Source organism: Cryomorpha ignava (assembly GCF_010686655.1).
GTDB classification, from domain to species: domain Bacteria; phylum Bacteroidota; class Bacteroidia; order Flavobacteriales_D; family Cryomorphaceae; genus Cryomorpha; species Cryomorpha ignava.
In genome coordinates this window covers 1-51,154 of sequence record NZ_JAAGVY010000037.1, presented here as the reverse complement: position 1 = coordinate 51,154, position 51,154 = coordinate 1, and the positions used below count along the sequence as shown (strand labels likewise).

General features: G+C 39.8%; 55 protein-coding genes and 1 pseudogene. 32 read left to right on the top strand and 24 right to left on the bottom strand.

The window, feature by feature from the left end; translation table 11 throughout:
• Positions 1-265: 265 nt before the first annotated feature.
• The 3 genes from G3O08_RS16030 to G3O08_RS16025 all read left to right on the top strand — a co-directional run bounded on the left by G3O08_RS16030 (position 266) and on the right by G3O08_RS16025 (position 2,708).
• Entirely contained in the window at positions 266-1,033 is a 768-nt protein-coding gene (locus G3O08_RS16030; protein ID WP_163286405.1) for a DUF3667 domain-containing protein, read from the top strand.
• A gap of 564 nt (positions 1,034-1,597) precedes the next feature.
• A complete protein-coding gene (locus tag G3O08_RS21275) occupies positions 1,598-1,984 on the top strand; it encodes a DUF6122 family protein (RefSeq protein ID WP_239541285.1) in 387 nt (128 codons plus the stop codon).
• 190 nt (positions 1,985-2,174) lie between these two features.
• Positions 2,175-2,708, top strand: coding sequence for a hypothetical protein (locus tag G3O08_RS16025; RefSeq protein ID WP_204336907.1), 534 nt, complete (start codon positions 2,175-2,177; stop codon positions 2,706-2,708).
• Positions 2,709-2,773: 65 nt separating this feature from the next.
• Here the strand turns inward: G3O08_RS16025 and G3O08_RS16020 are convergent, their stop codons facing one another.
• A complete protein-coding gene (locus G3O08_RS16020; protein ID WP_163286401.1) occupies positions 2,774-3,223 on the bottom strand; it encodes a KTSC domain-containing protein in 450 nt (149 codons plus the stop codon).
• A gap of 367 nt (positions 3,224-3,590) precedes the next feature.
• Between G3O08_RS16020 and G3O08_RS16015 the strand changes: the two genes are divergently transcribed.
• The 3 genes from G3O08_RS16015 to G3O08_RS16005 all read left to right on the top strand — a co-directional run bounded on the left by G3O08_RS16015 (position 3,591) and on the right by G3O08_RS16005 (position 6,952).
• Positions 3,591-4,997, top strand: a complete 1,407-nt coding sequence (locus G3O08_RS16015; RefSeq protein WP_163286400.1) for a phage tail sheath family protein — start codon at positions 3,591-3,593, stop codon at positions 4,995-4,997.
• A 59-nt stretch (positions 4,998-5,056) separates the two neighbouring features.
• Complete coding sequence (locus G3O08_RS16010) at positions 5,057-5,656, top strand: hypothetical protein (protein WP_163286398.1); 600 nt, start codon at positions 5,057-5,059, stop codon at positions 5,654-5,656.
• 66 nt (positions 5,657-5,722) lie between these two features.
• Positions 5,723-6,952: a Kelch repeat-containing protein gene (locus G3O08_RS16005; RefSeq protein WP_163286396.1), complete on the top strand. Its 1,230-nt coding sequence runs from the start codon at positions 5,723-5,725 to the stop codon at positions 6,950-6,952.
• A gap of 16 nt (positions 6,953-6,968) precedes the next feature.
• Here the strand turns inward: G3O08_RS16005 and G3O08_RS16000 are convergent, their stop codons facing one another.
• From G3O08_RS16000 to G3O08_RS15990, 3 genes are all read right to left on the bottom strand, one after another.
• Entirely contained in the window at positions 6,969-9,797 is a 2,829-nt protein-coding gene (locus G3O08_RS16000) for an alpha-amylase family glycosyl hydrolase (RefSeq protein WP_163286395.1), read from the bottom strand.
• Positions 9,798-10,246: 449 nt separating this feature from the next.
• Positions 10,247-10,498, bottom strand: a complete 252-nt coding sequence (locus G3O08_RS15995; protein ID WP_163286394.1) for a hypothetical protein — start codon at positions 10,496-10,498, stop codon at positions 10,247-10,249.
• A 38-nt stretch (positions 10,499-10,536) separates the two neighbouring features.
• A complete protein-coding gene (locus G3O08_RS15990) occupies positions 10,537-11,337 on the bottom strand; it encodes an SAM hydrolase/SAM-dependent halogenase family protein (protein WP_163286393.1) in 801 nt (266 codons plus the stop codon).
• Between the two features lie 132 nt (positions 11,338-11,469).
• Between G3O08_RS15990 and G3O08_RS15985 the strand changes: the two genes are divergently transcribed.
• The 3 genes from G3O08_RS15985 to G3O08_RS15975 all read left to right on the top strand — a co-directional run bounded on the left by G3O08_RS15985 (position 11,470) and on the right by G3O08_RS15975 (position 14,319).
• On the top strand, positions 11,470-12,423 hold the full coding sequence (locus G3O08_RS15985; protein WP_163286392.1) for a PhoH family protein: 954 nt from the start codon (positions 11,470-11,472) through the stop codon (positions 12,421-12,423).
• Positions 12,423-13,376 (top strand): phosphoribosylaminoimidazolesuccinocarboxamide synthase, encoded by a 954-nt coding sequence (locus tag G3O08_RS15980; RefSeq protein WP_163286391.1) that lies wholly within the window; start codon positions 12,423-12,425, stop codon positions 13,374-13,376. The genes G3O08_RS15985 and G3O08_RS15980 overlap by 1 nt, the downstream gene beginning before the upstream one ends.
• A 136-nt stretch (positions 13,377-13,512) precedes the next feature.
• Positions 13,513-14,319 (top strand): LolA-like protein, encoded by an 807-nt coding sequence (locus G3O08_RS15975; protein WP_163286390.1) that lies wholly within the window; start codon positions 13,513-13,515, stop codon positions 14,317-14,319.
• Between the two features lie 91 nt (positions 14,320-14,410).
• On the opposite strand, the gene G3O08_RS15970 is transcribed toward G3O08_RS15975, so the two are convergent.
• Together G3O08_RS15970 and G3O08_RS15965 are read right to left on the bottom strand one after the other, a co-directional pair.
• Complete coding sequence (locus G3O08_RS15970) at positions 14,411-14,848, bottom strand: hypothetical protein (RefSeq protein WP_204336906.1); 438 nt, start codon at positions 14,846-14,848, stop codon at positions 14,411-14,413.
• A gap of 190 nt (positions 14,849-15,038) precedes the next feature.
• Positions 15,039-15,668 carry a Pr6Pr family membrane protein gene (locus G3O08_RS15965; protein WP_163286388.1) on the bottom strand — a complete coding sequence of 210 codons (630 nt, stop codon included), beginning with the start codon at positions 15,666-15,668 and terminating at the stop codon, positions 15,039-15,041.
• Positions 15,669-16,077: 409 nt separating this feature from the next.
• Between G3O08_RS15965 and G3O08_RS15960 the strand changes: the two genes are divergently transcribed.
• Together G3O08_RS15960 and G3O08_RS15955 are read left to right on the top strand one after the other, a co-directional pair.
• Entirely contained in the window at positions 16,078-16,437 is a 360-nt protein-coding gene (locus G3O08_RS15960; RefSeq protein WP_163286387.1) for a response regulator, read from the top strand.
• Positions 16,438-16,484: 47 nt separating this feature from the next.
• Complete coding sequence (locus tag G3O08_RS15955; RefSeq protein ID WP_163286386.1) at positions 16,485-16,709, top strand: HVA1 family protein; 225 nt, start codon at positions 16,485-16,487, stop codon at positions 16,707-16,709.
• 188 nt (positions 16,710-16,897) lie between these two features.
• Here G3O08_RS15955 and G3O08_RS15950 read toward each other — a convergent pair whose 3' ends face one another.
• The 3 genes from G3O08_RS15950 to G3O08_RS15940 form a co-directional block, all read right to left on the bottom strand.
• Positions 16,898-17,410 carry a PRC-barrel domain-containing protein gene (locus G3O08_RS15950; RefSeq protein WP_204336905.1) on the bottom strand — a complete coding sequence of 171 codons (513 nt, stop codon included), beginning with the start codon at positions 17,408-17,410 and terminating at the stop codon, positions 16,898-16,900.
• A 237-nt stretch (positions 17,411-17,647) separates the two neighbouring features.
• A complete protein-coding gene (locus G3O08_RS15945) occupies positions 17,648-18,664 on the bottom strand; it encodes a helix-turn-helix domain-containing protein (RefSeq protein WP_163286385.1) in 1,017 nt (338 codons plus the stop codon).
• 63 nt (positions 18,665-18,727) lie between these two features.
• Positions 18,728-19,153, bottom strand: a complete 426-nt coding sequence (locus G3O08_RS15940) for a hypothetical protein (RefSeq protein ID WP_163286384.1) — start codon at positions 19,151-19,153, stop codon at positions 18,728-18,730.
• Between the two features lie 206 nt (positions 19,154-19,359).
• Here G3O08_RS15940 and creD point away from each other — a divergent pair, with 206 nt between their 5' ends.
• Positions 19,360-20,703: a cell envelope integrity protein CreD gene (creD, locus tag G3O08_RS15935; protein ID WP_163286383.1), complete on the top strand. Its 1,344-nt coding sequence runs from the start codon at positions 19,360-19,362 to the stop codon at positions 20,701-20,703.
• A gap of 48 nt (positions 20,704-20,751) precedes the next feature.
• Here the strand turns inward: creD and G3O08_RS15930 are convergent, their stop codons facing one another.
• A complete protein-coding gene (locus G3O08_RS15930; protein ID WP_163286382.1) occupies positions 20,752-21,111 on the bottom strand; it encodes a hypothetical protein in 360 nt (119 codons plus the stop codon).
• A gap of 159 nt (positions 21,112-21,270) precedes the next feature.
• Between G3O08_RS15930 and G3O08_RS15925 the strand changes: the two genes are divergently transcribed.
• The 3 genes from G3O08_RS15925 (at position 21,271) to G3O08_RS15915 (ending at position 23,655) form a co-directional block, all read left to right on the top strand.
• Complete coding sequence (locus G3O08_RS15925) at positions 21,271-22,125, top strand: SPFH domain-containing protein (RefSeq protein WP_163286381.1); 855 nt, start codon at positions 21,271-21,273, stop codon at positions 22,123-22,125.
• Positions 22,126-22,127: 2 nt separating this feature from the next.
• On the top strand, positions 22,128-22,292 hold the full coding sequence (locus G3O08_RS15920) for an Arc family DNA binding domain-containing protein (RefSeq protein WP_163286380.1): 165 nt from the start codon (positions 22,128-22,130) through the stop codon (positions 22,290-22,292).
• A gap of 103 nt (positions 22,293-22,395) precedes the next feature.
• Positions 22,396-23,655: a DNA/RNA non-specific endonuclease gene (locus tag G3O08_RS15915; protein WP_163286379.1), complete on the top strand. Its 1,260-nt coding sequence runs from the start codon at positions 22,396-22,398 to the stop codon at positions 23,653-23,655.
• Between the two features lie 66 nt (positions 23,656-23,721).
• On the opposite strand, the gene G3O08_RS15910 is transcribed toward G3O08_RS15915, so the two are convergent.
• A complete protein-coding gene (locus tag G3O08_RS15910; protein WP_163286378.1) occupies positions 23,722-24,021 on the bottom strand; it encodes an HPF/RaiA family ribosome-associated protein in 300 nt (99 codons plus the stop codon).
• Positions 24,022-24,488: 467 nt separating this feature from the next.
• On the opposite strand from G3O08_RS15910, the gene G3O08_RS15905 reads away from it, so the two are divergent.
• Positions 24,489-25,103 carry a fibronectin type III domain-containing protein gene (locus G3O08_RS15905; RefSeq protein WP_163286377.1) on the top strand — a complete coding sequence of 205 codons (615 nt, stop codon included), beginning with the start codon at positions 24,489-24,491 and terminating at the stop codon, positions 25,101-25,103.
• Between the two features lie 304 nt (positions 25,104-25,407).
• Here the strand turns inward: G3O08_RS15905 and G3O08_RS15900 are convergent, their stop codons facing one another.
• Genes G3O08_RS15900 through gcvT form a run of 5 tightly spaced genes read right to left on the bottom strand, consistent with a single transcriptional unit; the run spans position 25,408 to position 29,235 of the window.
• Positions 25,408-26,223 carry an RsiV family protein gene (locus G3O08_RS15900; protein ID WP_163286376.1) on the bottom strand — a complete coding sequence of 272 codons (816 nt, stop codon included), beginning with the start codon at positions 26,221-26,223 and terminating at the stop codon, positions 25,408-25,410.
• A complete protein-coding gene (locus tag G3O08_RS15895; RefSeq protein ID WP_163286375.1) occupies positions 26,220-26,753 on the bottom strand; it encodes a HEAT repeat domain-containing protein in 534 nt (177 codons plus the stop codon). The genes G3O08_RS15900 and G3O08_RS15895 overlap by 4 nt, the downstream gene beginning before the upstream one ends.
• A gap of 6 nt (positions 26,754-26,759) precedes the next feature.
• Entirely contained in the window at positions 26,760-27,419 is a 660-nt protein-coding gene (locus tag G3O08_RS15890; protein WP_163286374.1) for a YggS family pyridoxal phosphate-dependent enzyme, read from the bottom strand.
• Positions 27,416-28,150 (bottom strand): 2-phosphosulfolactate phosphatase, encoded by a 735-nt coding sequence (locus tag G3O08_RS15885; protein ID WP_163286373.1) that lies wholly within the window; start codon positions 28,148-28,150, stop codon positions 27,416-27,418. The genes G3O08_RS15890 and G3O08_RS15885 overlap by 4 nt, the downstream gene beginning before the upstream one ends.
• The gene (gene gcvT / locus G3O08_RS15880; protein WP_163286372.1) at positions 28,150-29,235 is read right to left on the bottom strand and encodes a glycine cleavage system aminomethyltransferase GcvT; all 1,086 of its coding nucleotides are present in this window, start codon (positions 29,233-29,235) and stop codon (positions 28,150-28,152) included. The genes G3O08_RS15885 and gcvT overlap by 1 nt, the downstream gene beginning before the upstream one ends.
• 103 nt (positions 29,236-29,338) lie before the next feature.
• Here gcvT and G3O08_RS15875 point away from each other — a divergent pair, with 103 nt between their 5' ends.
• The 3 genes from G3O08_RS15875 to G3O08_RS15865 are packed head-to-tail and all read left to right on the top strand — an operon-like array spanning position 29,339 to position 32,028.
• Positions 29,339-31,207, top strand: coding sequence for a polysaccharide biosynthesis protein (locus G3O08_RS15875; protein ID WP_163286371.1), 1,869 nt, complete (start codon positions 29,339-29,341; stop codon positions 31,205-31,207).
• Positions 31,208-31,217: 10 nt separating this feature from the next.
• Positions 31,218-31,616, top strand: a complete 399-nt coding sequence (locus G3O08_RS15870) for a hypothetical protein (RefSeq protein WP_163286370.1) — start codon at positions 31,218-31,220, stop codon at positions 31,614-31,616.
• A 7-nt stretch (positions 31,617-31,623) separates the two neighbouring features.
• Positions 31,624-32,028, top strand: coding sequence for an acyl-CoA thioesterase (locus G3O08_RS15865; RefSeq protein ID WP_163286369.1), 405 nt, complete (start codon positions 31,624-31,626; stop codon positions 32,026-32,028).
• Positions 32,029-32,032: 4 nt separating this feature from the next.
• Here G3O08_RS15865 and miaE read toward each other — a convergent pair whose 3' ends face one another.
• Positions 32,033-32,614 (bottom strand): tRNA-(ms[2]io[6]A)-hydroxylase, encoded by a 582-nt coding sequence (miaE, locus tag G3O08_RS15860; RefSeq protein ID WP_163286368.1) that lies wholly within the window; start codon positions 32,612-32,614, stop codon positions 32,033-32,035.
• A 117-nt stretch (positions 32,615-32,731) separates the two neighbouring features.
• Between miaE and G3O08_RS15855 the strand changes: the two genes are divergently transcribed.
• Positions 32,732-33,118 carry a VOC family protein gene (locus G3O08_RS15855; protein ID WP_163286367.1) on the top strand — a complete coding sequence of 129 codons (387 nt, stop codon included), beginning with the start codon at positions 32,732-32,734 and terminating at the stop codon, positions 33,116-33,118.
• A 372-nt stretch (positions 33,119-33,490) separates the two neighbouring features.
• A complete protein-coding gene (locus G3O08_RS15850) occupies positions 33,491-33,823 on the top strand; it encodes an ArsR/SmtB family transcription factor (RefSeq protein WP_163286366.1) in 333 nt (110 codons plus the stop codon).
• Between the two features lie 32 nt (positions 33,824-33,855).
• Here the strand turns inward: G3O08_RS15850 and dapA are convergent, their stop codons facing one another.
• Genes dapA through prmC form a run of 5 tightly spaced genes read right to left on the bottom strand, consistent with a single transcriptional unit; the run spans position 33,856 to position 38,829 of the window.
• Positions 33,856-34,731 (bottom strand): 4-hydroxy-tetrahydrodipicolinate synthase, encoded by an 876-nt coding sequence (gene dapA / locus G3O08_RS15845; RefSeq protein ID WP_163286365.1) that lies wholly within the window; start codon positions 34,729-34,731, stop codon positions 33,856-33,858.
• Positions 34,718-35,284: a DUF6913 domain-containing protein gene (locus G3O08_RS15840; protein WP_163286364.1), complete on the bottom strand. Its 567-nt coding sequence runs from the start codon at positions 35,282-35,284 to the stop codon at positions 34,718-34,720. The genes dapA and G3O08_RS15840 overlap by 14 nt, the downstream gene beginning before the upstream one ends.
• Positions 35,281-37,302 carry an NAD-dependent DNA ligase LigA gene (gene ligA / locus G3O08_RS15835; RefSeq protein WP_163286363.1) on the bottom strand — a complete coding sequence of 674 codons (2,022 nt, stop codon included), beginning with the start codon at positions 37,300-37,302 and terminating at the stop codon, positions 35,281-35,283. The genes G3O08_RS15840 and ligA overlap by 4 nt, the downstream gene beginning before the upstream one ends.
• Positions 37,292-37,969, bottom strand: coding sequence for a hypothetical protein (locus tag G3O08_RS15830; protein ID WP_163286362.1), 678 nt, complete (start codon positions 37,967-37,969; stop codon positions 37,292-37,294). The genes ligA and G3O08_RS15830 overlap by 11 nt, the downstream gene beginning before the upstream one ends.
• Complete coding sequence (prmC, locus tag G3O08_RS15825; RefSeq protein WP_163286361.1) at positions 37,966-38,829, bottom strand: peptide chain release factor N(5)-glutamine methyltransferase; 864 nt, start codon at positions 38,827-38,829, stop codon at positions 37,966-37,968. The genes G3O08_RS15830 and prmC overlap by 4 nt, the downstream gene beginning before the upstream one ends.
• A gap of 644 nt (positions 38,830-39,473) precedes the next feature.
• Here prmC and ribD point away from each other — a divergent pair.
• From ribD to rlmF, 9 genes are all read left to right on the top strand, one after another.
• A complete protein-coding gene (ribD, locus tag G3O08_RS15820; RefSeq protein WP_163286360.1) occupies positions 39,474-40,490 on the top strand; it encodes a bifunctional diaminohydroxyphosphoribosylaminopyrimidine deaminase/5-amino-6-(5-phosphoribosylamino)uracil reductase RibD in 1,017 nt (338 codons plus the stop codon).
• Entirely contained in the window at positions 40,487-41,365 is an 879-nt protein-coding gene (locus G3O08_RS15815) for an EamA/RhaT family transporter (RefSeq protein WP_163286359.1), read from the top strand. The genes ribD and G3O08_RS15815 overlap by 4 nt, the downstream gene beginning before the upstream one ends.
• Positions 41,362-41,970, top strand: coding sequence for an IMPACT family protein (locus G3O08_RS15810; RefSeq protein ID WP_163286358.1), 609 nt, complete (start codon positions 41,362-41,364; stop codon positions 41,968-41,970). The genes G3O08_RS15815 and G3O08_RS15810 overlap by 4 nt, the downstream gene beginning before the upstream one ends.
• Before the next feature lie 29 nt (positions 41,971-41,999).
• Positions 42,000-42,947 (top strand): M20/M25/M40 family metallo-hydrolase, encoded by a 948-nt coding sequence (locus G3O08_RS15805; protein WP_163286357.1) that lies wholly within the window; start codon positions 42,000-42,002, stop codon positions 42,945-42,947.
• A gap of 86 nt (positions 42,948-43,033) precedes the next feature.
• Entirely contained in the window at positions 43,034-43,285 is a 252-nt protein-coding gene (locus tag G3O08_RS15800; protein WP_163286356.1) for a type II toxin-antitoxin system ParD family antitoxin, read from the top strand.
• On the top strand, positions 43,278-43,598 hold the full coding sequence (locus G3O08_RS15795; protein WP_163286355.1) for a type II toxin-antitoxin system RelE/ParE family toxin: 321 nt from the start codon (positions 43,278-43,280) through the stop codon (positions 43,596-43,598). The genes G3O08_RS15800 and G3O08_RS15795 overlap by 8 nt, the downstream gene beginning before the upstream one ends.
• 143 nt (positions 43,599-43,741) lie before the next feature.
• On the top strand, positions 43,742-44,320 hold the full coding sequence (locus G3O08_RS15790) for a Crp/Fnr family transcriptional regulator (RefSeq protein ID WP_163286354.1): 579 nt from the start codon (positions 43,742-43,744) through the stop codon (positions 44,318-44,320).
• 77 nt (positions 44,321-44,397) lie between these two features.
• Positions 44,398-44,787: a VOC family protein gene (locus G3O08_RS15785; RefSeq protein ID WP_163286353.1), complete on the top strand. Its 390-nt coding sequence runs from the start codon at positions 44,398-44,400 to the stop codon at positions 44,785-44,787.
• Between the two features lie 211 nt (positions 44,788-44,998).
• A complete protein-coding gene (gene rlmF / locus G3O08_RS15780) occupies positions 44,999-45,964 on the top strand; it encodes a 23S rRNA (adenine(1618)-N(6))-methyltransferase RlmF (protein WP_204336904.1) in 966 nt (321 codons plus the stop codon).
• 24 nt (positions 45,965-45,988) lie between these two features.
• Here rlmF and G3O08_RS15775 read toward each other — a convergent pair whose 3' ends face one another.
• A complete protein-coding gene (locus G3O08_RS15775) occupies positions 45,989-46,987 on the bottom strand; it encodes an NADP-dependent oxidoreductase (protein WP_163286352.1) in 999 nt (332 codons plus the stop codon).
• Positions 46,988-47,262: 275 nt separating this feature from the next.
• Positions 47,263-48,237: pseudogene (locus tag G3O08_RS15770) on the bottom strand (Fic family protein).
• Positions 48,238-48,798: 561 nt separating this feature from the next.
• Between G3O08_RS15770 and G3O08_RS15765 the strand changes: the two are divergent.
• Together G3O08_RS15765 and G3O08_RS15760 are read left to right on the top strand one after the other, a co-directional pair.
• Positions 48,799-49,245 (top strand): hypothetical protein, encoded by a 447-nt coding sequence (locus tag G3O08_RS15765; protein ID WP_163286351.1) that lies wholly within the window; start codon positions 48,799-48,801, stop codon positions 49,243-49,245.
• A gap of 89 nt (positions 49,246-49,334) precedes the next feature.
• A complete protein-coding gene (locus G3O08_RS15760; RefSeq protein ID WP_163286407.1) occupies positions 49,335-50,600 on the top strand; it encodes a chloride channel protein in 1,266 nt (421 codons plus the stop codon).
• Positions 50,601-51,154: the final 554 nt, after the last annotated feature.

Genomic DNA, 51,154 nt, shown 5'->3' with positions numbered 1-51,154 from the left:
ATCGGAGGGAAAAGCCGAGTATCAGAAATCCTTAACCGAAAAAAAAGATTGACCGTAGATATGATACGTGAATTGGAGCGAATTCTTCAAATCTCAGCTTCTGTTTTAGTAATTAATTATCAACTCGTGAAATAATAGCAAAGGGTAACATTTCATAAACGTAATGCGGGCTTCACGTCTAAAAATGAATATCTTTCAAGCAACAAACTTTACGGTTTATTGAAAGTAAGTGCTTCGAAAACCCGCACTACGCTAATACATGCCGTTGGCAGTAATATTAACAGCTCAGACGAAAGAAAATATAACTACAATGATTTGTGAAAACTGTGAACAGAATTTTGATGGTAATTTTTGTAGTAATTGCGGACAGAACTCAAATGTAAAAAGGGTTGATCTCAAATATCTGATTAATGAAATTCCGAATAGTATTTTCCAAATAAATCGTGGTTTTCTTTTTACAGTAAAAGAATTATTTACGAGACCAGGTTATAGTATACGAGAATTTTTAAACGGAAAAAGGAAAAATCATTTCCAACCTATTGCTTTTATATTTTTCACATCTACAATTTATGTCTTATTAAATTATTTGATAGGAAACGATACTTTCATGGATGATTTTATTGCTGGTCTAGAATCATCTAAAGGAACTAATAACACAAATTTCAATTGGTTGTCCAAGAATACAACCTATATGGTATTAGCTCTTATCCCGTTTTTTTCTTTAGCATCCTATTTAGTTTTTTTCAAATCAAGGTATAATTACTTTGAACATTTAGTATTAAACCTTTATGTAACAGGACAGCAAATGCTCATTTATTTAGTGTTTAGTTTTATAAACACAAGAGATAGCTCGCTAATATTAATACCTATTGTATTAGGAATGTTATTTAATATTTGGGCTTACAGCCAGTTTTTTGATAATAAAACCATTTTAAAAAGAATAATACTAATAACATTAACCTATCTGATTTTCATATTTCAAATTCTAATAGGAATGATTATAATTGTTGGAATTTTAAAATTGATGAAATGAATACTACTGCCAATAACTAAGTATTCATCCCGCCGATACTGAAAAGGACGGCACAGCTAGGCCAGGGATGAACTTCTCTCTTGAGTGCCATAAAAAATAAACACGCGCGAAAAATAATTTGTTGACGGATCCGGTTTCTCTTTATCCCGCCCAGGCGGGACAAGTTGGGGAAAGCGCTGCGTTTATCGTTTATTTGTGTGATATATTTTGGCAGATTTGCCGATATTTGGTGCTGGACTTCTTACTCAAGCACCTTTCTAAAGCACTTAACCCTAAGTTTTTCGAATGTCCGCTCGACTTTTGGTCACTTATTGGCTAAAAGCTTGCGGTTGGCGCATAGTCCTCCTGCCTCGCACTTTGCACAGTTTACCCCGTAAACTCTTGCGTGGAGCGTTTAAATTGTTATCCTTGTGGTAAGAATTTTGACAATTAAGATCGTATTTGATTTAAAAATAGAACACTTATGCCAACATTCTGCATATTGCATAGCATCCTTTGTGATGCTTTTAAAATTTACATTTTTCGCGGTACACAAGCTGAAAAAAACATAAGATTGACGAATTGATGCAGACATTTATACATTACTTTTTGCACCTTGTATTCCCATTCTTTATAGCATTCTTATTCTTCAGAAAAGATTGGAAAAAAGTATATTTAATTCTGATTGCTACAATGCTGGTTGATTTAGACCATTTGTTTGCCAACCCCATTTTCCAAGCAGATAGATGTAGCATCAATTTCCACTTTTTACATACGTATTACGCTATGTTGATTTATGTTCTTTTACTTTTTTTTCGCAAGCCTTTTAACGTAATTGGAATTGGATTGCTCTTTCACATGCTAACTGATTTTATTAATTGCTTAATAATGTATTCGGGTTGCAAAGAATGTTTTGCAGATTCACCGGCTATAGAACTTTTAAAAGCAACTTCAAGATTACTTGGAATCTGATTATCCGAATATTATAATAATTTCTTCCGATAGCGGAACTTTGATTATCTGAAAAGAAGCCACCACAAAACTATGCACAAAATAATATCCAACACAGTCGTAAATTCACTGGTTGTAACCTATACTAGACTTTAGCAGCCCCCACTCAATTTTGAAAAAGAGCCTTACCCTTTCAATCACCTACATTTACTTGATTTACTTTTTGGTAAATCAGGAGCCTTCGGCCTTTATGATTTTATTTAGCTTGCTTTTAGACGGATTGCTGGTGGTTGCGATCTATTCTTTTTTTGCATTTCGCTATGGATCCAAAAAGATGCATGACAGAACCTTGAAAATTATCATCGGTTTTCTTCCGATCTTGATTTTTCAAGGAACAATTGCCGTATATTTTGCGACGAATTTAGATGGGGTTCAGGTTTCATCCCATACGCTCACGTCGATTTTCGAGCATTTTTCCTTACCTATCCTTATCGTAACTCTGGGTATAATTGCCAGTTACTTGCTTGATGCAAAGCAGCTGTCAAAGTTGCCATTATCGTACAAGTCATTGGAACAAAATATGATTTATCAAGCGCTGATCGTTTCAGCCGTTGGCCTGACAGCCATATTTGCATTGGGGCTTGCAGGCGATGCCAACACAACAATTATCGTAACTTCAATGGCGGTAATCAGAATTGGGCTAGAAGCTTTACTGTATCGCAAATCACGCGTTGAAGTTAATTGAACAGAAAAAAATAATAAAACATGGAATGCCAGCCACACAGCGAAACCGACAACCCAAGCGATAAATTAAGCCTCTACCAAACTTTCTTTCGATTTTCTGTAAAGATAGTTGGGATAAATAGTGCGTTTGGCAAAGCGGTTTACCGTATTGCTATTTACCATTTTAATATAGACATGTCTGGTCACACCAAAATATTCGTAAGTGGATCCATCAACAAAAGTAATTTTGAGCAATAAACCCTTGTGCGTGTAATCTGCAATCCCCGAGTTAGTAATGGTTTCTGTGTAGGTGGCTAAATTAGCGGCAGTAGTTTCCGGAGCTATACTTACCAAAAAATGATACCCATCTATAATTCTTCGGCTTTGAATTTCTGCCTCAACTTGTAAGTCATCTCCGTTTTGAAATTTGTCGGGATGCCACTCTTTTACTAAATCGCGGTAACTCTTTTTTAAGGTCTTCAAATCGATTTCCTTTTCTACTCCAAAGAGTTTTTTGTATTCGTTTATGCGCTTCATGTCAAAATTTATTTGCGGGCGCAAAAGTAGTGTTATTTTCTCATGATTTACTATGTGGTTTCAACTTTGTGGTCAAATTGATTTTATTGCTCCATCGTTTTGTACCCAAGTCTAAACCTCCTCACACTGTGGTGAAAGGCAACGCTCCATATTTAACCCTTTTTCAAACAGTGACGAGTAATTAACAGCAAATCCCAACTTTCTTCAATTGGATATATTCTGAAATAAAAATGGCGGAAACCGGGGATGGTTTATTAATTTAGAAACTTGAAACGTAGATATAAAAGGTACTTCTACGCCTTATTATCAAGTGAGTAAAAGTGAAAATGATAAGTATTTACTGACAATTAACCAATAACCCATCGGTATGGCCAAATACAAAACACCCGGAGTTTACATCAATGAGATTTCCAGCCTCCCCCCTTCGGTTGCTCAAGTGGAGACAGCCATTCCCGCATTTATAGGATATACAGAAAAAGGGACTAATGTGCCAACCAGGATGAGGTCTATCACAGAATATAGAAATGGTTTCGGAGGACCTTTTCAAAAGGAAATTGGGAAATTTGAAATAAACAAAAACAGAATAATTACTGCCCCGAAAATATGGACCACTCCGACCTATAGAATGTTTTATATGCTCGAAATGTTTTTTGCCAATGGGGGTGGCGATTGCTTCATCATATCCGTGGGAAATTATGACGATGGAAAGGACACCGTAAAAAACCAAGCAATGATCGAAGGTCTCAGTCTGCTCGATGAAGAAGATTTACCAACTTTGATCGTCTTTCCTGATGCAGCCAGCCGCAAAAACAGTGAAGAGCCTGCAGAATTGTACAAGGCAGCACTTGCCCAATGTGCAAAAAGGAAAGACCGCTTCCTTATCTGCGATGTTGAAGAGTCTAAAAAACAAACAAATACGATTTCAGAATCTGCGATTGAGTTCCGGTTTGCCATTGGCATGAATGATTTAAAATATGGCGCAGCTTACTTTCCTTCATTGCTTACAACCCTCACTTATACCTCTGCTGATGATAAAATAAAGGTGATGTTAAACGATGAGAAACATGTATTAAGGCATAGAGAAGAGTCTATTTTGGAGGATCCGAATAAAAATGAGTCATCTCTGTATCATAAAGATGATGGAAAGTATAAGGATTTGTATCTCGAAATAAAGAAAATCATAGATGGCATCAAGCTTGAATTGCCACCCAGCGCTGCCGTTGCAGGTGCTTACACCCGAGTTGACAATTCCAGAGGCGTGTGGAAGGCTCCAGCCAATGTTTCACTTAACAAGGTAATGGCTCCTACGCTAAAAATTAATGACATGGAACAAGCCGATCTCAATATTAGCTCCACCGGAAAATCGATCAATGCCATTCGAAGCTTTGTAGGGCAAGGAGTTATGATTTGGGGTGCCCGCACGCTGGCTGGAAATGACAATGAGTGGAGATACATCTCAGTGCGCCGTTTCTTTAACATGGTAGAAAAATCTGTCAAAAAAGCTTCAGAGCGCTTTGTTTTTGAACCGAATGATGCGAATACCTGGATAAAAATAAAGGCAATGATAGAAAACTACCTCAATACCCTTTGGCGAGCCGGGGCTCTTGGCGGTGCCAAACCCGAACATGCATATTTTGTAAATGTTGGCCTGGGACAAACCATGACTGCTTATGACACACAGGAAGGAAACTTGATAGTGGAAATAGGACTTGCTCCGGTAAGACCAGCTGAATTCATTAATCTAAGATTCTCCCTTAAAATGCAGAAATCTTAATTCGACGGTTAATCGGTATTTATTCACCCGATCTAACGACGCTGTCAAAACCCGGTACAATGACCGAAAATCAAGAAAAAAGAGTCAGAGCTAAAATCGCAAAGATTAAAAAAGCACTGGCCGCAGATAAAAAACACTGGGGCGGATACTATCATGATGGTGGTGGCCTCAGGTATGTACAACCCGAACTCTATATAAAACTGGAAGATTATACGGGTGCTTTAAGATATTTTAATTGGTTCGATAAGCATTTTTCAGATGATGTTGGATCGCCGCTATTCTGGTTTCAATATTCACTGACACTCTATAAAACAAAAAGAGTTGAGAGAGCAAAAACTCAAATAATTCAGGCGCACTTTTTAAACGAGTATTTGATTGACTACTTTTTAGATCCGAAATCAATTGAACATATTCGCTCAAGTAACAATTGGCCAATTGAGGTGCTCATTAAGTATTTTGGCTACAAGAAAGAATCATTTCCTGAATTTTCAGAGTGGCTGGCTGAATACTCGAAAAGCAAAGCGTTTATAGATCTTAAAAATGAGATAAAAGAAATTGATCTGAAATTAGATACTGAAGAGAAGAGGTCAAAAAGAGCGGCGTTGCTTAGTAAACGGTCTAAGCTGATTAAAAATGGAAGTGGTAGCGGCCAACAATAAGATTGCGTAATTCAGGTTTACCTTACAAAGCCAACTGCTACTCACCTAAATTAATTAAGTTTGTTCATGTCAATTCTAATAAAGCAACTCTGCAATCGTAAGATTATACTCTCATACATAGCAATTATTTGTGTTCTAGGCAGCCATTCTCAATCATGGATTCAGGTTTCAGATTTCCCATCAACAGAAAGAGATGACGGTGCTTCTTTTGTAATTGACAACACAGCCTATTGCGGAACGGGTTTACAAGTAGGCTGGTCTGAAACCAAAGATTTTTATGCATTTAGCATGAATGCAGATACGTGGGAACCGATCGCCTCTTTGCCCGATGGAAATGAAAGACAATATGCATCAGGGTTTTCGTCATCTACGCATGGTTTTGTTTTTGGAGGCGTTAAGGGGGGAGTTTACTTAAGTGACCTTTGGCAATACGATCCGGAATTAAACAATTGGGTTGAAAAATCAAGTCTGCCAGCAATAGGAAGAAGCGGATCAGCCTGTTTTGTAATTGATAACGTGGCCTATATCATTGGCGGCAAAACCAATTTAAGCGATGCCATAAATGAAGTCTGGGCTTATGAAATTACTAACGATACCTGGCAACAAAAAAATGATTTACCTTTTGGGTCGATGTTTCGGGCTTCAGCTTCAGCTAACAATGGTAAGGGGTATTTAATTTTTGGCAAAGATGAGAATAACCTATTTTACAATGAATTATATGAATATGATCCTATTTCGGATTCCTGGACAGAACTCGGCGAATTTCCAAATTTCGGCAGAAGCCATTCAACATTGAGTTCATTGCCAAATAATTTGATTGTAATAGGTGGTGTTGATGTTATGGGCGATTATTACAACGATATGTGGCGCTTCAATCTCAATTTATTGATCTGGGAACAACTTGATGCGCTACCCTCATTTGGAAGAAAAGGAGGAATATGCTTTAATGATGGCACGAACATCTATTACACTACAGGGATTAGTCATGAAAATGTACGACTAAAAGAAACCTGGAAAAGTGTGAATCCCACTGCTATTGAGGATATATCGGCTACCGATGGGATTTCGATTTACCCCAACCCGACCAGAGAAAAGCTGACTTTAGAGATTGAAAATTTCAGTCAATATGATAACTCCTATCTTACAATATTTGATTATTCCGGAAAGCGGTTAAGGCTTGAAGCTATCACCCAATCCAAAACTCAAATTGATGTTTCTGAACTTTCACAGGGATTCTATTTTATTCAAATTCAAGGTGTTGGAGGGCAGATTGCAATGAAATTTGTAAAACAATAAGTAGCGAACGGTATCATTACCTGATACATACCACTTTTGATGTTCCAACAGTTTGCCCGGTAGTTATTTGAATTGCATAAATTCCCGAAGCAGCCTTACCTCCTGCATTATCAGTTCCATCCCAGTTTAGCGTATGGTTTCCCTGCGCCTGCTGTCCTGCAAATAAGGTTTTTACCAGCTTTCCACTTATATCCATAACGCGCACCTCTACCCTATCTGTTTGTTCGAGTTGATAAGAGATATTGGTAAAATGCTGAAACGGATTGGGATAAACGCTTATCTGCGCTTCTTCTTTTTTATTGGCGGAAGCCAAACCAACAGTCAAGTCAGGAGTTTCGAGTTCCACATCTGTATAAATGCGATACTCTCCCGGCTGAAGTAAAAAACCATTGTTCAGATTATCTTCAATAATAGTCGTGCCCAGCATATAATCGTACCAGGTGCCGGTGTGCGTAAAGCCGGGTACCAAGGTAATGGGGGTAACATCAAAATTGGCAATAATAACCACATCCATAGATTGATGCTCAATGATAAGTCGCTTTCCGGCAGCGCCCACATCCCATGTGTAATTGGTTGATGTAAACGCCTCGTTTTCAGTTTTTAGCTTGTTGAGTGCTGCGTTTACTTTATATAAGCGCTGGCGGGCAGGCTCGTCGTAATAATCCCAGCGTATAGGTTTATTGGCAACGCGGCAATCTGGATCTATTGTGCCGTTTGGACAATAATTAATGCTGTAATCATAGCCCAGCTCGCCAAATTGCCAAATCATTTTTGGCCCGGCCAGCGGAATGAGAAATGCCGCAATGGCTTCTTGCCTCGCAAGAGCGGTTTCCAATTCAGTAATATCATAATTGGTTGCACTGTTACCGAATTCCAGATTTTTGTACATCAGGCGCTCTTCATCGTGGCTTTCAGCATAACTTACCAATTTGGGATCATTCCAGTTCCGGTTTTGATAATCGGCCCAATTTAAATTGCTGGGGTAGCCCATAGAAGCCTCATTGTACTCATGGTTTATATTTCCCCACAGCATCATTCCACCATTTGCAAGAACAGTTTCTTCGTTGTTATTACCCAAATGCTCCAGAATCATATACACATCCGGGTCGTAGCTATAAATTTCATCGCGAATGCGAAACCAATTGTCAACGCGCGACTGATCATATTGATTCCAAGCACTTACATTATTGGTTTGATTTTGAGTAAACCCTTTGCTTAAATCAAACCGAAATCCGTCAATTTTATATTCTTCCACCCAATATTGCAAGTTGCGTCGTACAAATTCCTGCACTATTGGCTGGCTGTGATCATAGTCGTAACCTACATTAAAAGGGTGTTTTGCAGTTACGTTGAAAAAAGGGCTGTTGGCCGATGGCGGACCAGCAGGGCCTCCACTTTGAGAGTACATGCGCAGCTGTGGATTTTGGCCAAAAGAGTGATTGAAAACAACATCCTGAATCACTGCTATTCCACGCAAGTGGCATTCATCAACCAACGCTTTTAAGGCATCTTTTGGTCCGTAGTATTTATCAGCAGCAAAGTAAAACATGGGATTATAGCCCCAGCTTTCATTTCCTTCAAACTCGGTGAAAGGCATTAATTCAATAGCGTTTACTCCAAGCGTTTCCAGATAGTCTAGACGATCTGTAACAGATTGATATGAGTGATTCTCGTCCCAATCGCGAATCAATAATTCATAGATTATGAGTTTATTTTCATCTGGACGGTCAAAATTTTCTACCTGCCAGTTGTAAGAAGGTTGTGCAGTTTGAAACACAGAAACAATTTCGGTGGTAAGCCCTGAAGGATATTCTATTAGATCAGGATAAACCGATTCCGGAATATATGGATCATTCCAGGGATCGAGAATTTTATCGGCGTAGATATCAGCCACGCGCATATCTTGCTCATCTATAGCGTATTGAAAACGGTATTCCTGACCGGGATTTAAATCGCTAATTTCCAACCAAAACCTATCCCCTTCGGGTGTCACTTTCGTGAAATATTCGGGATGAAACTGCCAGTTGTTAAAATCGCCAAGCACATAAATAAAATCCTTAAAGGGCGCGTAAATTTGGAGAATTACCGTTTCGTCGTCAATATAATTTATACCATCTATTACACCTGCTGGAGCTGCAGCCACAACCGGCGCGCCCTGAATAATAATGTAGGTAGAATCTGTAATGGTTGTGGCGCCATTATCGGCCTCCATCCATAGCCAGTATTGTCCTGCCGGTTCGCCCGAAAGATTAACTGAATAGGAGAGCTCTGAAACCGCAGTTTGAGAGCTAAGCGAGGCATCGTCTAAATAGAGGGTTATGGTTGCGGGCTCATTGGTTTGTGCCGTAAAATTCACATTGGCAGGTGGGTCGAAAAATATGACTGGTTGAAAAGGTTCGGTAATGCTTCCCGCAAATACATTTGAATAAATAGCAACAAAAATATCGTTGCCATCGGCCGTTTTCCCTTCCAGCGAACCGTTTGCATTTCTAAATACAAAGGCGAGCTGCTCAACCACATCGCCGGGTTGGAGATTATAAAAATCGGTAATATTAAATGATATTTCGTGCAGGTTGTTTCCCAGCGGGGTCATAACTACATTGGCATCGGCGGTGCCCCAATTGCCCTGCACATTTTGCCAGCCAGACTCACCTTCCAAAATTACGCCTGTGTGAGCATACACAGGTTGCACCCCTATCACGCCTGCATTGCCAAGAGCGGCATTGTAAGTTATAGTAATGTCATCTAATTGGGTGGCAAAAGGCGGATCTATTGAAACGATCTGCGCCGTAAGTTGAACGGTAAGAAAAACCGATAAGAAAAAAAAGGATAGACGTTTTAACATGTGCTTAAAGTTTATTAGTGTCAAAAATACACTTTCTTTTAAAATGGCAAATAATTTTTGGTTTTTGGTGGTTGGTTTTTGTTGATTAGCACTGACGGTGTGGTCAGCATCTACGATTCTTAGTATTGCGTATTGCGTATGGCGTATGGCGTATTGCGTATTGGGCAGTCACTGAGCGAAGTCGAGATGTTGCCTATTGCTCATTGCCTATTGCCTATTGCCCATTGCCTATTGCTCATTGCCTATTGCTCATTGCCTATTGCCTATAATGCCTCATGCTATAGGTTAACAGGTCTCCTATCTAGTGTCTGTCCATAAAGTCCACTATCGGCGTTGCACTTGAATTGAAACAGTTATTGACAAATGTCAACTCCTTGATTTTCAATTCTGCATGCGCCTTGCTATTGAACTTTATGATCCAGCCACTTGACTCTATTGACAAACTCTATCTAAAGTCCCAGCTCTTTGAAACTTAATTTTCCGGTGTAATTATCGGCTACGTTTTCACTATCGGCGATTTCTATCCAGCATATTTCATCAAAATCCATGCGCACCCACAGTTCTACATAAAAATTGCTAACAGCATAAAGATGAACCGCGTATGAGCGATAATAACGACTGGCCAGATGCGTGCCTGCATCTTGCAAGAGCTTTTTGCGAGCCGTCAATCTACATTTCTGAAATTCAGCTTTTGAAACCATAACTAAAGATAAACTATTTTCGAACTAAAAAGTTTAAATCAGTCTTCAATTTCAATTCTAATAATATCGTTTTCCTTGATTCCTAAAAGATCCGATGCACCTCCTCCACTGCCTTCAACTCCTCTGTTTATGGCAATTTCGAGATAACCACCCAAAGTAAAAAGAGCCAGTTTTTCGCCTTCAGGTACTTCGTTGTAAGCTCTGGAAATGGCATTAAGCTCGGTATCGCCTCGGCGCAAAACAATGTGAAATGGTTTGTCACCTACTTTTTCTGCAAATAGTTGTTTGGTAATGTTGGTAATCACATTTCCATATCCATCTACATATATTACCGTTCCGCGAATATTATTGTGCTCAAAAACGGGCATAATTCCCGGCCTCACCTTGTAGCTTTCAGTGAGCGTTCCAATTTCAGAAACTTCAGTTCCGTTGCAAAGCCGGGCTATGATTGGTACAAAAATAGATTTGGTTGGGAAATTCAGATCTTCGTCGCCTCTCAAGTTCAGCACATAAACGGCATCGGCAGGCTCTTCGTTAAAAAGCAGTGAGAAAAACCCATTGTCTGCGCCGATAAAAAAATGTCCATCTTTTTGAACAACGACATAAGGAGCAGCTTTTCGCCAATCGGTATCAACTCCCACGATGTGAAAACTACCTACCGGAAAATCTTTCCAAACATTTTTCAACACAAAAGCGGCCTTTGCCATATCAAAAGGTGGTATGTGATGCGAGATATCCACCCACTGTACATCTGCGATCTGCGTAAGCGCGGCGGCTTTTACACTGGCTAGATAATAATCTTTTGTGCCCAGATCGGATGTAAGTGTTACTATATTCATGTTAATTTTAAACCTTTAAAAAGAAGGATGCCGCGTGGAAATAATGCTTATTTTCGACGGCAAAAGTAAGTAAATTTAACGACCGCTTAAGTGGGCATTTATAGATAACAGAACTAGCTAAAATCTAATTTATTGAACGAGAGAACCATTCAAATTGAATCTATAGACCCAAGAGAGCTTTTGGGTGTGAACAACAAGAAATTTCAATTTATTGGAAAGCATTTTCCAAAGTTGAAACTTATAGCACGAGGCGATGTAATAAAAGCCATAGGCGATGAAGAAGAGCTGGACAGATTTGAGTCAAAGCTGGAGCTTTTTTTGAAGCATTTTCAAAAATACAACCGCCTAACAGAGAGTAACATTGAACGCTTATTGAATGAAGATTCGCACGATATACTAGCTGACAATGGCGGCGATGACGTATTGGTACACGGCAATAGCGGTCTTCAGGTAAAGGCGCGAACGGCAAACCAACGCAAAATGGTAGAGCTAAGTGCCAAAAACGACATGGTTTTTGCCATTGGGCCTGCCGGAACCGGAAAGACTTACACCGCGGTAGCATTGGCCGTAAGAGCCTTAAAACAAAAAGAAATTCGCAAGATTATTCTAACCCGACCGGCGGTAGAGGCAGGTGAAAATCTGGGTTTCCTTCCGGGAGATTTAAAGGATAAACTCGATCCGTATTTGCAGCCCCTCTACGATGCCTTGCGTGACATGATTCCTCCTGAGCGACTGCGAGATTTTCTTGAGGCGGGGATAATCCAAATTGCCCCTTTGGCGTACATGCGCGGGCGCACACTCGATAAGGCTTTTGTAATACTCGATGAGGCGCAAAACGCTACCACTTCGCAGTTAAAAATGTTTTTGACGCGTATGGGCCAGTCCGCGCGTTTTATGATTACCGGCGATTTATCTCAAATAGATCTTCCCAAAAGACAGTCAAGTGGCCTGGTGCATACCTTGCGCTATTTAAAAGATATTCCCGAAATTGGAGTGGTGTATTTAAATGAAAACGATGTGCTTAGACATCCCCTGGTAAAGAAAATAATTCGCGCATTTGACGTCAATGAGGAAAAAGAGAAATAATGAGCACAGATACCCTTACCAATACTTCATTTCAATTTAAAAATCAAACGGGCGTTTACCACGGAAAGGTGCGCGACGTTTACTCAATTGGCAACGACTTGCTGGTGATGGTAGCCAGCGATCGCATCTCTGCCTTTGATGTGATTTTGCCGAAAGGCATACCCTATAAAGGAGCAATATTAAATCAAATTGCGGCAAGGTTTTTAAAAGCTACTGAAGATATTTGCCCAAATTGGTTAATGGCTACCCCGGCACCAAATGTAGCTGTGGGAATGCGATGCGAACCATTTAGAGTAGAAATGGTAATTCGCGGATATCTTACGGGACACGCCTGGAGAACCTACCGCAGTGGCGAGCGCATGATTTGTGGTGTAGAAATGCCTGAAGGGATGCGCGAACACGATAAGTTTTTGCAACCAATAATTACTCCGGCCACCAAAGCCGACGAAGGCCATGACGAAGACATATCGCGAGAAGATATTCTGGATCAAAACATGGTACCAAAAGATGCCTACGAAACTATGGAACGCTATACCAGAGCCTTGTTTGCGCGAGGTACAGAGATGGCTGCAGCGAAAGGGCTGATTTTGGTTGATACCAAATATGAGTTTGGAATGCTTAATGGCAAAGTTATTTTGATGGATGAAATTCATACACCCGATTCGTCGCGTTATTTTTACGCCGATGGATATGCCGAGCGACAGAAAAATGGTGAAGCCCAGAAGCAATTGTCGAAAGAATTTGTGCGTGAATGGCTCATTGAAAATAATTTTCAGGGCAAAGAAGGTCAGACGGTTCCCGCAATGAGCACTGAATGGGTAAAAACCATAAGCGAGCGATATATAGAGCTTTACGAGCGGATAATCGGAGAGAAATTTGATAAAGCCGCTGCGGAAATCACACCGAAAAAACTTAATTTAGATACGCGGGCTTATTTAGATTCAATCGCTTAAAGAATTGCTGGTGCTATGAGTGAGCGACCGTAGAAATCATTCTTCCCGTTTAAAATAATTTGATCTTTAAAATCTTTGGGCTGCAATTCAAATTGAAAGGGATTTCCGTATATTTAGGACATCTAAATTTATAGAAATGAAGAAGTCTCAATTCCCGCTGTTCTTTCTGGCATATTTGGCGATTATGGCATTTTTGTCGGCATGTAATGAGCAAGACAAAGATTCTGCAAATGCTGACCAAATAAAAATTGATGCTTTCTCAAAACCGCAACCCATGGTAGGTTTGTTTGTTTTAAGTTTAGAAAAAGCACACAATGCGGCAGAATATAGAAAACATGAGAATGTCCGGTTTGAAGTGACAACCGATTTTGGAGAAATGGAAAAAGTTCACGCCATTATTACCATGTCAACGACTCAAAAAGATGTAAAAATTGAAAATGATGATGGCACTTATCTGGTTTATGAAGAAAGTACTACTTCGCTACAGGAAGATTCAATTATGCACAATTTTGAGCGTTTTAAACATTTTGCCTGGGCTCACTTTTTTTCATTGCCCAAGCGATTGAGAAATGAATATGTGCGGGTTGAAAACTTTGAGGGTTCCAGCCTACTTGGAGACGAGTCGTTCAGAGTGCGCCGCATCAGGCTTGTTCCGCGTCCGGGTCATGATGATTTATTTGAATGGTATGTGGTCTATGCCGACAGATCTACCGGACTTCTGCGTTATGCGGGTTACGGCTTGCCAAGCGAGATTTATGAGTCGAAAAATGCTTTATCCCATTCAGTGGAATATTCTGACTACGATTTGGTTGAGGGAATCCCAATTGCACAGCGTTGGACTTTTTGGGAATGGAATACCGAAACGGGATTAGGAAAAAAACTAGGTGAGTCCAGACTTAAAAACATTTCCTTTCCGGAAGTTGCTGAAGATTATTACAAATAAGATCTAGGCCAGCACTAAAGTATACGATACAGCATCTTTCAATGCCAATCGGATGAGATAATGGGAATCAAAATTTGCTTTCACAGCAGAGTTAGAATTCAGAATTTGGCTCGTCGACCCAATTATAAATGATGATAGAATCAACTCCGTAACTCTTTACAAAGAATTTTATTTCATCGGTTCCACTACTCAGTAGAAAGTAATGTCGATGTTTACTGTAATTACAGTCACTACAGTCTAAATTGTATTCTTGTACAATGTCTTGAATTCTATCCGTAAAAAAACCAATATTTCCTATTGGGATACGTTTACACAAAAAGTTAACTGCATTGCTTTGCGGGTAGTATTCCCAATTTTGAATATATTGATTCAATTCTCCTTTTAACCTGCCCTTAAACTTTTTAACTTTGATTGATTCAAGAATTTCTTCAACACTTGAATTACTTAAAAATAGCGATTTTATTTTAGTCTTTCTGACAGCACCAAACTCCTTTTCATTTTCTACTTCCATCAACTTCTTTCTTACCAATAATTAGTCAAATTTACTCATTCAACCAAGTTTTGTTTCAGCGACTGATTCAGCGAAAGAGTTAGCTCTATAGTCCGAGAAGAACCTTGAAAATGCTAGACACCTTATTATCAGTACAAAAGCGATCGTTTTTAATCAATCTTTAATTTTATATTAACATCAATAGCGTCTAATCTTTATTTTAATGGTATCATTTTCTAACCCTGCTTTTTCGGGCAATTTTTCTCCCTACAAGAATAAAAACGAGAGAAAGGACTACAAACACACCTAAAAGAACAGCTGCATTTAGCATTACAGATTGATAGCCGAGAACAGATACATCGATAAATGGATAAGGAAAAAAGCCCGAAATATGACCTCGACCAAGTATAAAAACCAAATAGAAAGCCGGATAAATCAACCAGGCCGGAACTTGATGCCACTTAATTTTGGCTTTATTTTCGTTCGCCAACCAATAAAGCACTGCGAAAAGCGGTATAACCGTGTGCAGTAGCTCATCTACAGCCATCTGTAGACCTGTTGGGTTCCAAATTTGGCGCAATACAACTTGATAAACCAAACCAACAACCACAATATAAACAGTCAGGGCCGTTAAGACGCCGGGTTTATTGATCCATTTCTTCCTGTCGGTACTATTAGGTAATGCGCTCATCGTATAATAAAGAGCCACAAGTATATTGGTTAGAATGGTAAAATAACTAAAGAATCTCACCGTGGTTTCGGCAAAGGACTGAACACTGTTTTCAAGAATTAGATAATATTGAGCAATAACTGCAAACCACGATATGATGGCAAATAGAATTGAAATTGTTTTTTTCATATATATACATCAGCATTTACATATATCATAAATTGGGATAACTATATTTCATTTTACCATTATAAAAATGACATATTTCAGCAACCCAAAGTTTTTACTCCAAAGAAGCCTTCAGGGTATCGCCTAGCACTATTTCATTTGCAATAATTAAAAATTTCACCTAACAAAACTAATCTTAAACTCTGGAAAGAAATAGGAATTTAAATGATTCCCGGTTTACACTATAAAAAATTATAGTGCAGCACTTACTGCAATTTCATTTGTAAAAGCAAAATTTAGCTAGATAATTACCCATTTTGATTCAAAATTGAATAAATAATAGGTAGGTGGGAATAGTTCTTGCATAAAGTATAAGTGAAAAAAGTAAAGAAGATGCCTAGCAATAAGTATAAACTATAAGGTGAATGCTATGAATACACGGATTTTAATATGCGATGATGACGTGGATATGGTAAAACTAATTTCTCGAATGTTGACCAAAAACGGTTACGATGTAGATGAAATTACCCAAATGGTCGATTTTATGGACAAGGTGCAGAAATTTGATCCCGATATGATTCTGATGGATATCTCAATGCCTGATATTAACGGTGTAGATGCCACAAGAATGCTTTATGCGAATGAATCTACTTCTTATATCCCAGTTATTTTTATGTCTGCCGATCCCGACATTGAACTGTTTGCCAGTCAACTCAATAAGCTTTATATTAAAAAGCCATTTGACATAGACAAATTACGGGCAATATTAAATGTTTACTCAATTCAATAAACAAAACACATATAATCACAGACTCGATACAAACTAAAATCAATATCATGGATAATATCAAATTTAAAAAAGGACAACTCGTAAAGTTTCACGAAAACCAAAGCGAAAAATCAGGTGAAGTGCAGGCGAGATTTATTCAAAACACTGAACTTGAAATTGACGGAAAAACGATTACGCACAAAGCGACATCTGAGAACCCGGCTTACCTAATCAAAATGTCGGAAAGCAGTCACACCATATTACCTGAAAGTGAGCTAAAAGCTTTCGCATAGGTTAGAGTAAAAAATCTAGAAATGAAATACCACCCCACCGGTGGTATTTTTTTAGTATCAATTCTCAAATTCGCTTTAATTATCTTGTAGTAATTGAATTAAAAAAATTCAAAAAAGAAAAACCTGCTATACGTTTATAGCAGGTTCTTTTACAAAACAATAATTTTATCGATTGACCAAAAGAAAAATTAATGTATTGATTTGTTGTAACTTCCTTTAATACTGTGATCGTAAGATGTTTCCTCTTGCTGATCAGAGCCTTCGCTTTTAAAGCCTCCACTCGTCTGTCGCGTAGCGGCATTCCCAGAAAGGCTATTGCGATTAGAGGGCATTTCGGCCGAGTATCTGTCAGTGAGTGGTACTTCATAAAAATCATACACCGAGCCGATAAAGTCTGATTGTGGACCACTTGGCCAGTCTTCTTTGTCAAAACCCGGCGCATTTTCCAATCGCTCGCGCGTGATATCCATCAAAACACGTTTATGCTCAAAATCAAACTCAAATGCCTGAAGTGGAACGGCGAAGTACTTGCTTCCCAAATTTAAGAAACCTGAATCGACCTCGAGTACGGCGTACGATATTTCTCCGAACCTGGTATCAATCATTACGTCTTTGATATTTCCTATACTATCGCCGTTTCTATTTTGTACGATAGTGCCGTTTATGGAACTACCTGACAGTAAATGATTGTGAATATTCATAATACTAAGTGTTAGATTAATATAAAACTTAGCAAAAAGCAAACCTTGCCGTATACTACTGAATATCAGATGCCTTTTTTTGTAGAATTGTAGAAAGCTTTACCCGAACTGGGGCGCGAAGAAGTCAATTGGCACTGGTTTATTCGCAAGATTATTACAATCTGGATTTAGTATTCACAAATACCCGATCATAAAAACATCACGTAAACAAGATTGAGTGAATTAAATACTTCCAATTTATTTTGTGGCGTATCGCGACCTAAATGACTTTGGTGTAAAGCCGTAATGCGATTTAAAAATTTTAGAGAAATACCCTCTGTTTATTAAGCCCACTTCTGATATTACTTCTGTAACAGAAAGTTCAGAATATGTCAGAAGTTCGGCTGCCTTGACTATTCTCGCGTTTTTAATATAGCCATTTACAGTATTGCCATATAAGAGTTTAAAACAATGCTGAAGCCGGGCAGAATTAGTTCCGATAGTTTTAGCCAGATAATCTATGTTAACAGGTTCACGCATATTTTCTTCTATAAGCCTTATCGCTTTCTGCACGAGTACTACCTGTTCCTTTTTCAACGATTGCGTATTAGACTTATTCATATCCAATTCGAATTGAACGAGCTGTTGATGTAAAATACCTGCCGTGGTGCTTAGCAAAAACAATTGTCGGGATAACCCACTAAATGAGGTTAAAGCCATTTTGCGCAACATGTCAAAAAGCTCAAGGCTATATCCGCCCTCATGATAAAAGGTTTCACTCGCATCAGAATCAAGGAGTAAATCTCTTAATGGATTTGACATTTTTTCAATTGAGCAATTTAATTTTTCAGAAAATCGCTTTCGATCAATCTCAAGGCTGTACAATTTAGTGTGAACATCTTTCTTAAAATTTAAGGCATGTCCATTGTAGCTGCTGCTTGCCACTATTGCGTTTTGGTATTGTGAAAGATAATGCTTGTCGTTTTCATGCTCAAATGAGTGTTCGAGTTTACCATCAACGATATAGAGAAATTTCGCCGGATGAACACTATTTATCGAAAACGCAATCTCCAAATCAATTGTAAATGTGCAGTCGTAGCAGATGAGCCCAAGCCCGGAGGGAAAATTTATTCCAAAAATCTGACCTTTTCCGAAGTCCTTTGGAATATTGAGAATATACACGTCACAATCTTCGGTGTAAGAAGTATTCATTTCTTCAGCCAAGTCTTTAATAACATCCTTAAGCGGCAACGATTTAACGCGCATTTCTTTCATAAGAGCGATAATTTACTATTTTTTTAATGACAAATTACTGACAAGATATCAGTAGCATAAGCATTAATTGACGCGAAATGTTTTGTGAGATGCTAAAACCGACTTAGTGAGGCCATCGATTTCTTCGTTACAAATTAAATCCACACCTTCTTCTGGCAAGTGACACACTTTTATGGTCGCTGATTCCAAATCAGAATCGATTGATAACCTATAGGTATATGCTTTTGATGGATTGTGAGAATAAACCATAAAAAAGTGTTCTTTGTCAAAATCGTTGCAATCTCTCAGCTCTCTACTAATGCCGGGATAAATTGTAAGAATTATCCGCGTAATGTTTGATTTATTCTCCAAATCGCATAATCCGTGGCAATTGAAATATAGGCCAATGCTAACCTGATTATCGCGCGTTTTACATTGATAGTCCAGTTCGTCCTTGCACTTTGTAACGCGAGGGTCTGCTAGCAATTCCTTATAAATTTCGGCTTTCATTTTATAATTTTTCAGCGTTCAAATTTAATAGTTTACCAAGATTATTTGATACCAGAAGCCCTTCTGTAAGAAACTATTTACACCGCTAAAATACTGTTTTTGTTGGAATATTTGCATCTCTTAACCGCTTTTTAGAACCGTTGGCGAAACCGCTCTAATAATAATACAGGAATTGCCGATAGGAAAAAAAACTAAACCTATCTATCATGAAAGATTCCATTCAGAACCAAGTAAAGAATTCACCGACATTTAAAGTTCTCGCAGTTTTAATCATCACACTAATTTTATTAATTCCCGCCTATAAAATCGAGTCGTTAATCTCTGAGAGGCAAAATTTACAAACAGATGTTACGAATGAAATAAGCAGCAAGTGGGGAGAAAAACAAACCCTTTCCGGACCAATTGTCACTGTGCCTTATATTGAAATAGAAAATGAGGGCACCACTTATGAGAAGCGCAGCACAAAGCACATATTCATACTTCCTGAAGAGTTAAATATAGATGGGGAAGTGTTGCCAAACATTAAAAAGAGAAGTATTTACAAAGCATTTCTTTACAATTCAAATATTTCAATTTCCGGTAGTTTTGATTTTGACAAAATAAAAGATCTCGGCATTAGCGCAGATCAATTGCAATGGAGTAAGAGCACAATCAGTTATGGCATATCAGACCCAAGAGGCATAAGCGATATTGGAAGAATATCGTGGGACAATAAAGCGCTTGAAACTGAACCGGGGTTGCCCGCTGCAATGCCAAATAAGAATGGCATTCAAAGCAAATTAAATATTGACGAAATCCCGGAGAAGACCGTACAATTCACAAGCGTTTTAAGTCTAAAAGGCAGCTCCAAAATAGATTTTATTCCATTGGGAAAAACGACCAGAGTAGCACTAAATTCGTCGTGGGTAGATCCGGGTTTTGGTGGCGCATTCTTACCCGAAGAAAGCAACATTGACAAAGACGGTTTTACTGCAAAATGGCAGATATTAGATTATAACAGAAGTTATGGCCAAGTATGGAATAATTATTTTCCGGCATTGGATGAATGGAAATTTGGTGTTAACCTCATTGATCCGGTAGATGTGTATCAAAAAACAACGCGCGCTGTGAAATATGGATTTATGATAATCGCACTCACATTTACCTTTTTCTTCTTTTTCGAAATATTAAAGAAGCTCAAAATTCATCCTATACAATACACCATCGTGGGTTTCGCAATTCTTATTTTCTATGTTCTACTTATCGCCTTATCAGAGCAAATGGCATTCCAATGGGCGTTTTTACTTAGCGCCATGTCCATTGTTGGTATCGTTGGCTATTACTTTTACTTCATTTCGCATTCGTTTAAGATCACCATCCTTTTTACGCTCATGTTTGCATTTATATATGGCTTTATCTATGTCATTCTCAATGCAGAAGCCTATTCGCTGCTCATCGGAAGTCTTGGTTTATTAAGTCTTATCTCGCTGATTATTCATTTCACAAGAAACATCAACTGGTACGAAAGCTCAGAAGACGCGGGTCTCGAACCGGCGGTTTCACTAGAATAATTGTTCTTTATAAAATGAATAGACCCGAAAGTTCGGGTCTATTCATTTTTAATTCAGATCAAAAAGCGCATTAAGCGAACTGAGATATTTGGGAATGGTATTGGTCTTAAGATAGTCGAAGAGCTTGTTTACTTTATAATTCGGAATACCCATTTTTATGGCGTGTTGTTTTATGAATTCCAATTCTTTATCGTCTCTATTTTGATCTATTGGGGCCAGTATTATAAGTTCGCATACTTGCTGAAACCGTTCCTTTTCGCTGGTGGGAATTCGCAATGGCGTATTCTCCGGCCTTTCTACAATTCGTTGAAAAACGATCGTGTTAATTCCCATTCGAAGAGCTAAACTCTGAATAAACATAGCTTCGTGGGGATGTAGAACTCCATCGATTATTGCCAACTCTATCATGTTGGCAACATGTCTCTTTTTCCATTTCTCTGATTTAGAAGACGAACATGCATAAAATGACTTGAGAAACCAGAAAACCTATTCAAAAATATCTCAATAAATGCTTTGATTAAATAAAATTAGCAATATCTTTATGATATCAATCTAATATCACATAAAATGACAAACGAAAAAATCTCAACACCCAAATCAGGTTACCTTATGCTGATTGTGGCCCTCGTACTTATCGCATTAGCCATTATTGCCAGCTCGTATTTACGCAACTCCACGGGACTTCTCGTAGTGCCAATTATATTGCTCTTGCTTCCCGGCTTTATGATTGTAAATCCCAATGGTTCCAAAGTATTGATTCTCTTTGGTGCTTATAAGGGAACTGTAAAAGCGAATGGTTTCTTCTGGACAAATCCATTTTACAAAAAGGAACGAATCTCGCTTCGCGCGCGAAATTTTGATAGTGAACGCTTGAAGGTAAACGACAAGAAAGGGAATCCGATAATGATAAGCGTTATACTCGTATGGCGTGTTGATGATACGTATAGAGCCGCTTTTGATGTAGATAATTATGAAAACTTTGTTCGGGTTCAAACCGATGCGGCCGTGCGCAAGTTGGCCGGGTCGTACGCATACGATAATTTTGATGACGATCAAGCAGAGTTCACCTTACGATCAGGACTTCAGGAGATAAATGTTGCTCTGGAAAAAGAACTTGATGAGCGCCTGGAGATAGCCGGAATACATGTGCACGAAGCACGAATTGGGTATTTGGCTTACGCTCCTGAAATTGCGAGTGCCATGCTTCGCAGGCAACAGGCAGAGGCGATTGTTGCAGCAAGATTTAAAATTGTAGAAGGGGCTGTTGGAATGGTAGAACTTGCTTTGCAACAGCTAAGTGAGAAAAATGTAGTAGATCTTGACGACGATAAAAAAGCCGCCATGGTAAGTAATTTGATGGTAGTGCTATGTGGCGATAAAGATGTGTCACCCGTTGTAAACGCAGGAACGCTTCACCAATAAAAATGTCGAAAAAGAAGTCATTTGTTATTCGTATTGATCCCGACACTTTTAACGCGTTGGAGAAGTGGGCGGCTGATGAATTTCGCAGCACAAATGGTCAAATAGAATACCTTTTGGATCAAAGTCTGAAAAAAGCGAAAAGAAATCTGAAACCAAAAAAGGACTAAAGGGGTTTCATTTGTTGATAGTTAGTGAAAAAGTAAAATTAAATTGTTCTTAACTTATGTCGACTACTGAAATTAGACACCACCTTGATTCTATATTTAGCACATGAAAAAATGGGTCATTCTTATGGTATTTTCTATTGGTTTACAGGTGTATAGCCAATCCACGAGCGAAAAAATTTACAACCTGGAACAGGATATTTCCAACTTTCAGGATTCGGTTGTAGCACTTAATTCACAGGTTGATTCCTTAAAGCTTCTGGAAATTGCAGCCGGGCTCCAAAAAATGGGATGGCCCGGAACTACCGGCCAAATTGTTCAGCACAGCGCCATGGCTTTGTCTTATCACGAAAAGTACGAAATGGCGAGTTGGGTTGCTCATGTCATTTCACGCGAGGTGGCTTATGGAAATACCTCACGCACCAACGACTTTAGACAAGACCCGCTTGTAATTACAGGAACTGCTGTTGAAGCAGATTACTTTGTGACATCTCTGGACGAGAATAAGAAAACGGTTTACGATGGCTTTGGATACGACCGCGGTCACCTCGCCCCGTCTGCCGATTTTAGATGGAGCCCCATAGCACTTTCAGAGTCTTATTACTATTCAAATATGAGTCCGCAAGTGGCAGAGTTTAATCGCGAAGCTTGGGCAAATCTCGAAGCCGGTATCAGGCAATACGCCATACAAAACGATGTAAACTTATTTGTTGTTACCGGACCTGTTCTCACAGAAGATTTGCCACGTATCGAAAAGGGAATCAATAAAGTGGTTATTCCTAAATACTTCTATAAAGTAGTTTTGGATACGGCTAATTTAAAGGCTATCGGCTTTTTGATGCCCAATGAGGCTTGCAGTAAGCCGCTGGAATTTTACTCGAAATCTATAGATGAGATTGAGGAGCTAACAGGGCTCGACTTCTTTCCGAATTTCAACCCTGTGGAAATTGACTCGCTGGAGTCTGGCGTGAAAACCACCGGCTGGGTTGGTGAACTGGAAGGAGATTATGCAGCGCTTAATCCAACCGTTTTACGCAAGCATCAGATCAACACTATACAGGCTTACGATTATGTTGGTAAAAACAAAAATGTAGAAGTTTGTGGTACCGTGTCGGGAACTCATAAGTCAAAAAAAGGCAATGTATTTATCAATCTCGATAAGCAGTTTCCAAACGCAGTTTTTACACTTACTATCTGGTCTCGAGAAGCAGAAAACTTTAGCTACCCACCCGAAGTTGATTTGAAATCAAAACGTGTTTGTGCCTATGGGAAAGTAACCAGGGGAAGCAAAAATTTAGAAATGAACATCCAATCTGAGAAGCAGATAATTGTTATAGAAGATGATACCGAGTCTAATTCGCCGTAAGATTCAGTAAAGAAAAAGCCACCAATCAAAAAATGACGGTGGCTTCTGAACCTTATTAATGCAGAATCAATACGATTTCTGCTTTTCTTTGTCTTTAATAATAATTACTTTAAGTCGATCAAATGCTTGCTGAGCCGCCGAAATAAATGAATCGGCTTGCTGCTCAATAAATATATCCTTACCGGGTATAAATAATCTGACTTCTATTTTCTTCTCTTTTGTAGGAGTTTCACGGAGTGATTTCAAATAAATGTCAGCACTCACAATTTTATCGTTAAACTTATCAAGCTTGTCAAATATTTCGCCCACATGTATGAGCAAATCCTGGCTTGCATTAAAATTTACTGGTTGAATTGTTTTATCCATAGTATAGAAATTTAGTTGAAGAATCTGGTTTCAATTTTTAAAACGAAAAAAAGCAGTTTCTGTTTTATTAAATACTCCAATTTAACGGGTATTGCAAAAATTGCATTCCTTTCATTTTAGTGTATCTAAGTACTGGTATTTCAACCGTCTTTCCTAATAATATTTAATTCCATTTCAAATTGACCCACTCCTACCTACTCCGATCAGGTACTTTAGACCGTTGCAGATTTCACTAATGCAAAAAAGACGTTTATTAAGGTTCAAATATATAACCCTCTGATTTATTGAACTTCTGCTGCTGCATTTTGATTTTATTCTCTGGAATTTCCTTTTTGAGCATTAGGTATTTTAGAAATCACCAATGACCCTTACTATTTTGCATCGAAGAAATTTAAAATATCTTTTGAAACCTTTCAAGCCTTACTTGCGTAACAGGGTCAGACGTATTTGTGATAACGCAAAAATTTATGAGTAAGATTAAAATTGGACTGAGAGACTTAAACTGTGAAGAGAAGGTTGAGATGGCAAAAAGAATCGAATCTGGATTGAAATCTGTTACTGAATTTAAAAAACACAAAGCATTGATTCGTGATTTAATTAAATCGAGAAACTCGCTAATACAGGCAATAGAAATGGCAGCATTTGGCGATAAGCGTGCAATTGGAGCACGTAATTTATGCGAAAAGCAATTAGATTCGATAATTCGAAAAGCGGCGGCATACGTTAATCACGAATCAAATGGGTGTGATGAACTGATTGTTTCAGCAGGTTTTGAATTGAGAAAAAGAAATAATACCCCTTCGGAACTAGAATCGCCGGAAGGCTTAAAAATAAAAAGAACTGAAAAAAGTGGTGAATTGAAACTGAATTGGAAACCGGTAAAAAACAGCAGAAACTATCTGGTACAATTCACAGCCAAAAAGCCGGCTAAAAAAACGGATTGGGAAACCTTGTTTTCAACACGGAGCGGATGTTTTTTAAACGCGCTTATTCCCGGAAAGATATATAGAATTCGCATTTTGGCAGTTGGTGCCAAAGGCGTAAGCGAGCCTGGTGAAATGATTGAAATTATGGCCGCATAAAAAGTACCCTTTAAACATGTCTGAAAAGGCAAATCCCCCGAGGCATCTACTGCCCGGGGGATTTATTATTCTTTGTGACCCGCTTAGTAAGCTCGGGCAACGATCTATTTGTTTAACCTAAAATTTACTCAAAACAGCACCCTGATACCGTTCAACGTATCGACTTGTTTGCTGCTCTAAAAATGTGAGAATTTCAGGTGCGCAAAGATAATACTTTTAACACCAAAATCAATTGTAAATGCAAAATGAACTTTAATAAAAAACAGGTTTCAATTTAGCGGTTTCATTTACCGACAAATAAATCTTACAAATCGCCATTTAGTGCACTATACGGAATTGTAAAGCGGGTTTCGCCCTGTGCATAAGAGGCAACTTCGTAGCTGTTGTAAACCATTAAAACGCCTTCTTTTGTAAGTCCCATATTTTCGGGAAGTGCAAATTTCCCCTCTTTAAACATAAACCCGGCATCGTTTAAATCGGCTTTTGAGTCTAGTTTATTCATTTCGCGAAATTTAGCTTCGGCTAGTGTCAGGAGTTTGCCGGCGCCATACTTTTCGGTAATATCTATCATGTTACCATTCGAGAGATCAAAAGAATTGAGCTGTGTAAAAGCTGCCGAATGAGCTCCGCCTAAATACTCTTCGTGATTTACTACCACCGTAAAGTAATCGGCGCCAACGATACTCTTACTTCCATCAATTTCTAAATACCACTTCTGCTCGCTGTCGGGAAATTCCATTAGAAACAACTTATAGCCTTCTATAAAAGCGGCGCACATAGCCGCGATTGTTGTATTGCCCATTGGCTCTGCCAAGCGTGCTTTTACTGCTTCTCTGTAAACACCATCTATATAGGTGTTTATATTTTTCATGGCAGCGGCGTCTCCACCATCTATAGCCGGAATCTGCAATTCAATATAGGTGCAATCATCTGTTTTGCATCCTTCCTCACGGTCACTGTACTTTTTTACCTCCATTTTAATTGGAGACATAGCAGCGGTAGAACTCGTGTCAGTAGAATTATCTGAATTGCCTTCTTGTGTGGCAGAGTTACTATCGCAACTTGCCAAAGTAGCAATGAATAATATGGCTATGAAAGATTGTGCTATTGCTGTTCTCATTGATTATAAAATCTGGTGATTACTTCTTTTAGTTGGTTTAATAATTCGGCATGAGGCACGTCAGGATGCTCATCCAAAAATTCATCTATATCGAATATTGCATCCTGAAGCAATTGACTATCTATCTGGGCCTCAATATTCTCAATAACAGTAAGCACTTCGAGTGTAACGAAAAAGTCACCCCGAATAGCGTGTCTTATCAATACATCTATATCGCTAAGTGGATACAAACCGGCATGCCAAAATGTGCTCACGATCAAGGCGCGTTCGTTATCAAATTCCGGATCTTCCAGTGCTTCGATAAGCTCGGGAATAGCCGATTCTGTTTTTAACTCGCCCAGGATATGGGCAATTTTGTTTTGGATATCTTCTTCGCTTTCCCACGATTTGTATGTTTTGAGCAAAGGAATGACCATTTGCGCATTTCCCTGAGAGGGTATTTTCTCAAGCACATTCCTAACGGTTTCGCTTCTTGTTGAAAATAGATCGGTAAGTAATGTCTCCGATCTTTTTGAATTCGTTTTTGTCATTTTCTCTTAAGATTTAAAAACTGCAGTACCTACTCGCACCATCGTAGAACCATTTTCCAAAGCTATTTCATAATCCTGGCTCATGCCCATGCTAAGCTTTTCCATATTCACATTTCCCGGAAGGGTAGCCGCCTTAAGTTTTTCAAAGAGGTTTTTTAATTGCTTAAACTCTGAGTTCACTTTAGCGGAATCGTCTGTATTTGTTGCCATTCCCATAAGGCCAACCACTTTAACATTTTGTAATTCAGTAAGTTTAGGATCGGCGATAAGATTTTCTATTTCGCTCTCATCCATTCCAAATTTGGTATCTTCGGCAGCAATGTGCATTTGCAACAAACAAGGTATAGTGCGATTTGATTTTTTTGCCTGCTTATTAATTTCGCGCAGCAGCTTAAAGGAATCTACAGCGTGGACGAGGTGAATGAAATCGGTAATATACTTTGCCTTATTTCTTTGCAAGTGCCCTATAAAATGCCAGCGAATATCATTAGGTAATTTGTCTTTTTTGACCTCCAAATCCTGGGCTTTATTTTCACCAAAATCGCGGTGGCCGGCATCGTACGCTTCCTGAATTTCTTCATTAGTGCTGTATTTGGACACTGCGACAAGCGTAACACCTTCTCCCAATTGCGACTTAATATGTTTCAGATTTTCTGAAATGCTCATAATTCCATTTTTACCAACGCCCCGTCTTTGTAAACAGGTATTACCCGTGTTTGGTTTGGAGTTAGGCAATATTTAATGTCTTCGTTCAAATTCAGGTTTCTTAATCTTCGGCGATGCGATGAAGCCTTAAGAAAACCGAAATAATTAACCCGAGCTTCTTTAAACAGAAACAAGGAGGCGATTGTAGAATCTTCGTCGCTCATGTATTTTCCGCTTTCAAGAAGTGCTTCGGTAATCGCGCCTGCGCAAATGCTGTCTTCGAGGTTAAACTTGCCCTGCCAACCTGAAGCCAGAAGCAACACATCGTCGGGCTGATCTATTAAATAGGCTATTACGGCATCGAGATTTACCAATGCGCCAATAATTACTTTATGCGTGGCCGCGGCAATATTAATGGCTCTCGTACCATTAGTGGTAGTCAATACAAGTGTTTTTCCTTTTATTGCTTCGCCCATATAGCTGAATGGGGAATTACCAAATTCAAAACCTTCAACAATTTTCCCGTTTCGCTCGGCGCCAGCCATATAGCCCTTGTTTTTATAAACTAGAGCTTCGGCGACAGTGCTTACCGGAATAACCTTTTCGGCACCATGCTCAAAAGCAGTGCAAATAGCTGTTGTTGCGCGCAATACATCAATAGCCACCACAACTGAATACTCCTGTTTGTAAAGATCAAACTCGTCGGGCGAGAAACAAACTTCTACTCTGAATTTTCGTTTTTCTTCTGCCATCAATCCGCTTTGTAAAAAGGAAGCTTAGTAATTTCAGCTTTCAGAGATTTATTTCTAATTTCAATGAAAATTTCAGTTCCGGATGCTTTTTGTTCAGCTTTCACATAACCCATCCCAATAGCTTTATCGAGAGAAGGACTTTGGGTGCCTGATGTTACCACACCCATTTCATTTCCATCGGCATCTAAAATGCGGTAATCCTTACGGGGAATGCCGCGATCTATCATGGTGAAACCAACAAGTTTGCGATCTGTACCATTCTCTTTCTGCGAAAGCAAAAGATCATTATCAATAAAATCTTTGGTAAATTTTGTAATCCATCCCAAACCAGCTTCTATCGGCGAAGTAGTGTCGTCAATATCATTTCCGTAAAGGCAAAAACCCATTTCCAGACGCAAAGTATCGCGAGCTGCAAGGCCTATTGGCTTTAAATCAAGTTTAGCGCCTGCTTCAATAATGGCGTCCCAAACCTTTTCAGCATCTTTATTTTTCACGTAGATTTCAAACCCTCCTGAACCGGTATAACCTGTGGCAGAGATAATTACATTCTCAACTCCGGCAAATTTTCCGATGCTGAATGTGTAATATCCCATTTCAGAAAGAACCACATCGGTTAGGCTTTGCAAAGCATCATTCGTTTTTGGCCCCTGAATGGCAAAAAGCGAAATAGAATCACTTTCATTTACCATTTCAGCACCCATATCGTTTTGGCTCTTAATCCAATTCCAGTCTTTTTCAATATTCGAGGCGTTTACCACAAGCAGGTATTCCTTTTCGGAAATGCAGTAAACCAATAAATCATCTACAATTCCACCTTTCCCATTTGGCAGGCAGCTATATTGAATTTTTCCGGGAATCAATTTCGAAACATCATTTGTAGTAACTTTTTGCAAAAGTGCTAAAGCTTTATCGCCCTTTACATAAAACTCGCCCATGTGCGACACGTCAAACATACCCACGCCGTTTCTAACTATTAAGTGTTCTTCTTTAACCCCCGTATATTGAACGGGCATTTCATAACCGGCAAAAGGAACCATTTTAGCACCGAGAGCCACGTGTTTATCGTATAGAGCTGTTTTTTTCATTGTAGATGTATTTGGGGCGCAAAAGTAACATTTTAAAGCGGGAATTAAGGAAATCGCACCGGCAATGAATTATTGTATATTTGACGCGATCACCGCTTAGAGTATGATATTTCCGAATCAAAATGTTCCGCGCTGGATAATTTTTTTAATCGATACGCTTATCGTTTGCATTTCGCTCTTTGCAGCGTATATGTTGCGATTTGAATTTACGATACCCAGCGCAGAAGTAGGCCCATTAATTTTTGCGTTTCCGATCTATATGATCATTCGGATTCTCTCTTTTATTTTGGGAAAGACCTATGCCGGAATTATCCGCTTTACGGGTACGCAAGATTCTATGCGTGTGCTCAAAGTGCTTGCTATTGGCAGCATTATTATGGCTTGTTTCAACCCGCTTAAATATTATTTGTGGGATGGAAGGTTCTTTTTACCGTACACTATCATCATTCTCGATTTCATAATATCTGCAGCGCTCCTTATTTCATTTAGAATTGCTGTGAAGATGCTCTACATCGAGCTTAAAAACCCACGCTCTGAAAGAGAAAGCGTAATAATTTATGGAGCCGGAGAGGCGGGAGTAATTACCAAGCGAACCCTTGATAGAGATGCAGGAATAAATTACAACGTGATTGCATTTATAGATGATGACCAGAAGAAACGCGGAAAACGTCTGGAAGGCAAACCTATTTATCAGGCAAATGAACTGGGGAGATTATTGGAAAAACAGCCTGTTTCTAAACTGATTATTTCGATTCAAAGACCTGATGCTTCAAATAAACGCCGTGTTATAGAGACAGCTCTGCAACACCAAACACGGGTGCTTAACGTACCGGCTGCCGATAGCTGGATAAACGGGGAGCTTAGCTTTAAACAAATTAAGGATGTACGGATTGAAGATTTGCTGGGGCGAAATGTAATTAAACTCGATGATGGAAAAGTAGATAATCAGCTCACCGGAAAAACAATTCTTGTTTCGGGTGCTGCGGGGTCAATTGGGAGCGGGCTAGTGCGACAAATTGCGAATTACCATCCCAAAAAAATAATTGCTTTAGACCAGGCTGAATCGCCAATTTACGAACTGGAGATTGAAATAAACCGTATGTTTCCGGAGGTATCACTAGAAGTTGTAATTGGAGATATTCGCCGCTTTGAGCGGATGAAAAACCTGTTTTTGAAACTTAAGCCCGAAGTGGTATATCACGCGGCAGCGTATAAACACGTGCCACTCATGGAGTTAAACCCCAGCGAAGCGGTATTGACTAATGTATTGGGAACCAAAACCCTCGTAGATTTAAGTATCGAAAACGGCGTAGAAACTTTTGTGCTCATTTCTACCGATAAAGCGGTGAATCCTACAAATGTGATGGGTACAACCAAACGAGTTGCCGAGATTTATGCGCAATCAAATAATGCCGGTTCAAAAACGAAATTTATCACTACCCGTTTTGGCAATGTGCTTGGTAGCAATGGATCTGTAATTCCGCTATTTAAACGGCAGATTGAAGCCGGAGGGCCTGTAACAGTTACCGATCCAGAAGTAACCCGTTATTTTATGACCATTCCCGAAGCTTGTCAGCTGGTATTAGAAGCGGGAGCACTTGGTGCGGGCGGTGAGATATTTGTGTTTGATATGGGCGAATCAGTCAAGATAATAGATCTGGCTACACAAATGATAAAATTGAGCGGGCTTGAAATCGGCAAAGACATCGACATAAAATTTACCGGAATGCGGCCGGGTGAAAAGCTCTACGAAGAATTACTCAATTCGGAAGAAAATACGCTACAAACGCATCATCCACAGATTAAAATTGCCAAGATAAGACCTTACGATTTGGAAGAAGTTACGCTCGCAATTTCCGGTTTGATAAAACTCTTTGAAGAACAAAACAACGACAAGCTGGTTCAGAAGTTGAAAGAGATCGTTCCCGAATTCAAGAGCAAGAATTCAGAATTCAGTAAATTTGATGCCTAATTACAGAGAAATGACAGATAAAAATATAGAGATTTCAAAAGTTCAAGGGGAAATTGAGAAATACATTGGCATAGGCCAAAACAGCCTTATTTATAATTATGGTGACAATGATGGAAAAACCACCCTTCACCTTGTTACGTTGAATCCGCGTCACAATCAATCGTTTTTGTTTCACAGCGAAGAAGGTTACGATAAAATAGACGCGCTTAAAAAGATGCTCACTTATGTGCAAAACCACAAAGACAAAGAGAGCTCCTATACCATACAGTGGAAAAAAGCGACAGACGATGCGCTGGAAACTTCTTACTTCAGTGCTAAGAATGTTCAGTCTGCACTTGACAAATTAATGTACGACCGCGATCCGAACAGCATTACTGTTTTCAGCATTATTATGAACCCTACTACATAGAACTATTTTGAAAAAATCATATCCTATTCACATCCGCTACAATGATATAGACAGCATGGGGCACGTAAACAATGCTGTTTATCTGTCTTATTTCGAACAAGCGCGTATAGACCACTTTAGCGAGCATGTTGGCAAAGACTGGGACTGGCAAACAGAAGGCACCTTGCTTGCCCGAAATGAAGTTGACTATAAAGTCCCAATTTTACTAAATGACAAACCGCGTATTGAAGTCTGGGTATCGCAAATGGGAACCAAAAGCATGGATGTAAGCTACCGCATTGTGAAAGATGTGAAGGGCGAAGAAGTTTTATGCACCACCGGTAAGTCCATTGTGGTTTGCTTTAATTACCAAACCCAAAAAACGATTCCTGTACCGGTAAAGTGGCGCGAAATAGTGGAAAAAGAAGTGTAAAAAGCTATCCGTGAATCGTTTCGGACTTGCCGTAGTTTTTCATTAGCTCGCCTTCATATTGTAGAAAGTCCTGCCATTTTTTCTCAACATCTATTCCCTCTCCGTATTTTCGTGCAAAGCGCAGGAATAAGGTGTAGTGACGGGCTTCGCTTGCCATTAATCCGCGGTAGAATTTGCGCAGGTCTTCGTCGGCAATTTCTTCGGAGAGCACTCTAAAGCGCTCGCAGCTTCGGGCTTCTATCATAGCCGCCATAAGCAGTACTTCAACCAATTGTTGCCTTCGGTCGCCGCCTTTTATGATATGCTTTGATAAGTCTTTTACGTAGGGATCTTTTCGCTCAAAGCCGAGCGTCATCCCTCTTTCTGCAATCTTTTCGGTTACCAGCGCGAAATGTTCAATTTCTTCTTTGGCAAGAGCCGTCATTTCTGCTACTAGATCAGGAAATTCGGGAAATCGAACGATGATGCTAATGGCAGTACTCGCAGCTTTTTGCTCGCACCAGGCATGGTCGGTTAAAATTTCTTCAATATTCTTTTCTACAATATCTACCCATCGCGGGTCGGTAGGCATTTTTAGTCCCAGCATGCTTTTATAATTTGGTACAAACATCACGCTTTTCCTGCTGATCTACAAACCCATTATTTATACCTTTCCAGTGGGGAATCCGATTTTCAAAATGTACTTGTTTTAGAGCTTAGAATTATGATAGTAGCACTTGGCGGTATATTTATTTACTCTGAAAACCCAAAACGACTTGCCGAATGGTATGAAAAAAGCCTTGGTCTAAACTACGAGTACACCGAACAATCTACTGCTTATTACATTACTTTTCCATACCGGGAAACTGATTCTGACCATTTGCGCTATACCATTTTCTCCATTCTCTACAACGAGAACAGACCCCTAATTTCTGACAAAAGCTTCACCATTAATCTGCGCGTCAACAATTTAGAAGAAATGGTGGAGAAACTTAAATCGCTCAAAATAGAAGTACTTGGAATTGAGAATCACGATGAAGGAAAATTTGCCTGGGTAAACGATCCCGAAGGGAATTATATTGAGCTTTGGGAAGATTCTGCGAAGGCGTAAGAAATACTTTTAGAATGACCTTATCTAGGCATCTCTGGCAACCCTTTTTTTGCCACAGATACACAACTTAGCACAGCGATTTCACGACCGTAGGGAGTAGTTGGCTTTTACTATTAGAGAGAGATTTTCGAACTTAAATTATAATCTAAGTTTTCAAAAGATTCTAAGAACAATCACTTTCCTGAATGATCTTATCTGGGCATCTGTGGCATCTCATTTTGTTGACGACGATACACAAAATACATTCCAAAACATAGCCTCATAGTCTTAATAGACAATCCTTTTATTAGTGGGCATCCTTTTTCCAACAATGGAGCGACAAGATCAATCCTTATTTTTATTTATTGTAATATTGCAATACAAAGATTTAACATGGGACTTTCAAAGACTGAAATATTCACAGAAGAGCAGAACAGAATGGCCGGTTTTGCGAAAGCACTCGCCCATCCGGCGCGGATTGCTATTATTGAGCATTTGTTTAAAATAAACGCATGTATTTGCGGCGATCTGGTAAATGAAATAGGCCTTGCCCAACCCACCATTTCACAGCATTTAAAAGAGCTGAAAAAAATCGGAATTATACAGGGAACGGTAGAAGGCACAAGCGTATGCTATTGCATAAATCCGGAAAAGTGGAAAGAAGTGGAAAGTCTTTTCAATACATTTTTGAAGCGAGACTTTGAAATTGCGGATCAATGTTGTTGATCAACAATATCAATAAAATCTAAATATTCGAATTAGCCTAATTCAGCCACAGCGCTGGAAAGCACGTTACTAAGGTCATTGGAAACCGGATAAAGCGGAAGCCTCATGTGGTTTTGACAAATTCCCATGTGCATCAAAACCTCCTTAATACCACCAGGATTTCCTTCCTTAAATAAATTAGCGATAAGCGGCAGCAACTTGTAGTGATTTTCACGAGCTTTCTCAAAGTCACCATTGGCGGAAGCCGAAATAATAGAAGAAAAAAACGCGGGATAAGCATTGCCAACAACAGAAATGATTCCGTGACCACCGCAAGCCATGTGCGGAAGTGCAAGCGCATCATCGCCCGAGAGGAGGAGAAAAGACTTGGGTAAAATGCGCGAAAGCTCCATTACCTGCTCAATAATTCCGGCGGCTTCTTTTATGGCGACAATACTTTTACATTCCTTTGCTATCCGTAAAACGGTGGCTGGCAGCACATTGCTCGCAGTTCTACCAGGCACATTGTAAAGAATAATCGGTAGTGGCGATGCTTCACTCAATGCTCTATAATGGCGGTAAATTCCCTCTTGTGTAGGCTTGTTGTACGCGGGACTGGCCGATAAGAATGCAGTAACACCCTTGCTTTTGAAAGCTTTCATTTGCCGGACGATATCGGCTGTATTATTGCCACCCATTCCATATACGATGGGCAATTTGCCGGCATTTTTCTCAATTACAAAATCGAGAATGGCAAGCTGCTCTTCTTCCGAAAGGGTAATAGCCTCGCCCGTTGTGCCCATCACCACCAGATAGTCTGCGCCATTATGTAAGTGCTTTATCAGTTTATCCAAGTCGCCGTAATGTACGCTTCCATCTTCCTGAAAAGGAGTAACCATAGCTACTCCAAGCCCTTTAAGCTCTTGCATCTTGTCTATTAATTAGTGTGAGATAATGATTTATCTGCTTGATGTATTCATCAAACGTATCGCTATTCCCAGATGCGAGCATCATATCATAAAACGGTTCATTTTGAGGATCGTAATATCCAACCTTGAAGGCCGCTTTGCTCTCTGCGAGCAAAAAACGCAGCGGCAGGCAGGGCTCTTTCTCAAAATCTATTAGGATGTCAAACTCGGTTCCGACAAAATTTTCTACCTGATCGCAAGTGGGTTCCAGCCGCCAATTGAGCTCTGAACGCGAGAAATAATCAAATTTCAATTTGTGGACATGGTAGTGAGGCACCACTTTTTTATCTTCGATATAGGCCATGGCCATAATATCGCGAATGCCGTGCTCATCACGCAAATACTTCACATATTGCTTAACGAGAATATAAAAACTCTCGCCTTTCTCTTTGTAAATAATGGCCACGCTACGGGCATCGCTAAAATTATGCACAGCCGGTTTGCGAGGTGTTTCCAACTTGGCTTTTAGCAATTTCTCACCAAAAAATCTTCTTATATCTTCAATAAACTTCACGCTTCTTCAATCATTTTTAAAAAAGTGGATTCATCAATTATCTGCACTTCCATGTCTTGGGCTTTCTTTAGCTTTGAAGGGCCCATATTTTCTCCGGCCACAAGATAATCTGTATTTTTTGAAACACCGCCTAAAAGCTTACCGCCATTTGATTCAATAAGTTTTTTTAACTCATTTCGAGATACGCGTGTAAATACGCCTGAAACGACAAACGATTTACCTTCCAGCACCGAGCTTGCCGGCATGGCCTCTTCACCAAGCTCAAACTGTAGTCCGTGCGACCGCAGGCGGGCAACCAAATCCTGATTTGTTTTTTCGGCAAAGAAGTCAATTATCGAGTTTGCAATCCGCTCGCCTATTTCATCTACACCTACTAGATCTTCATAGCCGGCAGCTTGTATCGCATCAATAGATTTGAAATGCCGCGCCAGCTTTTTGGCAACGGTTTCGCCTACAAACCTGATTCCCATTGCGAAAAGCACGCGCTCAAAGGGAATCGATTTTGAAGTCACCAATCCTTCCAAAAGATTATTAGCCGATTTTTCGGCCATGCGCTCCAGTTTCAGCACATCATCTTTTTGCAAATCGTAAAGATCGGCCATATTTGAAATCATCTCTGCATCTACCATGGCATCGACTGTTTCGGCGCCCAGTCCATCGATATTCATCGCCTTTCGGGAAATGAAATGCTCAATACGTCCTTTTATCTGTGGCGGGCAACCGGTATCGTTTGGACAATAATGTTGTGCCTCACCTTCGCTGCGCACCAGCGCTGTTCCGCATTCAGGGCAGTTGGTAATGTATTCAAAAACAGAAAGATGCTGAGGGCGCTTCTCAAAATCTACCCCGACCACTTTTGGAATGATCTCTCCGCCTTTTTCTACAAAAACGGTATCACCTTCGCGAATGTCTAGGCGCTCTATTTGATCGGCATTGTGAAGCGATGCCCGCTTAACTGTTGTGCCGGCTATAATTACAGGTTTTAAATTGGCAACAGGTGTAATCGCTCCGGTGCGCCCTACCTGAAAAGTGATTTTTTTAAGAAGTGTCTCTTCTTGTTGAGCTTTGAATTTATAAGCTGAAGCCCAACGTGGTGATTTGGCTGTGAAGCCAAGTTCATCTTGGGCTGCATAGCTGTTAACCTTAATTACAACTCCGTCAATTTCAAAAGGCAAATCGTGCCTGGCTTCCGCCCAATGGTTAATAAACTTTTCAATTTCTTCGATTGATTTGCAAACTTCTATTTGTCTATTTTCGATCGATGGCACTTTAAAACCCCAATTTCTGGCGGCTTCCATATTCTGATAATGAGATTTACCCTGCAGATTTTCGCCGTAAAGGCCGTAGAGAAAGCAATCAAGATTTCGAGAAGCAACTACGCCTGAATCTTGCAATTTCATAGTCCCCGAAGCTGTATTTCTGGGATTCATATAAGCATCTTCACCGCGCTCTACCCTATCTGCGTTGAGTTTGCTAAAGACTTCCAGTGGCATAAAAATCTCACCGCGTATTTCAAAATCATCCGGAAAATCAGATCCGTGGAGTTTTAGCGGAATGGTGCTTATTGTTTTCACATTTGTGGTTACATCTTCGCCGGTCGTTCCATCTCCACGTGTAACGCCCTTGTGCAAGAATCCATTAATGTACTGAATGCCAATAGCTACACCGTCGTATTTCAATTCACAGACATATTCTAATTCCTCATCAATCGTTTTTTTGATCCGGGTCTCCCATTCTCTGATTTCATCAAAGCTATACGAATTGCTAAGCGACATCATGGGATAACTGTGCCTTACTTTTTGAAACTTATCGGTAATGTCGCCACCCACTTTTTTGGTTGGCGAGTTTGGATCGTCAAATTGTGGAAACTCCTCTTCCAGCTTTTGCAATTCCTTGAGCTTCATATCAAAATCATAATCGCTGATCTCGGGTTTGCTCAACACGTAATAGCTGTAATTATACGTGTGAAGTTCGTTGCGCAGAGCTTCTATTTTATTTTTGGCTTCGTCAGTATTCATATTTTACATCCTCGTCGTAAAAACTACGTGCGAGTTTAATCAATTTGAGTTGAAGATTAACTACAAAAATAGGACTACTAAATTCTTTTCTTAAATCTGCATTCACACCCAAAACCTGCCTATACCCCATTCCTGCCCCAACTCCGAGCCAGAAAAGGATATCGTATTCGCCATAAGCAGAGAGTTCTACCGTAGAAAATTCAACAGGTTTTAACTGCAATCGTTCATTCGAATTTTCGGGATTTTGGTAAAACACCCGAATATTTCCTCCGCCTAGATGAAGGGTGCTTCCCACTTCCCATTTTCGGTTAAAGAAAAGTACGCGTTCGTAATAAATGGTTGAATATCTGAATTCATATTCCACCTTATCGGCAGCAATATCAAAATTAAAATCACGATCAAAAACGCGGGTATTCAAGAAGTAAACACCAATTCCCAAGCGGTGAATTCTACGATATTCCACTCCTGCTTTTATGCCCATTACCCCTACCCATTTTTTTTGGAATAATGTGCGGCGTGCATCGAGACTAAAATCTGGTTTGAGCTTGTTTTGATACGGTTTTAATTCACACGGACCATTGAGCAGCATTACATTTTCGCCTTGTCCAAATTGCGCTTTCGCGAATAAGGATAGCAAAATCAGCGCTATTGAAAGGAAAATTTTCAATTTTTCAAACCCCTTACCATTCTGTCTTTCCCGTTGAAATCTTTTTTCAAAGTTACATTTTCAAATCCGCGATCTTTCAGCAATTGAAGCACTTCTGCACCGTAGGCCTCATTGATTTCAAAAAACAACCTACCCTGTTTATTGAGGTGCCCTTCGGCCAGATCGACTATCTTACGATAAAAAATCAGCGGGTCTTCCTCCTCGACAAATATAGCGGGATGCGGCTCGTGGTTGAGCACATTTTTTTCCATCCATTCCTTTTCAGAAATGCGCACATACGGCGGATTGCTCACCATTAAATCGAATTTCATAAATCCAAGGCTTTCCTGACTGATGATATCAAACTGAAAAAATTCAACTTGCAAATCGTTGTCGAGCGCATTATTTTTAGCAACATTCAATGCTGCCACGCTAATATCGGCGCCATAAACCCGAGCCGATTTGATTTGATCTTTCAAAGCAAGCGCAATACAACCAGAACCTGTTCCGAGGTCTAAAATTGTTTTGGGCTTTTTTCCATCATCTTGTAAAATCCAGTGTATGAGCTCTTCGGTTTCAGATCGCGGTATTAATACGTTTTTATTCACTTGCAATGGCAGGCCATAAAATACGGTTTTTCCGAGAATATATTGGATGGGCTTTGATTCTTTGAGGTTTTCGAGAATTTCAAAAAATCGCGCAACCAAGCCGGAAGGTATGGCTTCCTGCCCATTCATGAAAATATCGATTTTCGAATAATCCAGCACATCTTCAAAGGCCAGAGTGATAAACTGCTCTACTTCTCCTTTTCCATACACAGGCACAAGCTCTTGCCTGAACAAGTCAACAAGCGCCGAAACGGTCATAATTTCTGATCTCATATTGGGTATTGCATTGAAGCAAAATTACAAGGAAAAACTCACGAAACAGAGAATAGGTTATTGGTTTTACACAGAATTAACGGAATGGGAATGTGCGTGGCGCTATTAACCGATAAGACGCGAAGGTTTTACGCAAAGGGCGCAGAGGAGAATGGTAGCCTTAGCACAGGCTCGTGTCTCGCGAGGCTGTTTTCATCTGGCGTCCCGCCAGGCAAGCCATGATCAAAATGAATTTGATCATACCAAGCTGATGTATAACGTTCCAAACGGGCAAACAATAAATGCTATCCGAAGAAACCCGGCGAGACGCCGGAAGAAGCGTCCCTCGCCAGAGGCGCAGCGACGGCGGAGTGCACAGGCTCGTGTCTCGCGAGGCTGTCTTCATCTGGCGTCCCGCCAGGCAAACCATGATCAAAATGAATTTGATCATTCCAAGCTGATGTATAACGTTCAAAACGGGCAAACAACAAATGTTATTCAAAGGAACCCGGCGGGACGCCGGACGATGCGTCCCTCGCCAGAGGCGGAGCGACTGCGGAGTGCGGAGTGCGGAGTGCGGTTAAAAGAAACAAAACTTTCCCAGCAACATCCTCTCAATTCCCATTTAATAATTTACTTTGCCGGAAATGGATTTAAAACCCTACATGATTCGCTGTATTGAGTTGGCTGAAAAAGGCTTGGGGCGTGTTGCGCCAAACCCCATGGTGGGCAGCTTAATAGTCCATGACGGCATGATTATAGCCGAGGGATATCATCAAATTTTCGGTGGGCCGCATGCTGAAGTGAATGCTATTAATGCCTTGAAAAATAAAGACCTACTTAAAGAATCTACTCTCTTTGTTAATCTGGAGCCCTGTGCTCATTTTGGCAAAACGCCTCCTTGTGCCGATTTGATCATTTCATCAAAAATTCCGAAAGTTGTGGTGGCGCAGCGCGACCCCAACCCAAAAGTTGCCGGACGCGGAATAGAACGGATGCAAGCTGCCGGTATTGAAGTGATAGAAGGAATTTGTGAAGCGGAAGCGGAGTTTTTAAACAGAAGATTTCTAATGCATCAAAGAAAGAACCGCCCGTACATTATTTTAAAGTGGGCGCAATCGGCAGATGGGTTTATGGACAGAGATAGAAATGTCGCCGATGATCCAAAAATAAATTGGATTTCGAATCCGGCAACAAAGAAACTCGTTCACCTTTGGCGCAGCCAGGAACAAGCGATACTTGTTGGCAGAAATACCATAATAAACGATAATCCACGTCTTGACACGCGAGAAGTAGCCGGCGCTTCTCCCCTGCGGGTTGTGCTTAGCAATTCGGGAAATCTTCCAAACGATTCAAACGTTTTGACAGATGGAAATTCAACATTGATTTACAACTCACGGATAGCAAAGAAAAACGGAAATGCGGAGTGGATAAAATTTGAAAATGATTTATTGGAAAATGCCTTGAGCGATCTTTCCGAAAAGGGAATCTCGAGTGTTTTGGTTGAGGGTGGAGCAGAGACTTTGAATACGTTTATCGCAAATAACCTTTGGGATGAGGCTCGTATAATTCAATCTGAAAACAGATTGGACTCCGGTCTCAAAGCTCCGGAAATCAATTCGCCAACAGGCATAACCGAAACTTATGGAAAAGACCAAATAACACGCGTTTATAAGAAATGATTTACCTGATATTGAGCATTTTATGTTCCACTTCTATTTATGCCTTGTTTAAGCTTTTTGGGCGGTACAACATCCATACTTTTCAGGCCATTGTAGCCAATTATTTTGTGGCATCGGGATTTGGATTCTGGTATGCCGCAAGCCAGGGCGCGCCGGTGGGAGTTAGCGGTACAGAATCATGGATGTGGATAGCCGCTGTGATAGGCGTACTCTTTATTTCACTGTTTTACATCATGGCGCTCACCAGTCAGCTACACGGAGTTTCGGTAACAAGTATTGCTACAAAAATGTCGATGGTTATTCCGGCGGCATTCTTCATTTTTACCGATCCGGAAGAAGGAATTACCACCCAAAAATTGCTGGGGATTATACTTGGCGTGGCGGCTGTAATTCTCTCATCTCTTCGAAAAAATGCCGAGAAAAAAGTGCATCGCGCCTGGCTTATTCCCATGGTACTCTTTGTGGGTAGCGGTTTTTTGGATCTGCTTTTGGCATACACCGAAAAAACACATCTCGCTACACAGCTTGATTATAAAGCTTTTGTGCCCGTGCCATTTGCCTTGAGCGCAATGATTGGAACGGTAATTCTCTCTGTACGCGTGATTCTCAAAAAAGATAAAATTCATCTTAAAAGCCTTGCAGCAGGGATAGCTTTGGGATTGGTAAATTACGGCAGCATTTACTTCCTTCTTCGTATCCTGGGTAGCGGTATTTTGGATAGATCGAGCGCCATACCGGCAAATAATATGGGCGTTGTGGCTCTGAGTGCGATTGTGGGTTTTGCCATTTTCAAGGAGCGCCTTTCGGCGAAAAATATTATTGGAATTGTCCTGGCACTCGCAGCCATATTACTTTTAACCTGGCGCGGATTATGAGTTTTAATTACAATACCATATCAACTCCGGGCACAGGGCTTTACAAAGTTAAGGGCAGCAAACATTTTGGCTATGCGTACAATGCGCGCAGCGAAGAAGAAATTGCAGGCCTGCTCGAAAAAGTAAAAGCCGAGCACCACAGCGCGCGCCACGTGGCATACGCCTGGCGACTGGGAATTGAAAAAGAGCATTATAGAGCAAATGACGATGGTGAGCCGGCCAACTCGGCGGGTAAACCCATTTTGGGACAGATTGAAAAATACGATTTAACGAATGTGCTTATTGCCGTGGTGCGCTACTTTGGTGGTACAAAACTGGGAGTAGGTGGACTGATTGACGCGTATCGCACAGCTGCTCAAATGGCTATTGACGATGCTACGGTTGTTGAAAAACAATTACTTGCCCATTTTAAAATTCACTTTGAATACGACCGGATGAGCGAAGTAATGCTCGCCATACGCGTAAATGCCTGGGAGAATTTTGATCCCGATTTCAGGCAATCGTGCTCCATAAAAATTGCCATCCTTCCCGAAAAGAAAGACGAAATAGAGCTGGCTTTTCAAGCTTTTAGCGACATTCGCAGAGAATACCTTGGAATATATTAACCTGAACGAAGAACTAAAACATACCTGAAATGGATTTCGAATTACTAAAAACAATAACCGCAATACCTTCCACAGCGGGCGATGAAGGCAAAATGCGTGATTATCTTGTTGACTACTTTGCCAAAAACAAAAAGAAATTTAAATCTGTTCCAAAGGTGTATTCTGGCAATGAATTTCAGGATATGGTGATTGTAGTATTTGGAAAGCCGCGTGTTGCCGTTTTTGCACATACCGATACGGTGGCATTTACAGTAGCTTACAACAAAGAGCTAATGAAAATCGGAAATCCTAAAGCAAAAACCGGTGCAAACCTGGTGGGCGAAGATTCGAAAGGAGAAATTAAATGTACGCTCCATATTCCCAAATCGGATAAAAAGAAAAAAGGAAAAGATGCTTCCGAAAAGTTTGAATACAAATTTAAACGCGCTATTGATCCGGGCACTTCCCTCACTTACGCTCCCGATTTTAAGGAAACTAAAAATTTTGTAAAGAGCGCCTATATGGACAACAGGCTTGGAGTGTGGAATGCCATTCAACAGGCACATACCATGGAAAATGGCGCTTTGGTATTTTCCACTTACGAAGAGCACGGTGGTGGCGGTGCGCAGGTAGCCGGAAAATTTCTTCAGGATAAATACAAGGTACGTCAAGCACTTATCAGCGACGTTACCTTGCTTTCAGATTATATCAAACATAAAGAAGGTGTTGCGATAAGTATGCGCGACCGCGGTATTCCGCGCCAATCTTATGTGCGTAAGGTTATTGCACTGGCAAAAGAGCACAATATTAAATTTCAGCTCGAAGTTGAAAAAGCAGGTGGCAGCGACGGAAACAGTTTGCAAGACAGCAGCTACTCATGGGACTGGTGCTTTATTGGCCCGCCCGAAGATAATTACCACCAGCCCGGCGAGAAGGTATTTAAGGATGATATCGCGGAAATGGTGAAACTGTATGAAGTTTTGATGGAGAAGCTTTGACAGAGAAGTCATAATTTTGCACTGAGTACCACTGGAATGATATAGCTTATTGGAATTAGTTATATATGATTTTAAAATTCTAATCAATGGCAAAAAACACATCAATAGTTTTAGGCAATCATTTCGATTCATTTATTCAGAGCGAAATCCAATCGGGTCGGTATAACTCTATTAGTGAAGTTATACGTTCCGGACTGCGCATGTTTGAAGATGAAAAGAGTAAAATTACGGCGATTAATAAAGCTTTGGAAGATGGAGAAGAGAGCGGTGAACCACGCACTTTTGATAATGAAAAATTCAAAATGAAGTTGAGAAAAAAACTCAATTTCAATGAATAATCTAAAGCTAACTCCGCAAGCGGAAAAAGATTTAGCTGAAAATTTCGAATTCACTTTTCACAAGTGGGGAATTACTCAAGCCGAAAAATATCAAGATGAGCTATACGAAGGCTTCAAAGTAATCTCACATAATAAAAGTTTAGGAAAGGTTTATCAGTTAAATAAAATTCGATATCGCGTACTTCCGATAAATCAACATTTAATTTTTTACCGAACTCTAATTGAGATGGTTATAGTTGTTCTGTTCACCATGACAGTATGGACCTTAAGAATAAAATTGCCAGATATTTGCCTTAACTTACCACACTTATAAAAATGGACAACAGAAATCTTTAAATAAAAATTCGAGGAATTCTGTCAATTGGATACATGTATCTGATTGCAATGAGAATACAGAACGAAACGCTCTAATACCAGCAAATTAGTATTGAAAGCCTTAAATATTTAAGCATTTTAATGACCAAAAGTATATTCGAAAAAATCTACAATCATCTCGCTCTTCGAAAAGAAGATTTGGATAGCATTGCCAATGCGCACGAGCAAATTGACTTTCAGAAAGGGCATGTATTTCTGGAAAACGGAAAAGTAGCGAATGAGTACTATCTCATTCAAAGCGGACTAGTAAGATCCTGGCTCTACGACTATAACGGTGATGAGATAACGACGGAATTTTATGGCGACGGTGAAATTTTAATTGAAGTATCCTCTTTATTTCAGCGAATTCCCACAAAGGAAAATATCGTGGCACTTACTGCCGGCACGGCTTTGAGAATAGATTTTGATAAATTTCAGGAGCTCTACCACAAAATACCTGCTTTTAACGAATGGGGCCGCGCCTGGATGTCAAATCAGCTATTTATGTCGAAACAGCGCACTATTGATATGCTCACACGAAGTGCTGCCGACAGGTATTTGGCCATACTAAAACACAAGCCGCTAATTATTAAAGAGGCTCCGCTCAAGCATATAGCCTCTTATCTGGGTATTACCAACTCTTCACTTAGCAGAATCCGAAAAGAAATTTTCAGTGCATAGCATAACTTGTCATATGGCAAGATGTTTCGCGATTTTGATTAGTAAATTTGTTGGTCTAAACTATTAACCGATAAAATATGAAAGCTAAAAATCCAATTGTATGGTTCGAGATATACGTTGATAATATGAACCGTGCCCAAAAGTTTTACGAAACTGTTTTTGATGTAAAACTAAGCGAACTTCCCATGCCTGACACACTCGATAGCGACATGAAGATGATGGCTTTTCCGAGTGATATGGATGGACCCGGAGCTTCAGGCGTTTTGGTAAAAATGGCAGGATTTGAATCGGGTAAAAATTCAGTATTGGTTTATTTCCATAGCGAAGACTGTTCTATTGAAGAGAAAAGAATTGAGAAAGCCGGCGGCGCAATTCAACAAGGTAAGCAATCGCTTGGTGAGTTTGGTTTTATGGTTTTGGCAACTGATACAGAGGGCAATATGTTTGGTATTCACTCAATGAAATAATGTCATTCCATTTACCAGTGCATTATTTTTAGCGGGAGCTACTTCCCCTATACCTACCACATTATCCATTAAAATCTTAATCGATTAAGTGATCGCCTATTGCTTGACGATTTTTTGTGTTTTAAAAAACATGTTTCGGCTAATTTGGGTTAGATTTCTTTGGCTTTAAATTTCTAGGGTATCTTCGCAAAAAAGAAATAGCCGAAAAATCATGTCGTTAGAAAAAAAAGAAGAAAAATCAAGACTTCACCCCAGAAACAAAAACCGTGAGAGATATGATTTAAGTGCTTTGGTTACAGCTATTCCCGAATTGGGAAATTACGTAAAGCCAAACAAATACGGCAACGATTCGGTGGATTTTTCAAATCCTGAAGCGGTAAAACTTCTTAATAAAGCATTGCTCCACCATTATTATGGGATAGAAAATTGGGATTTTCCGAAAGAGAACCTCACCCCTCCTATCCCCGGAAGGGCAGACTACCTGCACTACATAGCCGACCTATTGACTGAAAGCTATACCGAGAAAATACCAATGGGCAAAAAAGTTACTTGCCTGGATATTGGCATCGGCGCTAGTTGCATTTATCCCATAATCGGAGTTAGGGAGTACGGCTGGAACTTTATTGGTTCTGACACTGATCAAAAAGCGATTGATTCGGCACGAAATATTGTTAGCTCCAACCCATCGCTTACCGGCAAGATAGAGTGCAGGCTACAAGAAAATCCGAACGACATTTTTCATGGAATTATAAATCCCGGCGAGAAGATAGACATCGTAATTTGCAATCCTCCGTTTCACGCTTCCGCGGATGATGCAAGCAAAGGAACGCAACGAAAAGTAAGAAACCTCAGCGGCAAAAAGGACAAGAAGCCCGAAATGAATTTTGGCGGTATTTCCTCTGAACTGATTTATGAAGGCGGCGAGCAAACCTTTATACAAAACATGCTTCGCGGAAGTAAATATTTTTCTAAAAATGTATATTGGTTTTCAACTTTGGTATCGAAACAATCAACTTTAAAAAGCATTTACAGAGCATTGGAAAAACTCAAAGTCACCCATGTAAAAACCATAAATCTGGGAACGAGCAATAAATCAAGCCGGATTGTCGCCTGGACATTTTTGGGCAAAACAGAGCAATATGAATGGGTTACCAAACAATGGAATTCTGGAAAATAAAACCCGAGATTTACTTTGCGAAGCTTATGCCTTCACGACCATTTTCCCTTTATTATCACCATGAAACAGTCCCAGAAAGGCTTCGGGAAGCTTGTCAAAGCCATCGACGATAGTTTCTTCGAAAGTCAATTTACCTTCTTTCACCCACTCGGCAAGTTGCTTAATCCCTTCGGGAAACCGATCGCTGTAATTCCCAACTATAAACCCTTGCATCAGCACACTTCTGGTCAGCAACATAGGCTGCAGTCGCGGGCCTTTTGGCGTTTCAGTAGCATTGTAAAGCGAGATTTGCCCGCAGAGTGCGATGCGCGCATGAAAATTTATGTTTGCAACAACAGCATCTGAAATAGGACCACCCACATTATCGAAATAAATATCGACTTTATCTGGACAGGCCTCGGCAATGGCGCCTTTAATATCTTCGTTGGTTTTGTAATTTATTGCTTCATCAAAACCGAATTTTTCTTTGAGCATTTTTATTTTGGCATCCGAACCGGCAATTCCTAATACACGACAATCTTTTATTTTGGCAATTTGACCAACCACAGATCCAACAGCACCCGCAGCTCCAGATACTACTACCGTTTCGCCCGGCTTAGGTTTACCGATATCGAGCAAGCCAAAATAGGCCGTTAAACCGGTCATTCCCAATATGCTTAGATAATAGCTTGCCGGCGCCATTGAGTCATCAATCTTTTGTAAATGCTCTCCTTTGGCAACCATCTCCTTTTTCCATGGAAGTCGAGCTTGTACTTTATCTCCTTCCTTGAAGTTGGGACTTTTTGAATCCACCACTTCGGCAATCACTGCACCTTCTATTGGCTCACCGACTTTAAAAGGCGGCACATACGATTTGCCTTCATTCATGCGACCGCGCATGTATGGATCTACAGAATGGTACAATCCTTTTAAATGCACCTCGCCATCCTTCAATGATGGAACATCAGATTCTCTAAATTCAAAATTATTTTTGGTTGGCATTCCCTTTGGGCGCGATGCCAGAACTATTTCTTGTGTTTTCATTGTATCACCGTTTGGTTAGATATTGTGATAAAGCAACAAAAAAAAGGTGTGGTAGTTTAAAATATTTTTATTGGAGACGTAAGAGACGAATCCGATTCTCTGAACAACACTGATGGGTCGGTCCCGCCATCTTATCATCAGTTAGGTAATAAATTTTAGCCGTTCGTAACTCTCGGCAAGCGTAGGATTAACTGTGTGGCTAAGCACGTAATTGCGCAAATAAAACCAAGTAGAACATTGTCCATAATCTTCCTAAGTAGTAGGAAACCAAGTAATTAATTTTGCACGGAATTGTGGCCACTTATTCTGTATGTAGTTTTGTTCTTTTCTCCAATTTTCTCGAATAAATTCAATTCCAATCCCCTTTTTAAATCTCTACTTGCTGTTGAAGAAGAAATATCCTTGAAAATATCCATATAGTCTTTTCTTGAAAACTCACTTTTATTCAATGAAACAAAGTATTCCAGTCGATCAATTTCAATTAATGTCCGATTATTGAAATCTAATAATTTATTCATTGAAACATCAATCACGTTAAGCATATATTCAATAAATTTAGTTGATCTTCCAGATTTATTGCTTTGATCTAAGGCTTTATAATATTTGTCTTGGTCATTACTGATCAAAGTTTCAAAAGGCAAAAACTCAAAGAGTGGATATTTTTGCATTAAAATCAGAGTTTGCCATAGCCTTCCCATTCTGCCATTCCCATCTAAAAATGGATGTATAAATTCCATTTCGTAATGAAAAACACAGCTTTTAATTAATTCGATTTCTTTTGATGTTTTTAAATATTCTAAGAGGTGTTTCATTAAAAATGGCACATTTTCAAATGGTGGCGCCAAGTGTTTAACTTTTGAACCTTTTACAACTCCAACACTTTGTTTTCTATATTTTCCCACATCACCAAGGAGACTTTTCATTAAATTTTGATGGGCCTTTAAAAATGACTTTTCGCTGTTGGGATTTAATTGATTTAGATTTTCGTAAATCTCGATTGCGTTTAAAACTTCGAGAACGTCTTTTGTTGGGTCCGATAACCATTTTCTTTTCAAGAAGTGCGGTTATTTGTTATTCTGTCAAACTATTTCCTTCTATTTTTAATGAAGAATGGATCGTTTTTATTCTGTTCTGCTTTCTTAATTTAGGAGAAGGCCTGTTTAAATACGTTGCATTTATTTTTCCAATTTTTTCTGAAATGGAAGTTATTAATTTTAAATTTCTGGAGTTATTTCATAAGGCGGATTCATTTTTGATACTATCATTTGATAGTATCAAATATACAATCATTTGTCACTAATTATGCATTGAACGGAATCTATAATTGTGCACACCTTCAATACAGACAGAATTTGACGAATAATCAGATCCAATTGAAACAACTATTGATTTGGACTTCGAATGCCTTTGGGTATTTCGATTCGTTATGAAAACAAAGATATGAGAATATTATATTTGCAATGAATAAACATGAAAGGTATTGGAGACCTTGCGGGTCGCCGCCCCAACTTGTAGCTTATAGCTTATAGCTCATAGCTTATAGCTACTAATCAGCTTAATGCAAAAAACCCCGGCTGCACGACGCACAACCGGGGCTCAAATCTGAACTATCGCTCTATATTTAGTTAAAACCTCGCCAAAGCTCGGTTCTACAATTATGTATTTACTTTTTACGATAGTCCAAAACCATCCGAAAATCAAACTTTTAGCAAAAAACTATACCATGGGTTATTTAGAAGATTAGATTTTTGAGTAATCAAATTTACCATGTTTTTATTACTTTCACATAAGAAACCTATAGCAATATTAAAATGGCTCAATACAAAGAATTCCAGTTTGCCTGGTGGATTTTTATTCTGATACCGATTTGGTTTACAGTGGCCATTCCCTATTTTAGTCTGGATTCAGGCATGACATTAAACACTTTTCTCATTGCTTCCGCGATATTTATAGTAGTCGGGCTTCTTTTTTTCGGAATGAAAACCTACGTTGATGATACTAAAATCAGAATTGCATTTGGTATAGGATTGATTCGAAAAACCATTCATTTAAACAATGTGAAAGCAGTTGAAACCGTAAGAAACAAATGGTATTACGGTTGGGGAATACGGCTTATCCCAAATGGTTGGCTATACAATATCAGCGGATTAGATGGCGTGGAAATTAAGCGAAAAGATAGCGTATCTGTAATTCGGGTTGGCTCTAAACAGGCTGATGTTTTGCGTAAGGCAATATTTGAAGGTATTTCGAGAAATTAATTACGATTAGATTTAAGCTAAAAAATTTGTTTTCCAATAATTAGCCCGTTCATTTGTCGGCTGGTTTTAATGCTGCATTTTATAATCCCGTGAAGCTAAAGAGCAAGAGAAAAATCGTAAAGTATCTGGATGTGCTTGATCAGCCTATCCGGTTTAGTCCGTTTTTGTTTAGCCGTGTGTTTTTGCTGTGGGCTTTGCTTGGCTTAATTGGCGGGCTTATCGCCGGGTTGTACTGGTTGGCTTTGGTTTTCCTCACAGAGCAATTTGCCGTTTTTAACGGTTGGCTTGTTATTCCAACCATGGCTATTGCGGGTTTGCTTGCAGGTTTGGTGATTCACTTTATTGGCGACCCCGGAGAGATGCAGCTTATCGTCAACAATATTCGCTTCAACAAGGGCAAGCTAGATCCAAAGAACAATCCCTCCATGATTCTATCTTCGCTACTATGCGTAGCATCGGGGGGTAGTTTAGGGCCTGAATCGCCGTTGGTGCAAATTACCGGAAGCACTGGAACCTGGATGGGTAAGCTTTTCAGGCTGAAGGGCGAGGAGTTGCGCTCAATGAGTATTGCCGGAATGGCTTCTGGATTTACAGCTCTTTTTGGCGCACCACTGGGCGGAAGCCTTTTTGCTCTTGAAATATTGCATCACAAACACGCTGTAGAATATTACAAAGCTATCATTCCCGCTCTGGTGGCCAGCTGCTTCAGCTTTGTTGTTTTTGCATTGATCATTGAGCTGGGTCTGGGCCCAATGTGGGATTTAAAGACCTATGAATACACAGGTGTGGCAGACTTTGGGATGGCAATCATCTTTGCCGCAGCAGGCGCGGCGCTGGGTTGGGGATTTATTTATTGTGTAAAATTTTTTAAGACCTTGTTCGAAGCAAAACCGCTTCCCATTTATATCAAAACCGTGATTGGTGGAATTCTTCTGGGCACCATCGCTTATTACCTCCCGATAACCCGCTATTTCAGTCATTTTGAGATAAATGAATTACTAAATGGAGAACTCACCTTTAAGCTTTTGGTGGCTGTGTTAATCTTTAAAATAATTGCCATCGCTATTACTGTAACTTCAGGCTGGCGCGGAGGTTTTATCATTCCGCTGTTTTTTGTGGGTGCAGCACTTGGTATGATAATCCATCAATTATTTCCAGATACAAATTTAACGCTCGCAGTAGTGAGTTGCATGGCTGCCATAAACGCCTGCGTGACCCGCACGCCTATGAGCACCACCATTTTGCTGGCCACCCTCACCGGATTTACGTATTTTATCCCCATTCTATTTGCCAGTTTAACGGGCTACTTTCTGGCACCGCGCATTCCGTTTATTGGTGCGCAGATGGATAGGTAGTTCAAAATTTAAGGCAGAATCGATATAAGGGAAGGGGCAATACAGCTTGGAGAATAGTAATCGGATGACTGACGATTAATGTCAGCAGAGCTTCGTCATCAAATTATTTTTCGCGATTATTTGTATTTTTGGCACTCAAGAGAGAAGTTCATCCCTGGCGTATCGGCGGGACAAATACTTAGTTATTAGGTGCAGTTTTTTTTATTTTTCTTCAGCTTAATTTAATGCTTCATTCAAGTAGTTTCTGGATTCCTTATTCTTATTCACCCCCCTGACTATTAACGGAATTCCTAACCCAAAGCTTGTTACAGCTAGTAGGTTTATGGCAAAACGTTCACTTAATGGACCTAAACCCTTCGGTCGATTGCTTGCCCCGATCAGACCATAAATCCACCTGCGAAAAAGAGCCCTCCAAATATAAAAGATCGTAACTAATCAGCACCTACTTGAATAGCAAGACATCGCAGCGAATTTAATACATTCTGCCCATTTTTGATTGCAGTATCGGTGATAGATCTTAGAATGGCAAACCGATCCGCTCCCTCCATGGATTT

What these genes read in the sequence shown, in the direction of transcription:
- G3O08_RS15915 (WP_163286379.1), top strand. Translation starts at nt 22,396, where the DNA reads ATGAAAAAATGGGTCATTCTTATGGTATTTTCTATTGGTTTACAGGTG.
- G3O08_RS15950 (WP_204336905.1), bottom strand. Translation starts at nt 17,410, where the DNA reads ATGAATATTCACAATCATTTACTGTCAGGTAGTTCCATAAACGGCACT.
- G3O08_RS15800 (WP_163286356.1), top strand. Translation starts at nt 43,034, where the DNA reads ATGGCAAAAAACACATCAATAGTTTTAGGCAATCATTTCGATTCATTT.
- ribD (WP_163286360.1), top strand. Translation starts at nt 39,474, where the DNA reads ATGATTCGCTGTATTGAGTTGGCTGAAAAAGGCTTGGGGCGTGTTGCG.
- G3O08_RS15905 (WP_163286377.1), top strand. Translation starts at nt 24,489, where the DNA reads ATGAGTAAGATTAAAATTGGACTGAGAGACTTAAACTGTGAAGAGAAG.
- G3O08_RS15960 (WP_163286387.1), top strand. Translation starts at nt 16,078, where the DNA reads ATGAATACACGGATTTTAATATGCGATGATGACGTGGATATGGTAAAA.
- G3O08_RS15815 (WP_163286359.1), top strand. Translation starts at nt 40,487, where the DNA reads ATGATTTACCTGATATTGAGCATTTTATGTTCCACTTCTATTTATGCC.
- G3O08_RS15875 (WP_163286371.1), top strand. Translation starts at nt 29,339, where the DNA reads ATGATATTTCCGAATCAAAATGTTCCGCGCTGGATAATTTTTTTAATC.
- G3O08_RS15790 (WP_163286354.1), top strand. Translation starts at nt 43,742, where the DNA reads ATGACCAAAAGTATATTCGAAAAAATCTACAATCATCTCGCTCTTCGA.
- ligA (WP_163286363.1), bottom strand. Translation starts at nt 37,302, where the DNA reads ATGAATACTGACGAAGCCAAAAATAAAATAGAAGCTCTGCGCAACGAA.
- G3O08_RS15945 (WP_163286385.1), bottom strand. Translation starts at nt 18,664, where the DNA reads ATGAAAGAAATGCGCGTTAAATCGTTGCCGCTTAAGGATGTTATTAAA.
- G3O08_RS16020 (WP_163286401.1), bottom strand. Translation starts at nt 3,223, where the DNA reads ATGAAGCGCATAAACGAATACAAAAAACTCTTTGGAGTAGAAAAGGAA.
- G3O08_RS15855 (WP_163286367.1), top strand. Translation starts at nt 32,732, where the DNA reads ATGATAGTAGCACTTGGCGGTATATTTATTTACTCTGAAAACCCAAAA.
- G3O08_RS15955 (WP_163286386.1), top strand. Translation starts at nt 16,485, where the DNA reads ATGGATAATATCAAATTTAAAAAAGGACAACTCGTAAAGTTTCACGAA.
- G3O08_RS15930 (WP_163286382.1), bottom strand. Translation starts at nt 21,111, where the DNA reads ATGATAGAGTTGGCAATAATCGATGGAGTTCTACATCCCCACGAAGCT.
- G3O08_RS15965 (WP_163286388.1), bottom strand. Translation starts at nt 15,668, where the DNA reads ATGAAAAAAACAATTTCAATTCTATTTGCCATCATATCGTGGTTTGCA.
- G3O08_RS15900 (WP_163286376.1), bottom strand. Translation starts at nt 26,223, where the DNA reads ATGAGAACAGCAATAGCACAATCTTTCATAGCCATATTATTCATTGCT.
- G3O08_RS15785 (WP_163286353.1), top strand. Translation starts at nt 44,398, where the DNA reads ATGAAAGCTAAAAATCCAATTGTATGGTTCGAGATATACGTTGATAAT.
- G3O08_RS15890 (WP_163286374.1), bottom strand. Translation starts at nt 27,419, where the DNA reads ATGAGCATTTCAGAAAATCTGAAACATATTAAGTCGCAATTGGGAGAA.
- G3O08_RS16005 (WP_163286396.1), top strand. Translation starts at nt 5,723, where the DNA reads ATGTCAATTCTAATAAAGCAACTCTGCAATCGTAAGATTATACTCTCA.
- G3O08_RS15810 (WP_163286358.1), top strand. Translation starts at nt 41,362, where the DNA reads ATGAGTTTTAATTACAATACCATATCAACTCCGGGCACAGGGCTTTAC.
- G3O08_RS15980 (WP_163286391.1), top strand. Translation starts at nt 12,423, where the DNA reads ATGAGCACAGATACCCTTACCAATACTTCATTTCAATTTAAAAATCAA.
- G3O08_RS15920 (WP_163286380.1), top strand. Translation starts at nt 22,128, where the DNA reads ATGTCGAAAAAGAAGTCATTTGTTATTCGTATTGATCCCGACACTTTT.
- prmC (WP_163286361.1), bottom strand. Translation starts at nt 38,829, where the DNA reads ATGAGATCAGAAATTATGACCGTTTCGGCGCTTGTTGACTTGTTCAGG.
- G3O08_RS15910 (WP_163286378.1), bottom strand. Translation starts at nt 24,021, where the DNA reads ATGGATAAAACAATTCAACCAGTAAATTTTAATGCAAGCCAGGATTTG.
- G3O08_RS21275 (WP_239541285.1), top strand. Translation starts at nt 1,598, where the DNA reads ATGCAGACATTTATACATTACTTTTTGCACCTTGTATTCCCATTCTTT.
- G3O08_RS15940 (WP_163286384.1), bottom strand. Translation starts at nt 19,153, where the DNA reads ATGAAAGCCGAAATTTATAAGGAATTGCTAGCAGACCCTCGCGTTACA.
- G3O08_RS15895 (WP_163286375.1), bottom strand. Translation starts at nt 26,753, where the DNA reads ATGACAAAAACGAATTCAAAAAGATCGGAGACATTACTTACCGATCTA.
- G3O08_RS15775 (WP_163286352.1), bottom strand. Translation starts at nt 46,987, where the DNA reads ATGAAAACACAAGAAATAGTTCTGGCATCGCGCCCAAAGGGAATGCCA.
- G3O08_RS15925 (WP_163286381.1), top strand. Translation starts at nt 21,271, where the DNA reads ATGACAAACGAAAAAATCTCAACACCCAAATCAGGTTACCTTATGCTG.
- G3O08_RS15795 (WP_163286355.1), top strand. Translation starts at nt 43,278, where the DNA reads ATGAATAATCTAAAGCTAACTCCGCAAGCGGAAAAAGATTTAGCTGAA.
- G3O08_RS15990 (WP_163286393.1), bottom strand. Translation starts at nt 11,337, where the DNA reads ATGAATATAGTAACACTTACATCCGATCTGGGCACAAAAGATTATTAT.
- G3O08_RS15805 (WP_163286357.1), top strand. Translation starts at nt 42,000, where the DNA reads ATGGATTTCGAATTACTAAAAACAATAACCGCAATACCTTCCACAGCG.
- creD (WP_163286383.1), top strand. Translation starts at nt 19,360, where the DNA reads ATGAAAGATTCCATTCAGAACCAAGTAAAGAATTCACCGACATTTAAA.
- dapA (WP_163286365.1), bottom strand. Translation starts at nt 34,731, where the DNA reads ATGCAAGAGCTTAAAGGGCTTGGAGTAGCTATGGTTACTCCTTTTCAG.
- miaE (WP_163286368.1), bottom strand. Translation starts at nt 32,614, where the DNA reads ATGCTGGGACTAAAAATGCCTACCGACCCGCGATGGGTAGATATTGTA.
- G3O08_RS16015 (WP_163286400.1), top strand. Translation starts at nt 3,591, where the DNA reads ATGGCCAAATACAAAACACCCGGAGTTTACATCAATGAGATTTCCAGC.
- G3O08_RS15975 (WP_163286390.1), top strand. Translation starts at nt 13,513, where the DNA reads ATGAAGAAGTCTCAATTCCCGCTGTTCTTTCTGGCATATTTGGCGATT.
- gcvT (WP_163286372.1), bottom strand. Translation starts at nt 29,235, where the DNA reads ATGAAAAAAACAGCTCTATACGATAAACACGTGGCTCTCGGTGCTAAA.
- G3O08_RS15995 (WP_163286394.1), bottom strand. Translation starts at nt 10,498, where the DNA reads ATGGTTTCAAAAGCTGAATTTCAGAAATGTAGATTGACGGCTCGCAAA.
- G3O08_RS15850 (WP_163286366.1), top strand. Translation starts at nt 33,491, where the DNA reads ATGGGACTTTCAAAGACTGAAATATTCACAGAAGAGCAGAACAGAATG.
- G3O08_RS15870 (WP_163286370.1), top strand. Translation starts at nt 31,218, where the DNA reads ATGACAGATAAAAATATAGAGATTTCAAAAGTTCAAGGGGAAATTGAG.
- rlmF (WP_204336904.1), top strand. Translation starts at nt 44,999, where the DNA reads ATGTCGTTAGAAAAAAAAGAAGAAAAATCAAGACTTCACCCCAGAAAC.
- G3O08_RS15885 (WP_163286373.1), bottom strand. Translation starts at nt 28,150, where the DNA reads ATGGCAGAAGAAAAACGAAAATTCAGAGTAGAAGTTTGTTTCTCGCCC.
- G3O08_RS16010 (WP_163286398.1), top strand. Translation starts at nt 5,057, where the DNA reads ATGACCGAAAATCAAGAAAAAAGAGTCAGAGCTAAAATCGCAAAGATT.
- G3O08_RS15765 (WP_163286351.1), top strand. Translation starts at nt 48,799, where the DNA reads ATGGCTCAATACAAAGAATTCCAGTTTGCCTGGTGGATTTTTATTCTG.
- G3O08_RS16000 (WP_163286395.1), bottom strand. Translation starts at nt 9,797, where the DNA reads ATGTTAAAACGTCTATCCTTTTTTTTCTTATCGGTTTTTCTTACCGTT.